The sequence below is a fragment of the Rhizobium sp. AB2/73 genome (genome assembly GCF_020871915.1).
Taxonomy (GTDB): Bacteria; Pseudomonadota; Alphaproteobacteria; order Rhizobiales; family Rhizobiaceae; genus Rhizobium; species Rhizobium dioscoreae.
The window spans coordinates 2097738-2153732 of sequence record NZ_CP067071.1 but is presented as its reverse complement, the minus strand read 5'-3'; the positions used below and the strand labels follow the sequence as shown (position 1 = coordinate 2153732).

Here is a 55995-nt window from a genome sequence, read left to right as displayed (position 1 = left end):
GTGGCCTTTATTCCGAACTCTGGGCACGTCAGTCCGGCGGTTTCATTGCGGCGGATGCCGATTGAGCCACCCTGAAACCCGCCGGATCATTTCTGCCGAGGCACGCTGAACTCCGTCATCAGGCCGAAATGGTTCGAGCCCATGGCGTCGCGGATCTGCTTCACGGATATCAGCCGCAACGGCGCGCGGGCGAAGACGTGATCGATGGTGATCCCATAGGCGCCCGCAGCAATCGGCCATGTGGCGGGCTCGGGAAAGGCATGGCGAAGGCCGGTTGCCGCCAGGAAGTCGCGCATGTCGGGCGCGATGACCGAGGCGTTGAAATCTCCTGCGAGAATCAACGGCCCTTTCACGTCATTAAGGGCCGGAGCGAGGAGACCGAGCTCGATCTGGTGGAACGCATCGAAATAAGGCTTGCTCAGATGAACGGAGGCGAAGTTCACGGGCTGGCCGTCCATGTCGATGGTGGCGAGAATGAAGCGATTGTCCCAGAGGCTGCCGAGGCTGCGCATGAGTTGGGTCTGGAATGGTCTCTTCGACAGCAGCAGGGAATCGCAATCGGTGGTCATCACGCCGCAGCCGATCCGGTTGGGATAGACTTTCAAGATGCGGTCCATCTCGGAAAAGATCGGTCCTGCCTCGAAGATTTCGACGACGTCGGCTTTCGAGGCGATGATGAGATCGGCGATGCGAGGGCCGTTTTCGAAATTGCTGTCCTCGATGTTGAAGGAGAGCAACCTGAAATGCTCGCCGCTCGCCTCAGCCGAAGCGACGAGCGAAGACGTGGTGTATTGCTGCAGCATGAGGACGGAGTGAACAAGCAGGATGATCCCTGCGGCAGTCAGGAAGAGCGCATACCAGTGACGCTTAAAGGCGAACGCGACCAAGGCGAGCAGGATCGCGAACAGGCTTATATGGGTCTGCAGACTTTCGAAAAAGGCCAACAGCCAGGAATCGGCGACGTAACGCGCGGCTAGGATGCCGACCGCCAGTGTGGCGAGAACGCATAGGACGCAATAAATCGTGTGTCTCATGAGAAGTTCTCGTGCTTCGTTTTTGCTGCTTCGTATGCGCAAGACAGCAAGTGCAATCCTCCATAAATCCCGGGGGAAATCCATTTGGATTTAAGTGGTAAAGCGCAGGTCTCACGGAGTGGCGAAAGTGGTGATACTACACCGCATTCCGCAATGCGGCATTGAAATCATTGTCTATTTTGCTTTGCAATATGAGGAGATACTACAGAAATCCCCAGATTTTTCATGGGTTTAACTTTTCGCATCGGTGCGGAAAGAGTTCAGGCTCCAGCCTTGCGACGCAACAGCGCAGTTTTGCCGCGACATTGTGCCCTGACCCCTTGCCAAGACTGGACATAATTTGCGATCAAGCTTAGAACGCAGCGGGTTACGGAGGAATCTATGGCGGAATTATGGTCGCATTGATTCGCCGTTAGTGAGAGGGGTACCGCGGTTTTGCCGTGGTTTGCGGGAAGAGGATGTGCAGCTTTGAGCGAGCATAGTACGACAGTTGAGTCCAGCGGCGAGCCGACTCGTCGCGATTTCCTTTATTTGACGACAGGTATGGCCGGTGCGGTGGGTGCAGTTGCCGTCGCATGGCCATTTATCGACCAGATGCGTCCGGACGCATCGACACTTGCTCTTGCATCCATCGAAGTCGATGTGTCGAGCCTTGAGCCCGGCATGTCGTTGACGGTGAAGTGGCGCGGTAAACCCGTCTTTATCCGTAACCGCACGCAGAAAGAAATCGACGATGCCAAGGGTACGCAGCTTTCGGACTTGAAGGATCCGATCGCTCGCAATGCCAATCTTCCGTCCGATGCACAAGCAACCGACGTTGCCCGTTCGGCCGGGGAGGGCAAGGAAAACTGGCTCGTTATGATCGGCGTCTGCACCCATCTGGGTTGCATTCCACTCGGCCAGGCAGGTGAATATGGCGGGTGGTTCTGTCCCTGCCATGGTTCGGTCTACGATACCGCCGGTCGCATCCGTCACGGGCCTGCGCCGCAGAACCTCTTCATCCCGCAATATGCGTTTACGTCGGAAAAGAAGATCAAGGTCGGTTGAGGGGGAGCTGAATCATGAGTGGTCATTCGTCTTACGAGCCATCGACAGGGCTCGAAAAATGGGTAGACGCGCGGCTTCCGCTGCCGCGTATGGTCTATGACAGTTTCATCGCCTATCCTGTTCCCCGCAACCTGAACTATGCCTATACGTTCGGCGCCATGCTGACGGTCATGCTGGTCCTGCAGATCCTGACCGGCGTCGTGCTGGCGATGCATTATGCGGCCAACACGGCGATTGCGTTCAACTCGGTCGAAAAGATCGTCCGCGACGTCAATCACGGCTGGCTGTTGCGCTACATGCACGCCAACGGCGCATCTTTCTTCTTCGTGGCCGTCTACCTGCACATTGCCCGCGGCCTTTACTACGGTTCCTATAAGGCGCCGCGCGAAATCCTTTGGATTCTCGGCGTGATCATCTACCTTCTGATGATGGCTACCGCCTTCATGGGCTATGTTCTGCCCTGGGGCCAGATGTCCTTCTGGGGTGCGACCGTCATCACCGGCTTTTTCTCGGCCTTTCCATGGGTCGGCGACTGGATCCAGACCTTCCTGCTCGGCGGCTTCGCCGTCGATGATCCGACGCTCAACCGCTTCTTCTCGCTGCACTATCTGCTGCCGTTCATGATCGCAGGTGTCGTCATCCTGCATATCTGGGCGCTGCATGTGACCGGCCAGACGAACCCGACCGGCGTCGAAGTGAAGCTGAAGACCGACACTGTCGCCTTCACGCCCTATGCGACGCTGAAGGATGCGCTTGGTGTCTCCATCTTCCTGCTGGTCTTCGCCTATTTCGTCTTCTACCTGCCGAACTTCCTCGGTCATGCCGATAACTACATCCCGGCCAACCCGCTGAAGACGCCGGCTCATATCGTTCCGGAATGGTACTTCCTGCCGTTCTACGCGATGCTGCGCTCGATCACCTTCAACATCGGCCCGATCGACTCCAAGCTCGGTGGCGTTCTGACGATGTTCGGCGCGATTATCGTGCTGTTCTTCCTGCCCTGGCTCGATACGTCGAAGATCCGCTCGGCCGTCTATCGTCCCTGGTACAAGCTGTTCTTCTGGCTGTTCATCGCCGATGCCATCCTGCTCGGCTGGCTGGGCTCGCAACCCGCGGAAGGCATCTACACCACGGCTGCGCAGTTTGCGACCCTGTTCTACTTCCTCTTCTTCCTCGTCATCATGCCTGTGCTCGGCATTGTCGAGACACCGAGGCGCATTCCAAATTCGATTACGGAAGCGGTTCTTGAGAAACAGGGCGGTAAAGTTGCCGCTTCGGTTCAAGCATAACCGGCGATAGAGGAAGAAAACGATGAAAAAACTTGTTGTCGGCCTTCTATCCCTGACGCTCATCGGCGGCCTCTCGACCGCCGCCGTGATCGCTGCGGAAACGAAGCCTGCCGCGGAAGCAGAGACGCCGCATTATCCGCTGAAGGAGCCGCGCGAGCAGCATTGGACCTTCTCCGGCCCGTTCGGCTATTATGACAAGGCGCAGCTGCAGCGTGGCCTCAAGGTCTACACGGAAGTCTGTTCCGCCTGCCATTCGATGAAGCTGGTGGCTTACCGCACGCTGGAAGACCTCGGCTATACGGAAGCACAGGTGAAGGCCTTTGCTGCCAATTACGAAGTGCAGGACGGCCCGAACCCTCAGGGTGAAATGTTCAGCCGCAAGGCGCTTCCGTCCGACCATTTCAACTCGCCGTTCCCGAATGACGAGGCTGCCGCGGCCTCCAACAACGGGGCCGTGCCGCCCGATATGTCGCTGCTTGCCAAAGCACGCGAAATCGAGCGCGGCTTCCCGCAGTTCATCTTCGACATCTTCACGCAGTATCAGGAAGGCGGGCCGGACTATATCTACTCGCTGCTGACCGGCTACGAAGAGCCGCCGGCCGGGTTCAAGGTGCCGCAGAACTCGCACTATAATCCGTATTTCGATGCGGCTGCGACCTTTGCGATGCCGAAGCCGCTTTCCGACGGCCAAGTGACCTATGACGACGGCTCGCCGCAGACTGTGGACCAGTATGCGCGCGACGTGGCTGCGTTTCTGATGTGGACCTCCGAACCGCATCTGGAAGATCGCAAGCACCTCGGCTTCATGGTCATGGTATTCCTGCTGATCTTCTCGATCTTGATCTATCTCACCAAGCGTTCCGTCTATGCAAAGGCCGGCGCTCACTGAGCATCGCGACAATGATCGAGAAAAGGCGGCCCGGCGAGGCCGCCTTTTTTGTTTGGTATAGCACCCTGGTATTGATAGGGTGCAACCGGCCCTATCACAGCCTGAGAGACTATATTTGATGAACACTATTGCTTCGGAGCTTGCCGCCAGCATCCGCTCCATTCCGGATTATCCCAAGCCCGGCATCATCTTTCGCGATATCACGACGATGCTTGGCGACGCCAGGGCATTCCGCCGTGCCGTCGATGCGCTGGTGCAGCCTTACGCCGGCACGAAGATCGACAAGGTCGCCGGAATGGAAGCGCGCGGCTTCATTCTCGGAGGGGCGGTGGCGCATCAGCTGTCGTCCGGCTTCGTGCCGATCCGCAAGAAGGGCAAGTTGCCGCACGACATCGTCCGCATCGCCTACAGCCTGGAATATGGTGTCGACGAAATGGAGATGCACCGTGATGCGGTCAATCCGGGTGAGAGGGTCATCCTCGTCGACGACCTGATCGCGACGGGCGGAACCGCCGTCGGCGCTACGAAGCTTCTGCGCCAGATCGGCGCCGAAGTGGTTGCCGCCTGCTTCGTCATCGACCTGCCTGACCTTGGTGGCCGCAAGAAGCTCGAGGAGCTTGACGTGCCGGTTCACACACTGGTGGAATTTTCCGGTCATTGACTGCGTTCGGAAGATTGGCGAGGGCCGTTATGAACGGCCCCGCAGCTCGCTATTCAGAGGCAAGCACCGTGCTTTCGAACCGTAGGGCCGGCAAGCCATCCTGGTTTATTCCGTCACAAGCGAGTGTGTAGAGCGTCCAGCCCGGGCGCGAGGCCAAAGCGCGGCTGCCAAGGATCGCAACGCCATAGCTGATGGTATCGCCCGCAAAGACCGGCCGCAGCCATTGCAGCTTCGTGAAGCCGTGCGAGGGGCCGAGAACGGGCGGCGTCTTGCCCTCGGCGGTCAGTCTTGCCGTTTCGGATTTCCAGTAATCGACGAAGCTGCGCATCCACATGGAGCAGCTATGCCATCCCGAGGCACAGAGACCGCCGAACAAGGAATGCTTGGCCGCTTCCGCATCCATATGAAAGATTTGCGGGTCGAAGCGTGAGGCAAAATGGACGATGCCCTCGGGCGTGAAGGTATGGCTGCCGATGTCGATGCGTTCGCCGACGGCGTAGAGGTCGCTCATCTTCATGCCGAAATCTCCGCCACGCTGCGCATGCGGATCATGACCGCATTCTCCCCGAGGCAGACCAGTTCGCCGCGCTGATTTTCGACCTCGTGGCGAAACTTGACGATGCCGATGCCTGGGCGAGAACGCATGGCGCGCATCTCCATGACGATGGACCGGCCAGAGAGTGTATCTCCGGCCAGAACGGGCTTCTTCCACTCCATGAAATCGATGCCGGGCGCGCCTTCGGCATCGGTGGCAAGGAGATAGGAGTCGCACATCATGCGCATGAACATGGACGATGTATGCCAGCCGGAAGCGGCAAGGCCGCCGAGAATGCTGGCACGGCCGGCTTCCTCGTCCAGATGCATCGGTTGAGGGTCGAATTCGCTTGCGAACTCGATGATCTCCGCCGCCGTTACATGTTTTGGGCCGAGCGGAAATTCTCGTCCCGGCTGGAAGTCTTCGTAGACGAATTTCGTCATATCTTCTGTCGTCCTCCACCTCTCGTTTATCGGCAATCGCATGGCCCGCGGTGCTGGCGCAAGCATTTTCACGGTCAATATAAGGAAGGGACGACGGTGACTGTCTATTGGCCGCCGACAGCCCTTGATTGTATGCCGGCGATATGTTGAGGCTTGGGTCTTGGCAGGATGGTATGAGAGCTGGAATGAGCGAACTCAAAGTGGCACTGGAAGAGGCAGCCGGCGCGGGGATCATTTCCTCCAGTCAGGCCGAGAGATTGCTGCCCTATCTGGCGGACAGGAACATCGGTGCGTTGCCGACCGGACAGGGTCTCTCGGCACCGCGTTTTCCGGATGATCCCAATCCTCTGGAAGATACGGAAGCGCCGCGTTTCGTGCGGGGCTTTCACGATGTGCTCATCACCATCGGCCTCGTCGTTTTGCTCATCGGGCTATGGGGGCTGGCGAACCGTTATGCGCCCTTGCTGGCAATCGTCGTTCTGGCCGAGATCCTGGTGCGCCGACAGCGGCTGGCGCTTCCGGCCGTGGTCTTGACCGTCGCGCTCGTTGTCTGGATTTTTTACATGGTGGTCAGCTATGTGAGTTCCACACCGACGCTGAGCGATAATTTTACGATCGGCGCAATCGTGCTGGTGGCGCCATTTCCGCTGTCGCTGGCCTTGTTTTACTGGCGCTACCGCGTCCCGCTGTCGCTGGCCTTATTCCTGTTTTCGCTGTTCGGCCTGTTTCTCGCCGCGGTCTTCTATGTCGCCGGCACGGTAACTGGCTCTTCGAATGTGCCAGCGGATTACCCCATCCAGACGATGATGATCTTGCTGGTGACCGCGCTTGGCAGCTTTGTATTGGCGATGCGCTATGATCTCAGCGATCCGCAGAGAGTTACGCGCCGGTCCGACGTGGCCTTCTGGCTGCACCTCGCAACGGCGCCGGCTCTGCTTTATTCGACGATCCTCTTGGCCTTGCGCCTCGAGCTCGCCAGCAGCGGCATGGTCTTCACCAATCTCACCGATGCCCTCTTCGGGGGCTATCTGCAGGCGGTAACCGTCCTTGTGGCCGTGCTGGTGATGATGCTGATCGGACTTGTCATCGACCGCCGCGTTTTCGTGACCGCAGGGCTCGTATCGCTCGGCCTTGCGACCGCTGCCATTCTTCGGCACAACAATGCCGGCCTCGACAAGGTCGGCTTCCTGGTGCTGATGATCGTCGGTCTGGTCGTGCTTGTCATCGGCATCGGCTGGGCCGATCTGCGCCGCCTCATCGTGCGACGTCTGCCTGCCGGCATGCAAGCGAGATTGCCGGCGCTGCGATAGAGCTTTTCCGCTTTTCTTCGAATCGCGAAAACGCTCTATCCTCCTGCTTTAACGCAATTCCGGACGGAAAACCGCTTCGCACTTTTCCTGGAATTGCTTAGGCGCCGGCAAGAAAAAAGGCTATCAGGTGTTGAAGCGGAAGTGGATGACGTCGCCGTCCTGGACGACGTATTCTTTGCCTTCGTCCCGCGCCTTGCCGGCTTCCTTGGCACCTGTTTCGCCGTTGTAGGCGATGTAATCGTCATAGGCGATCGTGTTGGCGCGAATGAAGCCGCGCTCGAAATCCGAGTGAATAACGCCGGCGGCCTGCGGAGCCTTCGTGCCCTGTTCGATGGTCCAGGCGCGCGTTTCCTTCGGGCCTACCGTGAAATAGGTGATGAGGTGCAGGAGCTTATAGCCGGCGCGGATCAGGCGATCGAGGCCAGCTTCGTCGAGGCCGAGCGCGGAAAGGAATTCCTTTGCCTCTTCGTCTGGTAACTGCGCCACTTCCGCCTCGATGGCTGCGGAGATGATGACGACCTCCGAATTCTGCTCCTTGGCCATGGCAGCCACAGCCGCCGTATGCTCGTTTCCGGTCGCGGCATCGCCTTCGGCGACGTTGCAGACGTAGAGCACCGGATGCGAGGTCAGCAGGTTCAGGCTCTTGAGGATGCGGATCTCTTCGGCATCGAGCTTCGAGAGCAGGGTGCGCACCGGCTTGCCTTCCTGCAGCAGTTTCAGCGAGGCTTCCATGATCGGCAGCATCGCCATGGATTCCTTGTCCTTGCCGGTGGCGCGCTTGCGCGTCTGCTCGGTGCGGCGTTCGAGGCTCTCGAGATCGGCGAGCATCAGCTCGGTCTCGATCGTCTCGGCATCGGCGACCGGATTGATACGGCCTTCGACATGGGTGATGTCGCTGTCTTCGAAGCAACGCAGCACATGAACGATGGCATCGACTTCGCGGATGTTGGCGAGGAACTGGTTGCCGAGTCCTTCACCCTTCGACGCGCCGCGCACGAGGCCGGCAATATCGACGAAGGAGATGCGCGTCGGGATCAGTTCCTTCGACTTGGCGATGTCGGCAAGCTTGCGCATGCGCGGATCGGGAACCGCGACTTCGCCCGTGTTCGGCTCGATCGTGCAGAACGGATAGTTGGCCGCCTGTGCCGCCGCCGTCTTGGTCAGCGCGTTGAACAGAGTGGACTTGCCGACATTCGGCAGCCCGACGATACCGCATTTGAAACCCATGGCACCTTGTCCATATCTTGAAAATCTTTGCTGTGCCTATGGGGGAAGGGCCGTTGCGGGTCAAGTCTTGTGCGGGCAGGGAGGCTTTTTTCTGCCGAAAGAGAGGCAGAAGTCGCTCGAATACTCCTTTGTATTACCTGAGAGGCGCTGTCGTCCTTGAAGCGTGTAGTGCGCTGCACTATAATTTTCCTATTAGCCCAAAGCCTCTTTCCCTGTCGTCAACGGTGATGCCGATGAGTGACAATGATGTTGTCCTGAAACCGAAGACTAAAACGAAGCCGAAGGTCGAACGGCCGAAGCTCTACAAGATCATTCTCGTGAATGACGATTATACGCCGCGGGAGTTCGTCATCATGGTGCTGAAGGCCGTCTTCCGCATGAGCGAGGAGACCGGCTATCGCGTCATGATGACCGCGCACAAGCTCGGCACTTGCGTCGTCATGGTCTGTGCGCGCGATATTGCCGAGACGAAGGCGCAGGAGGCGGTCGATCTTGCCAAGAGCGCCGGTTTCCCGCTGATGTTTACGACCGAGCCGGAAGAATAGGAACGCCCGCTCTCACTGCGCGGGCCGGCGGATATGGAAGCCGGTCTTGTCCTGCTTGAAGCCGCAATTGGCGTAGAAACGCAGCGTAGCCGGATTTTTCGAGCCGGTCAGCAGCATGACCTTGTAGCAGTTCCTCTCCCAGGCGCTTGCGAACGCCTTATGGATGAGCGTGCCGGCAAGACCGCGCCGACGATAGTCGGCATGGGTTACCACATTCTCGATCAGGGCATAGGGCGCGCCGCCCCGCGTGAGATTCGGGATGACGGTCAGCGTCACCGAGGAGACGGCATTGTCGCCGTCAAAGGCGGCCAAGATCGTCATACCGGAATGCGCGAGGATTTCCGCAAAGCGGCTCTCCGCGAGGCTTAGGTCCAGTATCGGTTCTTCCGTGTGCAGGTGCCGGTAAAGTGCAAGCAGCGTCGGGAGGTCCGCCATCGCGACCGACCGGATGACGATATCCGCCACACTTTCTACCGCTATTTCCGACATCTCAATTGTCCTTCTTGCCGAACATCCGCTTCAGCATTTCCGCCATGGGACCGGTTTCGGGAATGTTCGGTTTGATATGATTGCGTGCCTGATGAATGTGGGACTTGGCAGGCGCCTTCTTTTCCGGCTTGGGCGCGTCGTCTTCCGCCTTGCCGCCGAGGGCAAGCGCAATCTTGTTCATTAGCTGCGAATCCTCGCCGCGCACCAGCATGTCGGCATTGTCGGCGAGCGCGTCGAACAACGGCTCCAGCCAGCTTCGATCCGTTTTGGCGAAATCGCCGAGAACGTGATTGTGCACCAGTTCCTTGGCGCCGGGATGACCGATGCCGAGCCGGAGGCGACGATAGTCCTTGCCGCAATGGGCGTCGATGGATTTGATACCGTTATGGCCGCCATGGCCGCCGCCGGTCTTCAGCCGCGCCTTGCCGGCCGGCAGATCGAGCTCGTCATAGATGACGACGAGATCGGATGGCTGGAGTTTGTAGAAGCGCATGGCTTCGCCGACGGCTTCGCCCGAGAGGTTCATGAAGGTTTGCGGCTTGATGAGCAGCACCTTCTGGCCGCCGAGTTCGCCTTCGGCAATCTCCGCCTTGAATTTCTTCGACCAGGGCGAAAAGCTATGGCGGCGGTGGATCGCATCCACGGCCATGAAGCCGATATTGTGGCGGTTGCCCTGATATTTGGCGCCCGGATTGCCGAGGCCCGCGATGAGAAGCATGCGCTTCACCCCTTCAAAAATGCCGATGTCCTTCACCACAGCGATTTGACGGCAAAGTCAAGGCGGGATGCCGTCAGTCGCCGAGGTGCAGGCCGTACTTCAGGAAAATCCGCCTTTGCGTTCCGTCGGCAATCAGCGCATTCAGAGCTACCTGCATCCTGTTCAGGAGACCGGTCGGGAAATCCTTGTGGCAGGCGATCCCCATGGGCTGTTGTGAGAGAAGGGTCACCTTCTCCACGGCGTTGCCCTCTTTCTGCAACTTGTCGAAATAGAATTCCGAGATCGGCATCAGGTCGATACGGTCGCTCATCAGCTTCTTGAGCGCGGCCTTGAAGTCGCTGCCGACGTCGATGCGCGGGAAGTCGTTCCGGCGCAGGAGTGCTTCCGTATAATCTTCTCGCCAGGTGCCGACGAGATATTTCCTGGCTTCGGCGATGTTGCCGGCGGTAACGCTGGAGCCGCCGTGCTTGATTAAAATGTTGCGGTCGATCAGCAGCGGCTGCACCCATTTGAAGAGCTTGTCGCGTTCTTCGTTGTGAGCTGCGACGAATACGCAGGTCATGGGTTCCATCAGCGCCTGATTGTAGGCTCGCGCCCAAGGCATGATGTCGATCGTATAGTCGACGCCGACATCGGTCATCACCTTCCGCACCTGGTCGGTGGTCGCTCCGACAACGGTCTTACCCTCGCGATAGTTGAAGGGCGGATATTCCTCGGTGGTGAAATGGATCGTCTCGGCGTGGACGGAGGAGAAGAGCGTGAGCGAAAACAGACTGGCAGCAATCATAAGCAGCGGTTTTCGCATGCGGTTCCTCATCGCTATGACGCTTGTGCTACGGGGGAAGGGTGATGTTGATGCGAGCCGACCAGCGTCCTTACCAGATTGTCCGGATGCAGCGGCCGGTAGAACAGATAGCCCTGGCCATAGTCGATACCCATGGCGCGCAGAGTCGCGCATTCCTCCTCGGTCTCCACGCCCTCGGCAATAACCGTGCAGTTCATCTTGTGCGACAGCGTGGTGATGCTTTCGACCAGCATGCGGCTCTTGGCGCTGACGTCGGAGGCGGTATCGTTGATCGCGCGGATAAAGGACTGGTCGATCTTGATGATATCGACCGGGAAGCGGTTGATATAGCTAAGCGAGGAATAGCCCGTGCCGAAGTCGTCGAGCGCTATGCGGCAGCCGTAGCGGCAGATTTCGTTGATGACCATGCGCGTCTCCGGATTGTCATCCATGAGCACGGCCTCGGTGATTTCCACGACGATGCGCTGGGGTGCGATTTCGTAACGCGCCAGCAGAGCCGCAATGCGCAGAGGCAATTCCTGCTCGAACTGCAGCGGCGAGAAGTTGATGGCGAGATAGGTGTCCTGCATGCCCTCGATCCGAGAGAGGCGAGCAAAATCGGCGATAGCCTTCTCCATGATGCGGTTGCCGATGCGAATGATGGAACCCGTCTCCTCCGCGACCTCGATGATGCGGCCAGGTGGCAGGATGCCTTTCTGCGGGTGATGCAGACGCATCAGCGCCTCGAAACCGGCGATCGAGCGGTCGTCTATATTCACGACGGGCTGCAGATAAGCTTCGAACCAGCCTTCGCTGAGGCCGGTTTCGATATGGTTCTCCAGTTCGGCCCGGCGGCGGGAATCGTCCAGCATGCCGTTGTCGAAAATTTGTGCGCCGTTCTTGCCATCGCGTTTCTTGGCATACATGGCGATATCGGATTTCAGCAGCAGTTCGGCCGCGTTGGCGGCCTGACGCGGGTAGATCGCAATGCCGATGCTGGCGCTGAGGCGCGCATCGCCGATGAACGGTGCCTCGAACGCCTCGGCGATAAGGGCCGCCATGTCGATCGCTCTTGCTTCCGCATTCTCGGCCAGCAGCAGCATGGCAAATTCGTCGCCGCCGAGGCGCGCGGCGATATCGCCCGGCGCCAGGCATTTCTGCAGGCGCGATACCAGTTCGCGTAGTGCCGCATCACCGGCGGCATGGCCCATATTGTCGTTGATCCACTTGAAGCGATCGAGATCGATGAAGAGGCAGGCGAGCTCACGCCTGCGCAGATCGGCTTCATTGATCTTTGCGTCCAGCGCGCTCTCGAAGCCCTGGCGGTTGAGAAGGCCGGTCAGATGATCGGTAATAGCCTGCCGCAGATTACGGTCTTCCGACTGCTTGAGTTCGGTGACGTCGGTCATGACGGAGAGCGACAGACCGTCCTGGATCGCAGTTGTTTCGAGGATCAGGACATCCATGATCCGTCCATCCTGGCAAAGGAATTTCACCGTCACGGTGAGACGGGCGGCACTGTCGGGATTGCCGCGTTTGCGCTCGATATATTGCATGCGCGAATCCGGCAGGATCAGGCTTGCAAACTCGCGGCCGATCACCTCGGCGCGATCGTAGCCTGTGGCCGCGAGCCAGTAGTCGCTGACGGCAGCGATGCAATCATTCTTGTCGAGCGAGAAAAGCATGGCGGGCGTCAGATTATAGGTGTCCGTCGCCCGGCGATGGGCCAGCTTCAGTTCGTTTTCCTCGCGCTGGAGTTTGCTCTGCATATCGTTGAAGCTGCTGGCAAGCCGGCCCATTTCGTCGTTCGACTGCCAGTCGACATGATGACGCGAGCCGAGCCGCCGTGTGGCCTCGATGGCATGCGTCAGCCGCATTAACGGCTGGATGACGAAGATGCGGTTGCCGATCAGCGCCGCGCCGAAGACCGTCAACACGGCGAAGATGAAGATGGAGATGAAGACGATCTCTTCGCTCTTGAGACCGTCGAACAGGCCGAGCTGAGGATAATAGACCGTGATGGTGCCAAGCCGCTTCGCACCGTCGACGCCGTTGTAGATGATTGGCCGGTCAACGGACTCCAGATTGCCGTTGTAAGATTTCGGGATGGTCGATTGCGTGACGTCGAGCTGGCCGGAAAGATCGCGGACGTTGACACGGACGATCGCGCCTTCGGCAACGGTGGTCGCGCTGATCTGGGTGACGCTGTCTTCGTCAAGGTCCCATAGCGGCTTTGCGAGGGCCTGGGCATTGGCGACGAGGAGAACGGTTATGTGATCCTTGATTTCCTTTTCGGCGCGTTCGGACGAGAGAAAAAGGAAAAGGACGAAGAGCGGCGCCACGAAAACCAGCAGCGCACCGCAAACGATCGCGAAAAACCTGTTTTCGACCGAATGGCTCATAGTTCCGTTAGCTCCCCGGTCATAGACCAGCGGATTTTAAGCGTGCCGCTTTCTACAACTCTTTCGCGCAGATTTTCATGAATCCGTTAAATGTTGCTGAAACTGTGGGGTTAATGGAAATCAACGATAGTATAGATCCAAGACGTTCTTATTTTTACTTTCTCTAATATTATTTCCCGGACATGAAAAAACCCGCCGTCCCAAAAGGGAGGCGGGTCTCAAATGCTTCAGGTAGAAGATGCCAATCAGGCGCTGGCTTCTTCGCCGCCTTCTGCTTCGTCTTCAGCAAGGCCGGCCGCCGGAGCAACGATCGTTGCGATCGTGAAGTCGCGGTCGGCGATGACCGGGGTCACGTTCTTCGGCAGCTTGACAGCCGAGATGTGGATGCTGTCGCCGCTCTTCAGGCCGGAGAGGTCAACGGTGAAGAATTCCGGGATCGCATCGGCCGGGCAATGAACTTCGACTTCGTGGCGAACGATGTTCAGCACGCCGCCAGCCTTGAGGCCCGGGGACTTCTCGTGGTTTTCGAAATGAACCGGGATTTCGACGGTGACCGCCGTGTTGCCGGAAACGCGCAGGAAGTCGACGTGGAGCGTGAAGTCACGGACCGGATCGAGCTGGTAGTCCTTCGGCAGAACCTTGATCTTCTTGCCGTCAACATCGATCGTGGCGATCGTCGTGAGGAAGCCGCCGGCGTGGATGCGCTTCGTCACCTCATTGGTGTTGAGAGCGATAGAAATGGGGGCCTGCTTGTCACCATAGATGACAGCGGGAATGAGACCATTGCGGCGAAGTTCACGGGCGGACCCCTTACCAACCCGTTCGCGCGCCTCGGCCTTGAGCTCGTAGCTTTCGTGGCTCATAGCTATTCCTTTCGAGGTTATTTGGAGAGTTCATTCGCTCGGTCATGCGCCGTATCGATTGAACTGGAGGAGGGCGTACCCTGCCTCATCCGCGTTGCCTCCAAGGGTGTCTACGCGGACGCGTGGCGTATAATACAAAGCGGCCAAAGGTGCAAGCACCCCCGGAATGCGAAGCCTTGTGGTGACATTGCAACTGCCGCGAACAAGCCTGAGGTGGCATGTGTATCAACGCCTTGACATATACCCTCGGCCCCATCAACAGTCGAATCCAATCGATTGGCGTCAGAAGGAGAGGTCGGGCATGCGTTCCAGAGCAATCGCCGCCGCGGTTTTTTCCATGGGTCTTGCTGGCGCATCCCAGGCTGCCGACGTCAATGAGCAAGGCGCCAAGGAACTCCGCAACATCCTGACCCATTCGCTTTCGCAGGACCTTGCACGCAGCGATTTCGTGACCGTCAAGCCGGCCGGCGATCAATATGAGATTACCTACGATCTCGCGAAATTCTTCGACAAAATCAACTCGAATGCATTTTCAGTCACGGGTTTCAAGCCGCTGTCGCTTTTTGCGCAGCCGGTCGAACAGGGACGGTGGCATCTGACGGGCGACAACAGCCTCGATGTCGCCCTGCATTCGCCGACTTCGGACATTGCCTATTCGATCGTTTCCAGCTCTTTCGACGGCATTTTTGACCCTGCCATCGAAGTGATGCGGTCAATGGGCATCAAGAGCAGTGGCATGAAATTTTCGAGCGCCGGCAGCGGCCCGAAAAGCGGGCGCAAGATCGATGCGACAATCGACAGCGCCTCCTTTGCCCATACGGTCACCGACAGTAGCGAAGCCGGCAAGGTCGACCTGCAATTGCAAGGAACGCTGCAGCGCTTGCGTGAGCAGTTCACTGTGCGTCCGGACGCTTCGCCCATCATTTTTAGCGCCGATAGCGTCGATACCAATGTCACGGCGACAAGCCTGCCGGTGAAGGATCTGCGCGCGCTCATCCGTTTCTTCGTTCAACACGTAAAGGCTAAGCAGCTGTCGCAAAGCGGCAGCGAGAAGTTCGAGCAGCTGGTCCATCAGGCCCTGCCGGTTTTCGGTTCGCTCGGCAAGACCGTGACCGTTAACAACGCGCTGGTTGCAACGGAGAGGGGCAAGGTCGGCGTCAAGCGCATCGACTATAGTTTCAAGATGGACGGACTGACCAAGGCTTCGAACGTCAATCTCGAGGTTAGGGCCGAGCAGTTCACCCCCGATGCCGATCTCGTGCCGGCTGCCTTTACGCCCTTCCTGCCCGCGGCGCTGGACGTTCAGCTCGGCGTGCCCAATATCAACTTTGCCGGTCTCATCGATGCCGGGCTCGATGCGATTGCAACACGGGCGACGCCGGTTTCCGGCGAGGCTCTGAAACGCACGATGTTTCCGAGTGGCTACGGAACGCTGGAGTTCCCGAAGATCAGCGCAAAGTCTGACGTCTATGACGTCGAGGTTTCCGGCGCGCTGAAGGGCTCCACCAAGCCGCATTCCGGCATTTCGCTGCAGGCGACGATCCTGGCGCGCGACTTCGACAAGACGGTTGCAGCACTTCAGGAGGCCGCCAAAGCTCAGCCTCGTTTGAATAGCGTTTCTTTCAGCCTGCTCGCCGCCAAGGGTTTTGCCAAGACTGACCCGGACGGCCGTCTCCGCTGGGACATCACCATGGATGAAGACCGGACGGTGACGGTCAACGGACAGGTGATGAAGAAGCCTTGAGGTTTGAGGGCAAGCCCATGTATCAGGGCGATGACAAAGTTCCATGCGAAAGGCCGCTCGGGTCTTTCCAGATTTCCACGTTTCTTTTCCATCATATTTGGGGGTGAATTATGCGTTTCAAAGCGGTTGCCACGGCGGCTGTTCTCGCCGCCGGCGTGGCCGGCCTTGTGCAGGCGGCTGACGTCAGCGAGCAAGGTGCCAAGGCTCTCTACGGCAATCTGACCTATTTCCTGCCTGATGATATCGCCAAGAGCGGTGCGATTTCGGTCAAGCCGGTCAGCACGCACTATGAAGTCACCTATGATGTGCAGAAGCTGCTCGACAAGTTGAACGTGAGCGATTTCACCATCAGCGGCCTTAAGCCCTTGATGATGCTGGCGACGCCGCTCGATAGCGGCCCCTGGAACATCGAAGGCAACAATGCCTTCGATATCACTGCGAAGTCCAAGCCCGGCAGCGGTCCCGACACCGAATTTCGCTATGCCCTGGCGTCATCGACCTTCCAGGGCGTGTTCGACCCTGCGCTTCACTATCTGCGTTCCATGGATATGAAGGGCAACGGCATCACCATCGCGACAAAGACCACCGACGCAGATAAGAGCGTCCAGAAGAATGACGCGACGGCCGACAGTATCGTCTATACCCTGTCATCGGCAGACAGCGGTGAGCCGGGCAGGCTCGATCTCAAGATGAACGGCAGCCTGCAATCGCTCTACGACAAGATTTCGGCCGACGATGCGACGCTCGGAGAAATCAAGATCGCGGCGATCGACTTCAAGGCTGGCGCGACCAGGCTGCCGCTGAAGGCGGTGAATTCGCTGTTGCAATTCGTCTCCGAACACAAGGATGAGAAGACGCTTTCCGATGCCGACAGCAAGGCGGTCAAGGCCCTGCTGATGGATGCGATGCCGATTGTCGGCTCCTTCGAGGAGTCCGTCGCGATCAAGGACATTGCAGTCACGACGCCATTCGGCAACGGCGGCCTGCAGAAGATGGGCTATTTCTTCAAGGTAGCAGGGCCAGCCAATGCCATGAACGCCGATTTCGGCCTGAATGCCGAGAAGCTTGCCCTGGAGACGGGCCTGATCCCTGAAGACTATGCCGCCTTCATTCCCGATACGGCCGATATACAGGTACAGGTGCCGAATCTGAATTTCTCAGCTCTGGCGGATGTGTTCCAGCAAGCCGATTTGAAGAACCCGGAGAGCGATAAAGCCCTGGACGAGAAGCTGCAGAAGGCCATGTTCCCCGACGGGACGATGACCATCAACTTCCCGAAGATCAGCGCTGTCTCGGGTCTTTATGATGTCGAGGCGTCGGGCAGTATGCGCGGCTGGCTGACCGAAAAGGACCGCGTCGCCATGAAGATGACGGTTCTTGCCCGAGATCTCGACAAGACGATCGCCGCCATCCAGGAGGCCGCAAAGACCAAGGAGGATCTGTCTCAGCTCTCCTTCGGCCTGATGATGGCCAAGGGCTTTGCCAAGACGGATGCCGATGGACGCTCGCGCTGGGATATCGATCTTTCCGACGACGGTCACGTGACGGTCAACGGGCAGGTCATGAAGTAAGCCACTCCGAAGTCAGAATGCGATCATGTTTGTCCTGAAGCCGCTGAGCCAGCGCTCGATCTCTCTCCTATGGGCCGGCCAGGTGCTGGCGGCTACAGGCTCCGAATTCTACATGGTTGCAGTCGTCTGGATTGCGGCCGACTTCATCGGCCGCGATGCGGGATATGTCTCCGCATTGCAGTCCGGCGCGCTGCTGTTCGGCAGCCTGTTCGGCGGCATCGTCACGGATCGCTGGCGGCACAGCACGACGATGATTACGGCCGATCTGATGCGTGCGGCTCTATTGCTGATGCTGTCCCTGGCAGGTCTTCTGCATCTGATGAGCCTGCCGCTGTTGATCGTGCTTGCCGGAAGCATCGCGTTGTTGACGTCGACGTTCGATCCGTCGCTGCAGGCGACTCTGCCGGTGATTGCCGTCGATGCCGAAGTCCGGCATGCGACCAACGGCTTGTTCGATGCCACCCGCCGCATGGCGCGTATTCTCGGTCCGAGCCTGATCGCGCTTGTAAATGGGCTCCTGCCGAAATCTCAGTTCTTCACGGTCACGGCTGCTACCTTCATATTGTCAGCGCTTGCCGTGTGGCTGGCGGTGGCGAAACTTCCAACGGCGCCGCGGCGCCGGGATTTCTCCGGAATGGCGGCCGTGGTGGACGGCGTTCTTGGTGGGTGGCGCGCAGCGCGGGGCCATGCGGCAATCCTCTATGGCCTCTTCACCAACCTGATGGGAAACGTTGCCTGGGCGATGGGCATTCTGCTCGGCATGATCCTGCACTTGCGCGAAACCAGCGCCAACCCGTTGACCGACTACAGCCTGATGATGACGGCTTACGGCGTCGGCAACCTGACCACCAATCTGATCCTCGGCAGCGTCAAGCCGCGCCGGCCGGTGGTCTGGATCATCGTGGCGAAGCTCATTTTCGGATCTGGCGTTTTCCTGCTGCCGCTGATGCATGATCGGATCGGGTTGATGATCGTTGCCTGCTTTGCGGCGATCAATGGTCCCTTCGAGAACCTTGCCACGCTGCACCTGATGCAGACGCGCTGCGAGCCGCATCGTTTGGCGCAGATCTATCGTCTATTGATGTGCGCGATATTCACCGGCCTGCTTCTGGCCTACCTGATGTCGCCAACCCTGTTTGCGTGGTTCGGCATCGGGCCTTCGATCATGGGATCGGGCGCGGCCGTCTTCATCTCGGGGCTGTTGGGCATTGGCCTGCTCGCATGGAAACAGTCGCATCCTGCCGGAGCAAAGGTCATCTAAGGCAGGCCCAAGGCTCAGTCGAACAGGCTTGAAACCGATTCTTCCTGGCTGGTGCGGTTGATGGCTTCGCCGATGAGGGTCGCCGTCGTGATGACGCGGATATTCGGCGCCGAAAGTACGGCGGTCGTTGGCTGGATGGAATCGGTAATTACCAGTTCCTTCAGTTTCGAATTTGCCACGCGGGTCACCGCGCCGCCGGAGAGAACGCCATGAGTGATATAGGCGGTAACGCTTGCCGCACCTTGTGCGAGCAATGCTTCGGCAGCATTGCAAAGCGTGCCGCCGGAATCGACGATATCGTCGATCAGGATGCAATCCTTCCCGGCCACTTCGCCGATGATGTTCATCACTTCGGACTCACCCGGGCGGTCGCGGCGCTTGTCCACGATCGCCAACAGACAGTCGAGACGTTTTGCCAGGGCGCGGGCGCGCACGACACCGCCGACATCGGGCGAGACAACCATCACGTTGCCGATATCGTAATTCGCCTTGATATCGCGCGTCAGGATCGGAACCGCATAGAGATTGTCCGTGGGGATATCGAAGAAACCCTGGATCTGGCCGGCGTGCAGATCGAGGGTCAGCACGCGGTCCGCGCCGGCCTCGGTGATCAGATTGGCCACCAGCTTGGCCGAGATCGGCGTGCGCCCCGAGGCGCGACGATCCTGACGGGCATAGCCGAAATAGGGGATGACCGCGGTTATGCGCCGTGCCGACGAGCGGCGCATCGCATCGATCATGATCAGCAGTTCCATAAGATGATCGTTGGTCGGAAAGGACGTCGGCTGCACGAGGAACACATCCTCGCCGCGTACATTTTCCTGGATCTCTACGAAAATCTCTTGGTCGGCGAACCGACGGACGCTAGCTCTTCCCAAGGGAACGTTGAGATAATTGCAGATCGCTTCGGCAAGATGCCGGTTCGAATTGCCTGCGAAAACCTTCATTGTGGCCCGCCTATTACCAACCTGATAGCCGCGCTTTTAACCGCCTTGCTCTCGAATGCAAGAGGGAGAGACACGTTAGCTTCATATTTCTGAAAAGCTTTTAGCTATCCACCGTTGGATTCGCGCCAGGAATTGAATTCCGACATGGTTTTGGTGGCAATTTTCTGCATGACCGTTGGAGGAACGGCCGACCAAGGGTCGCCACGCTTCAGAGGCGCGCTTTCTGAACCCTGGATGCGGTGGACGCGGTTGCCATTGCTATCAAGTACATCCCAAACGTAGGTCACGGAAATCTGCGGGCCGTCTTCAAAGGCGGAAAGATAGCCCTTGAGAATATAGGCGGCACTGGAATCGCTTGAGCTCTTGATCGTCAGGCCAAGCGAACGGGCGTCGGCACCAAGCTGGCGCGACAGCGGAGTGACGGCCTCCACGGGAGCGCCGATGATCGGCAGGAAGCGGACGCTGTTACCGCCGGCCGCGGCCGGCAGCGACGCCTGTTGATCCGGCTGCTGCTGTTCCGGTTGCGGATCGTCTGCACTCTGCTGCTGCTGCTGTGGCGGTGGGTCGTCCGACAGGCGCCGGTCGGCCTCGCGCTGTTCGTCGGCCTCCGAAAACTGATTGTTAGACGGAGCGATGGACGCGGTCTGGGAGCCGTCGAGCGGGCGGGAGGCGTAAGGGTTGGTGCCGTTCGATTTCAGTGCGGATGCCTGCTCATCGAGCGTGCCGCCTCCGCCGTAGCTTTGTGGCCGATAAGCTTGCTGGGAGGTCTGCTGCTGGTAGCCGTAGCTTTCCTGTGAGCCTTGATAAAGCTGGCGGCGCTGGGGTGCCGACGCCATGCGCTCGACGTCGCGCTGTGTGACCGGGCTGGAGCTGACATCACCGATGGCTTCGGGCGGCGTCAGGGCGTCCGTGGTATTGCAGGCGGAGAGCGCGAGGCAAAAGCCGGCGACAGTCAACGTTATCCTGACCAGTCCCATAGACGCGATCCTTTCTCCCGACGGTCTTACCGTCCAGGATCGCTATCTTACGCCCCTAACGGTTAAGAAATTCGAGAGGGTGGCGAGAAAGGGCTTTTGGCGCCTGTGAGGTCGTCAAATAGGTTTGTCCGAGGGTCATGGCGGTGCCGCTGTCGGAATCCATGATGATCATATGGACGAAGAGCGACATGTTCTCCTGGATCTCCAGGGGATTGCCCATATGGAACATTTCGTGCTCCATCCATGACGGCGAGAAGCGGGCGCCGAGAGAGTAGCCGCAGGCGTTCAGCCGGTGGCGGGCAAGGCCACGCTCGTCCATGATCTTGGCGTGCATGTCGAAGATGTCGCCGAAAGTATGCCCCGGCATCAGGATCGTTTCGATCGCCTGCAGGGTTTCCAGGCAGGCGCTGTAGAGCTCGCGGTGGCGATGGCTGGGAGTGCCGATGACGACCGTGCGCATCATGGCAGCGTGATAATGGGCATCGACACCGGCCCATTCGAGCGTCAACTGGTCATTGGCGTCGAGCTTGCGGCGACCGGACTTGTAGCGGCAAAGCAGGGCTTCCGTGCCCGAGCCGATGATGAATGCGTTGGCGGGATAATCGCCTCCACCCGAAAAGACGGCGCTCTGCATGGCCGCTAGAATATCCGACTCGTCCGCGCCGGCCTTGACCACAGACAGGGCTGCGTCGAGGGCATCGTCGGCCAGTGCGGCAGCGCGTTCGACATGGGCGATTTCCGCCGGGCTCTTCGTCAGACGCAGACGACTTATAAGATAAGAGGCATCGATGATCTGTCCGAAACTTGCAAGCTGATGATCGAGCAGGCGAGCGATGCGGCCCGTCATGCCGTGAGTGTCGTATTCGACACCGATACGGGCACCGAGCAGATCGAGATCGGACAAGAGCTCCTTGAGATCGAGCGTCGGATCGGCGTTGACGCGGTCGACCCATATGCGGATGTCGCTGACGACGGAGGTCAGCTGCGCCTGGCGCAGATCAGCCGAGCGCGTCAGGAGCGTCAGAGATCCATCCGCCTTGACGATCAGCGTCTGGAAAAAGCAAAAGCCGAACGTATCGTAGCCGGTGAGCCAATACATGCTCTCCTGTGCGAAGAGCAGCATGGCATCGAGTTTTTCTTCCTGCATTCTCGCCAGCAGCCGCGCCAGACGAGCATCGAATTCGCTGCGTTCGAAATGCAGGGCCATATTAGCTTGCCTCCTCGATAGCGATGGCGGAAATCTGCCGTCCGTAATCCGGCTCCTTCGCATGCGTCGTGCGCCGATAGGAGAAGAAGCGCTCAGGATCCGGATAGGTGCACAGGTTCAGGCTTTCGGCGGTGACGCCCGCCTTGTGCAGCCGATCGACCGTGAGGGACGGCAGATCGAACATGGCATGACCGTTGCGTGCCGAAGGGGCGAAATATTTGGCATAATCGGGATCATGAGTGATGAAGCGCTCGACGAATTCGGGACCTACCTCATAGCTCGCCTGGCTGATCGACGGGCCGAGGCAGGCAAGGATCGCTTCACGTCGCGCGCCAAGCGCTTCCATCGCATCGATGGTATTTTCCAGCACGCCGGTCAGCGCGCCCTTCCACCCCGCATGAGCGGCGCCAATGACCCGATTTTCCGGATCGGCAAAAAGGATGGGGCCACAATCGGCGGCGAGCACGCCGATTGCGATACCCGGTGTCGCCGTGACCATCGCATCGGCCTGCGGCCGGCTGCCATCGTAAGATGTGCCGATTGTCACGACATCGGGCGAATGGATCTGATGCACGGTAGCAAGCCGTTCGACGGGCAGACCGAACCAGCCGGCCACGCGGCGGCGGTTTTCCTGCACATGCTCGCGATCGTCATGTGAACCCAAGCCCACGTTCAGCCCGCGATAAAGGCCTTCGGAAACGCCGCCGGCGCGGGTGAAATAGCCATGGCGAATGCCGGCAGCCTCGGCGGCGCTCAGCAGCGTGCTTGCAAGTGGTGTCGGCAACTGCAGTGTCCCTTGATGTCTTGCTTCAGCCTGTCGTGCGATGAATAACGCAGCCGCGGCGAAGCAGTTCGATTTGATTGGGATGTTGGCCCAGTCCGGCGCGCACTGTCAATGCGTAGGGATCGATGGTCACGTTTCAGCCGACGGGACGAAAGGGCAGGAGATCGATCGCCGGGCTGGAGACCGCCAGCACCTTGAAGAGCTCTCCCATCTTGCCTTCGCCGGCGCCGGCCAGCCTTTCCACGGCGACACGGATGTTCTCCTGGGTTGCCGCATCCTGGTCTCTGCCAAGGGCTGCCGCCCGCTCCAGCAGGCCGAGACCGACGAGGAAATCGCCCTGATGACAGCAGCCGTTAATGTGCATGCCGGAGGCGAGGGCGGTTTGCGCCAGATGCTGGAAATCGACATGGCTGGTGAGATCCGCTTCGCCCGGATGTTCCAGCGGCGGATCGTATTCATGCATGCGCACGGCCTGCAGCGTATCGCCGAAGCCTGTCGCCATGTGGCCGTAGTCGATGGCAAGCGCCGTGCCGCCATGAGCGGCAAGTCTGTCGCAGATCGTCGTCATAACGGCCTGACGGGCGGGCGCGATTTCGAAAATCGTACCGATCGGCGGCAGTCCGCCTTCTGGAAGAAGTGCAGGATCGAGCGTCGCGACGCCCGCCGTGAAGCTCAGCTCGTCGTTGGCGTCGAGGCCGACCGTGCGCTCGCGGAAGCCGTTGGCGGTGCGAACAAACTGGCGGATGGGAATGGCGTCGAAGAGTTCGTTGGCGGCGAGCAGGGTGAAACCTTCAGGCACCTCGCCGAAATCCGCATGCCAGGAGATTTTTGCGCCGTAGGCATCAAGGGTCTGGCGCTGGAAGCCCTGCAGGCGCTCGCTGGTTTCGACAAGATGGACCGTCATGGCATCATAGAGTGGCGGGGCCAGCTTGCCGATGACGCGCAGCATGTCGGACATCATCGTGCCACGGCCCGGACCGATTTCGACAAGACGCACCTCGGCAGGAGTTCCATGCCGCTGCCAGGCATGCACCATGAAGACGCCGATCATCTCACCGAATAGCTGACTGACTTCGGGCGCGGTGACAAAGTCGCCGGATTGGCCGAAAGGTTCGCGCGTCTTGTAGTAACCATGCACCGGATCGGCGAGACACAGCGAAAAATAATCGGTGATGCTCAATGGCCCGTTGGTGCGGATGATGGTTTTGATTTTTTCCCCGAGCGCCGTCGTCATTCTATGCTTTCGCTAATGCGTGGCCCAGACAGACTGGGAGCGTCTTTCAAGAAGACCACGCGATATTGAACCCCACCTCAAGCCATCTGCCTTGCCGCTGCCTGACGGGCGCGGATAACGGCCCAAAGGCCTATCGCCACCATCGGAAGCGAAAGCACCATCCCCATCGTCAGCCAGTTCGTGCCGAGCAGATAACCGAGCTGCTCGTCAGGCTGACGGAAGAATTCGACAAAAATACGCGAGAAAGCGTAGCCGATGACAAAAATGCCGCTGACCGTGCCCGGTTTCTTCAGCGTCAGCGCCCAGCGCGTAAGCACAAAGAGAATAAGGAAGAGGATGATGCCTTCGATGCCGGCTTCATAAAGCTGACTCGGGTGCCGCGGGTCTGGGCCTGCGGGGCACACGCCGTTATGGGCGGCGATCACATGTGGGCTGCAGAAGACCATCGCCCAGGGAACATCCGTGACGCGACCCCAGAGCTCGCCATTGATGAAATTGGCGATACGGCCGAAGAAAAGCCCGATCGGGGCGACGGCGGCGACGATATCGAACAGGCTCCAGACGGGAATCTTGTTTCGCCTTGCGAACAAAATCATAGCGATGGTGGTGCCTATTAATCCGCCGTGGAAAGACATGCCGCCGTTCCAGACTTCGATGGCACGGATCGGATTGGCCAGTACCGGGTCGAGATCATAGAAAAGGATATAGCCGATACGGCCGCCGAGAACGATGCCGAAGGCGACCCAGAGAATGAAGTCATCCAGATGCTGGCGCGTCATCGGTGCTGTATCGTTCAGCCAGAGCTTGCCATTGTCGACCAGCCGCCTGGCATAGAACCAGCCGAGCAGAATGCCGGCGACATAGGCAAGCCCGTACCAATGGACTGAAACCGGGCCGAGAGAAACGGCGACGGGATCGATATCCGGAAAAGGCAGGATGGCGGCGAGATTGGCGGATGTCAGCAAGATCGTCAGGCCCGTTGCAGCATGTTCCCGAAAGCACCGTACCATTTCGGGGCAGGATCATGCTAAATATCCAAAATGTGCGCGGAACATGGCGTTCGCTGTCGAAACGGTCAAGTCGATTATTGATCTCGCCGAGATGGCAGGTCCGGTTGTCCAGTCCTATCTCAATTTGCTTGCATCAGCCCCTTGGAAATCCTACCTCAGCACTATCTGGCCCATATCGATGCCTGACCGTTGAGGGCCGACGGCTGCAAGGAGATTGCCATGAGCACTGGACCGAACCGAATCTTGGATGAATTCGCCAAGCTGATGACCGATGCCGCCGGTGCTGCCCAGGGCGTGCGCCGCGAAATCGAGACCGCCTTCAATGCCCATGCCGAGCGCTGGCTGAACAGCATGGATATCGTCAAGCGCGAGGAATTCGAGGCCGTTCGCGAAATGGCGATCAAGGCGCGCGACGAAAACGAGGCACTGCTGGCAAGAATCGAAGCGCTCGAAGCCAAGCTCGCTTCAAAGGGCAAATAAGCCTGGACTTCTGTTTGCTGATCGGCGCGGCACCCGTTTGCCGTGCCTTTTTCCTCTGAAAATTTCCGTCCGTTTTTCCACCTGTGGACATAGGCAAAAAAGCCAATCGCCAGAGTCGGTTATGACTCCCTTCTGAATAGACGTCGGAAGAGCTTTCCACAGTGCCGTTTCCAAAAATAACCGTTCGGGGGCTGGCATGCCGGGCATGCCGCTATACACTGATTTTAAATGATGATTCGAAACGGACTTGGTAAGCCCCGGGCATGGTGGAAGCGTTAGTCTGGCAGCCGTTCAGCATCATCCCGAGGATGTTTCCGGAGTAAAATTGTTTGCGTTCTTTCAGTGTCGAGCCACGGGAAAACTGCAACCGATCCGGTCAAGAAGGTGCTGCATGAGCCTTATGGAAATGGAAGCCGAACGACAATCGAATCCGGTCGACATGATCGAATTCGTTGCTGCCAACAACGACTGGTCGTTTGAACGGTCGGGCGAAGACGAAATCGCCATGACCGTCGAAGGGCGATGGACCGACTATCACGTTTCGTTCTCCTGGATGGAGGAATTCGAGGCGCTGCACATAGCCTGCGCGTTCGATGTCAAGGTTCCGGACCCGCGCGTCAACGAGGTGATCAAGCTCTTGTCCTGCATCAACGGGCAGGTGCTGATGGGCCATTTCGATCTGTGGCGTCAGGAAGACATCGTCATCTTCCGTCAATCGCTGCTCTTGTCGGGCGGGGCGGAACCCACGAACAGGCAGGTGGAAGTGCTGCTTTCCAACTCGCTTGACACATGCGAGGCTTACTATCAGGCTTTCCAATTTGTCGTATGGTCCGGGCTCGATGCAAACCGCGCCATGGAAGCCGTACTCTTTGAAACGGTAGGCGAAGCGTGACATGACAGGTGAACAATCCGCCAATGCATTTGCATCCTCCGGGCCAATCGTTCTGATCGGCGCGGGCAATATGGGTGGCGCATTGCTGACGGGATGGCTGAAAAACGGCGTGCCGGGCTCTTCGGTCGTTGTCGTCGATCCCAATCCGGCCGAAGCGATGCGGAAAATGATTGCGGATGCGGGCGCAAGCCATGTCACCGAAGTTCCGAAAGGCTTGACGGCGGGCGTTCTCTTCATCGCCGTCAAGCCGCAACTCATGGACGCGGTTCTGCCGCCGTTCAAACCGCTCGTCGAAGAGACGACCGTCGTCGTCTCCATCGCGGCCGGCAAGACGCTCTCTGCGCTTGAGACGCATCTGGGAGACGCGGCCATGGTGCGCGCCATGCCGAATACGCCCGCCATGGTCGGGCGCGGCGTGACGGGCGCTTTTGCCAATGCGCGTGTAAGCGACCGCCAGCGGCAGCTGGTCCAGAACCTGTTGAAGGTATCCGGTCCGGTCGAATGGGTACCCGCCGAAGCCGATATCGATTCGGTGACTGCGGTTTCGGGCAGCGGGCCTGCCTATGTTTTCTATCTCGTGGAATGCATGGCGGAGGCGGGCCGAAAGCTTGGCCTGCAGGCGGACCTCGCCATGCGGCTCGCACGGGAAACCGTCGCGGGGGCTGGTGAATTGTTGCACCAGTCTCCCGACGACGCTTCGCGTCTGCGTCAGAATGTGACCTCTCCCGGCGGAACGACTGCGGCGGCGCTCGGCGTGCTGATGGCGGAAGACGGCATGCAGCCATTGTTCGATGCGGCTCTGGAAGCAGCGCGCAAGCGGGCGCAGGAACTGGCAGGGTAGCAATTTCAGAAAAAGTGCATAGCGGTTTTCCGTCTGGAATTGCGTAAAAGCAAGAGATGGAACGGTTGAGCAGTTCCGCGAAGCGCTGAAGCGTTCCAGGTTTTCGATAAGGGACAGGGCATGACGGAAGAGATCACCTATGGCGATTTCGAGCGGGTGGATATCCGCGTCGGAACGATCATCGAAGCGGAGACTTTTCCGGAAGCACGCAAGCCCGCATACAAGCTCAGGATCGATTTCGGGCCGGAGATAGGCATCAAGCGCTCCTCCGCACAGATCACCGTACACTATACGCCGGAAACTCTCATTGGCCGGCAGGTGCTGGCCGTGGTCAATTTCCCGCCACGCCAGATCGGACCGGTGCGTTCCGAAGTGCTGACGCTCGGTTTCGAGGATGAGTCCGGCGCGATCGTTCTTGCTGCGGTGACCCAGCCGGTGCCGAACGGTAAGAAGATGATGTGAGCGGTACCCCTTTCGCAATCGAAGGGAAGTGCCCTCAGTGGATGTCCCTCGATACCAAGTCGGTCAGGCTGAAATCGAGGAATTCCGCCTCGAAACCTTCGCGTTGCGGCGAGCAGAAAGCGGGACCGACCGACACTTCCTCCAGCATCGGATCGAACCAGGCGAGCCTCGCCATGCGCCATTCGCTCATTCTGTCGGTGCGATACTGGATGAAGAGGGCATCGCCGTTGCGCGTGACCCGCGCGGACATGGCGTCGAATTCATGATCGAGCCGGAAGGCCGACCAGTCAGAATTACCATTGGTGACGACGACGCTGAAATGCCTGGCGCCGTCGGTATATTCGATCCCGCATTTCATCCAGCGCCTGGCATCGTGGCGGATCATCAGGCCGGCCTGATCGTAAAGCTCGCGATAGTGGCCGACAAAGGTAACTGCTGCGGTGAAATCGCCACGGCGCGGCGTGCCGAGAAAATGACCGTTGTCGCGATGGAAGCCGTAATAGGTCTCCTGCCAGAAATCGGTCTTGTCGCCGGAACGGACAAACAATCGTCCTTGGTTCACCTCCCACATCGGCGGCGCATTCAGCCAGTGCATGCCATCGATATCGATCGCCATGTAACGCCTCCTCAGGCGGGAATGCGGATAGTGGCGCGCAGACCGCCGAGCGGGCTGTCCCCAAGCGTGACGTTGCCGCCATGGCTGCGGGCGATGTCGCGCGCGATGGCAAGGCCGAGGCCTGTGCCCGACTTGTCGAGATTGCGGGCCGAATCCAGCCGGAAGAACGGTTTGAAGACATCATCGCGTGCCGCGGCCGGAATGCCGGGGCCATCATCATCGAAAATGATCGTCAGCCATTTGGCGCTGTGCCTGGCTTCGATGCGTAGGCTGTTGGCATAGCGCCGGGCGTTGGTGGCGAGGTTCGTCACCAGGCGGGTAAAGGCATTCGGCCGGACGGAGATTTGATCGTCACCGTCGATGGAGAAGCTCATGGATTTACCGTGCAGCGTGAAGTCCTGCTGGATCTTCTCGAAGATATCGCTGAGCTTGAACTGACCGACATCTTCTTCGGCCTCGCCGCGTGCGAAGGCCATATAGCCCTCTAGCATGCTTTGCATGTCCTCCACATCTTCGCTAAGGCCGGCAAGATCCGGATTTTCCCCGACAAGGGCAAGTTGCAGCTTGAAGCGGGTCAGAACGGTTCGCAGGTCATGGCTGACGCCGGAGAGCATCGCCGTGCGCTGCTCGATCTGCCGTTCGATGCGCTCGCGCATCAGGATGAAGGCGAGACCGGCGCGGCGTATTTCGTCGGCGCCCCGAGGGGAATAGTTTTCCAGTCGCTGTCCTTTGCCGAAGCTTTCCGCCGCCTGGGCGAGAGCCAGGATCGGACGGATCTGGCCGCGCAGGAACAGGACGGCGATACCGATCAGGACCAGAGACGTGCCGACCATCCACAGAATGAAGATATGGGTATTGGACGCATAAGTCTGGCTGCGCTTGGCGAAGACGCGCAGCACCTTGTCGGGCAGTTTGATGCGGATTTCGACCAGGCTGGAGTTGCCGACCGTATCGATCCAGAAGGGCAGGTTGATCTGGTCGCGGATCTCGTCGCTCAGAATGCCGTCGAGGATCGAAAAGAACGGTTTTTCGGCGGGCGGCGGCAGCTCGCCACCCGGTTCGATCGAAATGGCGAGATCGAGCTTCTGGCGCGCCATCTGGGTGATGGCGGAATAGTCGGCATCCTGCGGATAGGTCTGGATGATGGTGATGATGGCGGCGATGTCGCGCGTTGTCGCCATCGACAGGCGCTGAGTCACCATCTGCCAGTGGCGCTCCATGAAGACGACGGTAACCACCGCCTGCAGGATGATCATCGGCAGAATGAAGATCAGCAATGAGCGGGCATACAGGCCGGTCGGCAGGATATAGCGACGCATCCAGCGCGAAAGCCACCGCAATCCGTTGGACGGCGTGTGATCCTGGTCGCGTCTGATTGAATCGAATGTCACCATCACCTGGTCCCGCGGAGCCGATCTCAGTCTATGCTAAGGCGGTAGCCAATGCCACGCACCGTCTGCAGCCAGATAGGGTTGGCCGGGTCGTCTTCAATCTTTCGGCGCAGCCGGTTGATCTGTACATCGATCGTTCGTTCGCCTACCTCCGCGTCATTGCCGATGAGTTCGTGACGCGGGATAGTCTCTCCGGCACGCTTGGCAAACAACAGCATGATTTCCTGCTCGCGGTCGGTAAGCCGGATGAGTTCCGCCGCCTTCTTCAGCTCCTTGCGGGTGAGCGAAAACGTGTAAGGTCCGAACATCACGAGCTCGATCTTCGGGGAATCGGCGGGCGCGTTGCGGCGAAGGATATTGTTGACGCGCAATACCAGTTCGCGCGGGTCGAAGGGCTTTGGCAGATAGTCGTCCGCGCCGGCCTCAAGGCCTGCTATACGGGAATCGGCTTCAGCCAGCGCCGTCAACATGATGATCGGAATGTTTTTGATCGCCCGCAGACTCGACGTCAGCGCGATGCCGGATTCGCCGGGCATCATCACATCCATGATGATGAGGTCGAAGTCGAGCCCTTCCAGCTTGCGGCGGGCTTCAGCGCCATCGGCGGCAGAGGTGACGCGAAAACCTTTCTCCATGAGGTAACGATTGAGGAGGGCACGGATACGTGTGTCGTCGTCCACCACCAAAAGATGTGCTGCGTCATCCGAGATTGCTGCTTTTGTCGTCATTCGGTTTGTCTCGATCCTGTCCTACCCATCGATTGCATTGAGGCACTCCGCACCGGCACCGCGGGCTGAACCGCCGTCATTTCCCCGTCTGCATTCCTCTCAGGAAACGCTTCACGCTTTCGCGTGTCGCTTCCGACGCGCCTTCGAATGCCCTTTCAATGCGGCGCGATTGCGGCTCGGCCAGCGCCAGCGCCAGATCGCGGCCGGCTTGCGTCGGATAAAGCTTGCGCTGCCGCCGGTCCTCCGGACCTGCGACCTGGCGAATATAACCCGAATCGATCAATTGTTTGAGAACCCGCGCCAAACTCTGTTTGGTGATCTGTAATGTTTCCAGAAGATCCGCAACCGTCATGCCGGGTTCGCGGTTAACGAAATGGACGACACGATGATGGGCCCGGCCGAAACCGCTCTTGACGAGGATCTGGTCCGGATCGGAGACAAAATCACGGTAGGCGAAGAAAAGCAGCTCGATAATCTCGAAATCAATGCTTCCCGCATTCTGCATCGGTGTGCCCAGCAGCTCCGTTTTTGTCGCATTCTGGCTCATCTGTCGTGGCACCGTGACATTTCCTTTCCTATTATGGAGCATTCGGGAAACTTCCGCGAAAATATGTCAGCTCTGTTGACGCATTTTTACGTCGTTGCCCGCTTTTGCACAATGCCGTGCGGCCCGAACGGGCTGCCCTGTCGGGAAATTAAGTGCGGTCCCCAAAACTCCAACATATCCTGTATATCAATCCGTTGCCACAGGGGCAGAATATGGCCGATAGCAATCATGCCTTGAGGTGGCGAGATTGTTCGAGAACAATGGAGCGAGAGGCAGGCGCCCTTGCTGAAGGTCGCGCATGTCCGGCCGTCGAGCGACAACCATCGTGAAAGCGGGTATCTTTTCCGCGCCATCCGCTTCAAGGTAGGGGCGAGATGCGCCTGTTGCCAAACGGAATTGATCTTGATCCGCACAAGCCGGTGTTTGTCGGCCCGGCTTGTGCGATCCGATCTAGTTACGACTTACGGCCGAGAACGGCACCGACGATCGCGGAGAGGACGCCGCCGGCGACCAACGAGGATATGGCTTGCGCGATGAGGCCGGTGAGAGCTTCGCTGCCGATCAGGTTCAGGATCAGGCCGCCGCCAAGGCCGCCCACGGCACCGGCGATCGTTCTCGCAATGAGATTAATCCCATCCTGCTTCAAAACGGCGCTCGCGGCGTTGCCACCGATCGCACCGGCAATCAATTGCGTAATGATAGGCCCTAGACTTTCCATGACTGCCCTTCTCCCATAATTCCGGAGACGCTTCCGGATGCCCTCTCGCGGCGTCCCGGATCGATGCCAGGGAGCGGCGATAATCCTTCATGGATATTAGGATTACATCATGCACGGATCGCTGGAAATAGAAGGGCAACTCAAACGGGAGAATTCCCTAATAATTTCAGGGGAAATCCTCGGTCTAGACATGCGGCTGACCCGCCGCATGTCAATTTCGCCATCTTATGCGGTCCTGCGAGGCGAATCAGCGGTAGACGTAGACGATGCGGCGTGTACCGGGATCGACCAATACGGGTTGGTGGTTTACCTCGACGTAGCTGTATTGGTAGTCTGGAATACGGTGTACTTCCACGCTTTGCGGAACGGTGGCGCCGACCGCCAGATCTCCGCGCAACTGCACCGTATCGACCGGATTGTCGTCGATATAGGTCCGGACCTCCTCAGGCGGCGTGATTGCGACTACATCGCCACCGCTCTGATCGACGGGACCCAGCAATTCGTCGCTCGGATCGGGCTGAACGCGCTGGACGCTGCCGGTCTGGACCGGGTCGGTCTGTTCATAGGTGATGGTGGGGATGCCCAGATCATCCCGGTGGTCCTGAACGACGACCGAGGTGCCATTCTGTTCGACGCTCAGATATTGCGCATAGACCCAGCCGCGCATGCCGTTGACGTCGACCCGGCACCAGCGGCTACCTTCGACGCAGCCGTCGAGTGTTGCTTCGGACCCGCGGGTGGCGACACCAACGGTCGGGAATTCCGCACCCGGCCCGGAACGAACTTCTATATCCGTGGCGGTGGTTGCGGCCATCTCGGCCTGGGCGAGACCCGCACTGCCGAGAAGGACAAAGCCCGTCAGCAACAGATTTCTCTTCAAGGACATTGGTTTTCTCCTTCTGTCTTGAAAGACTTATCTTCAACGTTTCGAGTGGCTGAGTGTTCCGGTTTGCCGGAGGCCAATAGGTCATCGTTCGACGGGATGATCAAATAATCATTTGAAATAAATGGATATTATCGAATCTTGAGTTTCGGTTGCCGCGTTCCCACCACTTTGAAGCTTCGGGGGCTGCTTTGTCTGATGTTTGCCGTTATACCGGCAGTACGACGATCAAACAGACGAGGCGCTCCATGGGCATGCTCCAGGCCGGCATCATTCCGGTGACCCCCTTCGAACAGAACTGCACCATCCTGTTCGATCCGGAGACCAAGGAGGGCGTGGTGGTCGACCCGGGCGGCGATGTCGATATCATCCTGCAGACGGTGCGCGAGAACGGCATTACCCTCAAGGCCATCTGGCTGACACACGGCCATATCGATCATGCCGGCGGTGCCGACGAGGTGCGTGAGGCACTCGGCATCGAGGTGATCGGCCCGCACGAGGACGATCGCTTCCTGCTCGAGGATATCGAAGCCAAAGGCAAGATGTTCAACATCAGCGGCGTGCGCAACGTTACGCCGGACCGCTTCCTGAAGGAGGGTGACAAGGTTTCCTTCGGCGAGCATGAATTCGAGGTTTTCCATTGCCCCGGCCATGCGCCCGGCCATGTCATCTATGTCAATCGGAAGCAGGGCTTTGCCCATCTCGGCGACGTGTTGTTCAACGGCTCGATCGGCAGAACGGATCTGCCTGGCGGCAATCACCAGCAGCTTTTGGAATCGATCCGCGACAAGGTTTTCCCGCTTGGCGATGAAGTCGGCTTCATCTGCGGCCATGGGCCAGGCAGCCGGATCGGAGACGAGCGTCGCACCAATCCCTTCCTGCGTGGGCTGTAGGCAAAGCGTTACCAGCGGGCCTTTTGCCCTGCATTCTCGTGGCATCTGGAAAGAATATCGTCGACAACGCTGGCAAGCGGCGCTGTCGCGTCGATGCCTATCGCGTTCTCCGGAATGTCCTCCTGCATCGCGTGCAATCGCACGATGATGTCCCGCTCGGCGGGCTTGCCGCCAAACTCATCTTCCGGTCTGGCGGCAAGCCGGCGGTTTAGTGTGTCCAGATCGACGTTGAGCACGAAGACCTCATCGAACAGATCGATAAAGCGATGAAAATTCCTTGAGCCGCCGCAGAAGAAGGTGGTCGGATGGCTTCGATCGGCGACGAGGGATTTGACCTTGCCGACATCCCAAAGATGATGTCTGTGCCTGAAGGCCACATCCCCAATGTGCTCCTGAAGGGCAGAGGCATCCAGCGGTTCGCCCGTTTCTGGATCGCCCTTATAGGCCAACTCACGATCGCCATGGATGACATGGTAGCCGCGCCGCTGCAGCTCTATGGCGACTGCGGTCTTGCCGGCTCCAGAAACGCCGTCGATCAAATAGTTCCTGACGCCCATTCTCCAACCTCTGAAAAGCTTCCTCGCGCGGCCAGAAATGATAGCAACACGCATGAAATGCCAGTGCGACCATGACAGGACATTATCACAGAGTGTCTGGATGAGAGTTTTGGGCGCAATGGCACCGGCGTTCTTGTCAGAGACGTTGTTTCAGAAGAGGCGTGGAGCGTTTAGTGAGCGAGAGACGGCAATGCGGGGACGCTGTCGCAAATCCAGGCGGAAAGACAAACGCTTCGCGATAGGGAGCTATTCCGCATCAATCAGGCGCCGCTCGAAAGCGGCGCCTTGGTTCCCCGCATTGTCATTCGGGGCACGTCTGAAATCAATCGGCCGTGCAGAAATGGCGCATGCCGTCAAAGCCGACATAGGTGCCGGTGCGGCCATCGAAGCTTCTGTAGCGGTCGTAGCAATAGCGCATCCATGCGGACGACCAAGGACGCAGACCGTATGCCGGCGCTGGCGCATAATAGCTGACGTCGCGTTCGACATAGACGCGGCGCGGTGCTGGGCGATAGTAGTAGCCAGGGGGAGGAGCGTCGTAGCCTGGGCCGACATAGGCTGGGGCCGGTTCGACGTAGCGCGGCTGGCTGGCAATGGCGGAGCCGACGATCAGGCCGGTTGCGAGCCCGGCGGCGCCGAATGCCCAGCCGTCTCGGTTATGATGGCGCCAGTATTCGTCGGCGGAAGCGGCACTTACGGAAGTGATCGTCAATGCCGCCGCGACGGCGGACATGACAAGCGTTTTGCCGAGTATGGTCATTGGCCTATCCTCTAACGGAAGCGAGACAAAAGTCATTCCCGCCCTTTCATGGGAGGCAAATTATACGTGGCAAACTGAATGCAGACTGAATGACAAAACCCGGCATTGCTGCCGGGCCTCAACTCGAATTTGAAAGCCGTAAGGTGTCTTAGCCAGCAATCTGCAGATTGACGGCCTTCGGCCCCTTGCCGCGGCGATCCGGTTCCGTGTCGAAGCTTACCTTCTGGTTTTCCGACAATCCTGCCAGACCAGAAGCCTGAACTGCAGAAATGTGTACAAAGATGTCCGCGCCACCCTTGTCCGGTTTGATGAAACCGAAGCCCTTATCGGTATTGAAAAACTTTACAGTGCCAGTCTCGGCCATGCCTCAGGTCCTTTTCTCTCTGCCCACCATCCACACGGGCAGCATTACTTGTGTTGCCCTTGCGGGCGCTTGCAGGCAGTTCTCGAAATTTGAAGGAAAAGGTCCCCGTAACTCGGCATGATCTCGATGCGATGTTTGCCACCCCGCTTCTCGACCAAGCTGACCGGAATATTAGCGTTTCCGGCTCGCAATTCTATTAGGACTTCCCATGCTCTAAAAATGCCCGAACACCGTTGAGAGTGCTGTGTTTATGGGAAATTGGCAAGCAAAAGTTTTTTAACGTGGCACAACAGGCACAATACCGTAACGCGAATATGTTAAGGCGATTCGCAAATTTTCCCACTTTGAAACAAGTTTCTAAGGGTTTTGCATCGCTCGCGATATAGTTTTGGCGAAATTTCCCCAAATCCGCTGGTGTGAACAGCCGTTTTCGATTGTTCGAAAAATTTTGGCATGCCATGCTGTCAAGCGCCTAAAAGCGCGCATTTCCGGCGTTTTTTATGCTGTGGCGTCGCGCCGCCGAGTCAATTCCGGCACCAATTCCACGGCCAGCATCGCCGTAAACATCAAGGCGCAGCCGGCATAGCCGAGAGGGCCGATGGTTTCGCCGAGCAGCAAGGCTCCCAGCGAAGCCCCGAACAGTGCCTCCGAAGACAGGAAGATCGCGGCTTGGGGAGCAGTCGTATAACGCTGCCCGATGATCTGCAGCGCGAAAGCCAGGCCCGAGGAAAAGATGCCGACATAGAGGATCTCGCCGAGTGCGGCGCTAATATCGGCGATGCTGATTGGTTCGATGGCGGCGGCAACCGCGAGGGCGAGAAAGGCGGTGACGGCAAACTGGGTGGCGGAAATACCGAGCGGCCGGCCAGTCTCGTTGACGGCGGAGCCGGCGAGCGTGATTTGCGCTGCCCAGAAGAGCGCGCAGATCACGGTCAGGAAATCGCCGACGGTAAGGCGCGAGAAGGAGCCACCCGACAGCAGGTAGATGCCGCAAAGCGCCATCAATGCCGCGGGCCAGATGACCCAATGCGGCGAGCGGCGCAGAAAGATAACGGCGATCAGCGGCACGAAGACCACGTAAAGACCGGTGATGAAGCTAGAATTCGTGACCGTCGTTGTCAGCAGGCCGAGCTGCTGCGTTGCCGCTCCGCCGAAGAGAGCGAGGCCAATCAGCAGAAAGGAGAGCCAGTTGCGAGGCGTCAGCGGCTTGGCGGCCTTCCTGTTTTCCATCCACACGAAAGGCAGGACGACCATGGTGGCCACGGCAAATCTGAGGCCGATGAACCAGAAGGGCCCGATCGCCTTCATCGCTGTCGATTGCGCAACGAAACCGCCGCCCCAGATCGCGGCGGCAAGCAACAACAACAAATTCGCCTGTATGCGAGACATCTGCATCCTGCGGGAAGGGGAGGAAAGAATGAGGCCGACCGTTAGCAGCTGCTTTTGTTTGCGGCAAGGCCGAAAGATGCCCCAAGCGGCGCGTTGAGCCTAGCTTGCTGCTCTCGAAATCCTCAGAAGCGCACCGTCGCTTTCATCCGTCGTGATCAGCAGCGCACCGTCGGGCGCGACCGTTATGTCGCGCAAGCGGCCGAATTTTCCCTCGAACATGCGTTCCCGCTCGGTGATTTTGCCTTTGCCGTCCTGGTTTAGCCGTGAGAGCAGCTCGAATTTCAGCGCCGTGACCAGGAAATCGCCGTTCCATTCGGGAAACATCTTGCCGCGATAGACTGCAATGGCGCCGGGGGCGATCGAAGGGTCCCAATAGAAGCGCGGCTGCTCCATACCTGCCTTTGCGGTGCCGATGCCGATTTTCGTGCCGTTATAATTGACGCCATAGGAGATGACCGGCCAGCCGTAGTTCTTGCCGGCTTCGGGCGTGTTGATCTCATCGCCGCCCCGGGCGCCATGCTCGGCTGTATAGAGCCTGTTCGTCTCGCTATCGAAGGTGATGCCCTGCGGGTTGCGGTGGCCCTTCGACCAGATTTCGGGCAAAGCGCGCTTGCCGTCCTTGAACGGATTGCCGGCGGGTATGCTTCCATCGGCGCCGATGTGGATGATGGAGCCGGCGTCGTCCTGAAAGTCCTGGGCGCGGTCCTGTTGGCCACGGTCGCCGAGGCTGACGAAGAGGCTGCCGTCGCGGGCAATTGCGATGCGCGAGCCGTACTGGATATTGCCGCGCGAGAGCTTGTTCATCAGGAAGATGCGCTTCACATCCGTCAGCCGAGTTTCGTCCGGCAATAGTCTGGCACGAAAGACAGCCGTGCCACTTCCGCCATCGCCTGCCACGGAGGCCGTGAAATACAGGATGCGGTTGCTGGCGAATTTCGGATCAAGGGCTATATCGAGGAGGCCGCCCTGGCCATGCGCGTAAACTTCAGGCACGCCTGATATCGGGGCCGAGACCTTGCCGTCGCGGATGAGGCGCAAGCGGCCGGGCCGCTCGGTCACGATGTAGGCGCCATCCGGTAGCGCTTCGACCGCCCAAGGGTGATCAAGCCCTGTCGCGACCGTCTCGACTTTGACATCAACCTTTTGCGTCTTGAAAGTCTGCATCGGTTCGGCAAGTGCCGATGTTGTCACAAGCAGGGCGTATGCCGCCACGGCGATCGCAAATCCGCTTCTACCTATTCCTCTTTTGGCTCCGCGCATCCGTCCGACCTCCCAGTAGGCTCGCTTTTGCAAGGTGGGGCCGTTCAGTTGCCATTCAAGGCGGGTTGCGGAGCCGATAACGTCTTTGTGTTCTCGCTTCCCTCTGAAGGAAGCTTTCGGATCTTCCGAACCCATCTGCGGCGGTAGTGCTTCCTGCCCAAAAGGAGTGTTCAGCTTGCGTTATGAGAATCGGATACTCATGAAGTATCTGATCTGCAAAAGAAATCTCCCCTGTCTTCAGAATATGATTCAGGCGCTTCGCGTGATGATTCAAGTTGAGAGGGCGCTACGGGTGCGGGTTGTGGTCGATCCGATCTTAGCGAGGCGGCGCGTGGTTTGTTGGCCAGGCTTCTAGCCGGATAAGGAAAGCTTATGCGCACGGGCCGGAAAGCCATGAAATAAAGCCACTGTGACGCCTTTGTGCTTGAAACGTCGGCCCATATTCGACATAGAGCTTAGCGCAGAAATCTGGTCCACAGGCTTTCTGCCATTTTCAACCGAATAGGACCGATCACCATGGCCTTTCTTGCCGACGCTCTTTCCCGTGTAAAGCCTTCTGCCACCATCGCCGTTTCTCAGAAAGCGCGCGAGCTGAAAGCAAAAGGACGCGACGTGATCGGCCTCGGCGCCGGTGAGCCGGATTTCGATACACCCGATAATATCAAGGCAGCCGCCATCGATGCGATCAACCGCGGCGAGACGAAGTACACGCCGGTTTCCGGCATCCCGGAACTGCGCAAGGCGATCGCCGCCAAGTTCAAGCGCGAGAACAATCTGGAATACGCTCCCGAGCAGACCATCGTCGGTACCGGTGGCAAGCAGATCCTGTTCAACGCCTTTATGGCGACGCTGAACCCGGGCGATGAAGTCATCATCCCGACGCCTTACTGGGTTTCCTACCCGGAAATGGTGTCGCTGTGCGGTGGCACGCCGGTTTTCGTTGCCACGACACAGGCGAACAACTTCAAACTTCAGCCGGCCGATCTTGAGAAGGCGATCACGCCGAAAACCAAGTGGTTCATGTTCAACTCGCCGTCCAACCCGTCGGGCGCGGCCTATTCGCATGCCGAGCTGAAGGCGCTGACGGACGTACTGGTCAAGCATCCGCATGTCTGGATCCTGACCGACGACATGTATGAGCACCTGACCTATGGCGAGTTCAAGTTCGCCACTCCGGTCGAGGTCGAGCCGAGCCTCTACGACCGCACGCTGACGATGAACGGCGTGTCGAAGGCCTATGCGATGACCGGCTGGCGTATCGGCTATGCTGCCGGCCCGCTGCAGCTCATCAAGGCGATGGACATGATCCAGGGTCAGCAGACCTCCGGTGCGACCTCGATCGCCCAGTGGGCGGCCGTCGAAGCGCTGAACGGTCCGCAGGACTTCATTCCGCGCAACAAGAAGATCTTCGAAGGTCGCCGCGATCTCGTGGTGTCGATGCTGAACCAGGCGAAGGGCATTTCCTGCCCGGTTCCGGAAGGCGCCTTCTACGTCTATCCGTCCTGCGCCGGCCTCATCGGCAAGACGGCTCCGACGGGCAAGGTCATCGAGACGGACGAAGATTTCGTCTCCGAGCTCCTGGAGTCGGAAGGCGTCGCCGTCGTTCACGGTTCGGCTTTCGGTCTGGGCCCGAACTTCCGCATCTCCTACGCAACCTCGGAAGAGTTGCTCGAGGAAGCCTGCCGCCGCATCCAGCGCTTCTGCGCAGCCTGCAAGTAAGCGGTCGAAGACAAATCAAACGAAAGCTCGCCAGAGATGGCGGGCTTTTTGCGTTCAGGCCGTTGGTTCTGCCCTCATCAACTGAATCAAGCGCTTCGCAATTTGAATCCGGATATGGGAGCAAGTGCTTGAAATCGGAATCAAAGACCGAGCGCGGTCAGCATGATGAAGGTGGCGAAGAGGATGAAGTGCGTCATGCCTTCGATGGCGTTGGTCTCGCCGTCGTTGAGATTGATGGCGGCGGCGATCAGCGTGATCATCACCATGACCGTCTGCACTGGCGACATGGCCATCATGAAGGGCTGGCCGGTATAGAGCGCAATCGCCTCCATGACGGGCACCGTCAGAATAACCGTCGATAGCGAGGCGCCCATCGCGATATTGACCGTCGCCTGCATGCGGTTGCGCAGGGCTGCCCGCAATGCCGTCAGGATTTCCGGAGCAGCCGAAATTGCCGCGACGACGATGGCCGCGATGGCGGGCGGCGCTCCCGTGCCCTTTAGGCCGGTATCCATGAAAGCCGACATGAATTCCGCCAGCAAGCCGATGAGCACGACGCCGATCAGGATCGTGATGATCGACGTGGCTGTGGATTCCTCGTCGTGATCTTCTTCCGTTGCCGCGTGCTTCTTCTCCGTGCGTGGATAGCTGTAGCTGAAGAAATAGCTGTGCTTGCCCACCTGCATGCGCAGGAACAGCGCATAGAGGGCGATCATCGCGACGATGGTGAAAGCAGAATAATAGTGCCATTTCATATCGGGAATGAATTCCGGCACGATCATCGAGATGCCCATGGCCGTCAGGATCATGACGCCATAGGTCTTGCTGGAATCGTCATTGTAGGGCTGCTCGCCATGTTTCAGTCCGCCCAGAAGAGCAGCAAGGCCGAGGATGCCGTTGATATCGAGCATGACGGCGGCATAGATCGTGTCGCGCACCAGCGTCGGCGAACTCTCGCCGCTCATCATGATGGCGAGGATGATGACTTCGACCGCAACGGCAGAAAGAGTGAGGATCATCGTGCCGTAGGGATCGCCGACCTTGACGGCGAGCGTCTCGGCATGATGGGCAACGCGCATGGAGGCCAGTACGATCGTCGCGATCAATGCCGCGGCTCCGATCATCGATGCGCCTTGGCCCATTTCCAGAATGGAATGCTCGCCGAAATAGGCGCCAACGGCAACTATCAATGCCACCAGCAGGTTTCCTTCCTGCTTAAACCACTTCGCTACGATCACTTTCCCACCTTTGCGCCGATTCACGGTTGCACTCTAAAGCAAGGAGTTCGCACATCAAGCTTGCGAGAGAGAGGGCGAAATTTGCAGTTAACGCGGTTTAATGGAATACTGCACGGATAGGTCTGCCCAACCACAATACCGCGGCATCCTCGAATCCGTCTCAGATGCACGCGATCCCGCCGGCAACGTCCGGTTCCAAGGTCTTGGCAGATGAGAAGGAGGATCTGAATGGTCAAGGTCGTTTATGAAATCGTGCCGCATGACGGTGGTTGGGCTTATCGCTTCCGTGATGTTTATTCGGAAGCATTTCCAACACATTCCGAGGCAGTGGAGGCCGCGAGGATCGTGGCGGCGGAACAGCAGATCGGGGGAGATTCAGCCGAAATCAGCTGGCAGGACGAGAGCGGCAAATGGCATGAGGAATATGCCGACGGCGGTGACCGACCTGAAACGGAAGTTATCGACGGCCAGGTGCATTTCCCGCCGGTCGATACCGCTCCAGGCGCCTAGATCTGCCGCTGGCCTACTGCCTTTTCGATAACCGTGTCGACGAAATGACGTTTCTCGGCAGTGTAGCGATCGCCATCATGTCGATGCATTCCGGCGAGCTCCAATTTCAGCGCGGCGTAGGCTGCCGCTTCTGCAGGATGCGCTCGAATATAATCGCGAAAGATCACCCGGCGCTCGTGGGTCCGGTTGTTCGGCGGGCAGAGATAAATTCGTTCCGGTGGTCTGCCGTCGCGTCGCATGAAGGCCCAGACATCATCATCATAACGATTGCCGCGCGGTTCGTAATTCTGCTCCAGAAGAATCCGGGTCGCCGCAGGCACATCGGCTGAGCTGCGCAAGATGATATCGATGTCGATAAGCGGTTTCGCGACGATCCCGGGAATGGATGTGCTGCCGATATGTTCGATCGTCACGACATAGGGCGCCAGCAATCGTTCGAGCTTTTCGCGGATGCGTTCGAAATCTCCTGGCCAGCATGGGTCGTACGGCACCAGTTCCACAGCTGTTCCCATGGTCAAAATCCATTCTCCACGTTATTTTCCTTGATGTAGTCAAGCAAACCCGTCACCAGGGCATCGAATGTCACGCGGCAGCGTGGCGATGTCTTCAGATTTTCATGCATGACGATCCAGGTGTCGATCTCCACCTTTATCTCTGGCAACATCTGCACGAGGTTTGGATCGCGGCTTGCCAAGGGGATCTGATAGAAACCGATGCCGATGCCGGCGCGCAGCGCATTGTGGAGCGCGATGCTGTGATCGGAACGAAAGCTGAAGGAAGCGCCGTCGAGCATTGGATAACGCTTCAGCATCATGCGTATATAGGCAGTCTGTCGATCGAAGCCGATGAGCTTGTGCCGACGCAGTTCCTCGAGGGTTTCAGGCTTGCCGTACCGCTCGATATAGCTGCGGTGGGCGAAGAGGCCGAGAGAGATGATGCCGATATGCCGGGCGAGCAGTGCTTCTTGCGCCGGCGCGACCATGCGCACGGCGATATCGGCCTCACGTTGCAGCAGATCTTCCACCGTATCGGAGGCTGAAAGCTCCACGATCAGATCGGGATAGATTGCCTGCAACTTGGCAAGGATCGGCGGCAGCACTTCCGTGCCGATGACTTCGCTCGCGCTGACGCGCACTGTTCCGCTGACCTTGTTCTTCGAGCCGGAGGCCGCGCGCAACAGTGCGGCGGTCGTGTTCGCCAAAGTCTCGGCATAAGGTTTCAGAACGAGGGCGGTGTCGGTCGGCAACAGCCCCTGTTGCGAACGCGTGAACAGCTCCGCACCAACCGATTGTTCCAAGGCGTCGATATGACGGCCGACCGTCGGCTGTGTCAGGCCGAGTTCGCGCGCTGCAGCCGACAGTGAGCCGTGCTCCAGCACGGCAAGAAAGGTGCGATAGAAATCCCAGCTTGGTTCGGATAGTGACGTCATGCATTTATGTATATCATCTGCAGATTTTTCAGCAATTTCGTTTATCGCCGATACCAAGCATAGTCAGCCCATCGAAACCGATGGAGACGGCGATGAGCAACAATGAGGAAAGCACGAAGACGGCCCTGATACTCGGCGCGACCGGCGGCATTGGCGGTGCTGCCGCGCAAGGGCTTGCCCTTCGCGGCTGGCGCATTCGGGCGCTGAACCGCAATGCGGCCGAGGCGGCCCGCCGCCAGCCGGAGTTCGACTGGTTCCAGGGCGATGCCATGCAGGCGGATGATGTTCTGAAGGCGGCGCAGGGCGCTGATGTCATCGTGCATGCCGTCAACCCGCCCGGCTATCGCAATTGGGGTAAAGTCGTCCTGCCGATGCTCGATAATACCATTGCCGCCGCGAAGGCGGTCGGTGCGCGGATCGTGCTGCCCGGTACGGTTTACAATTTCGGTCCCGATGTTTTCCCGAATGTCACGGAAGACAGCGCGCAACGTCCGAAGACTCGCAAAGGCGCTATCCGCGTGCAGATGGAGCGGCGTCTGAGAATGGCGGCGGAGCAGGGCGATAGCCCGGTTATCGTCGTTCGCGCTGGCGATTTCTTCGGTGGATCTCGCGCCAATAGCTGGTTCTCTCAGGCCATGGTGACGCCGGGCAAGCCGGTCAGCTCCATCACCTACCCGGGCAGGGCCGGTCTCGGACATCAATGGGCCTATCTGCCTGATGTCGCCGAGACCATGATCCGGCTGATCGAGAAGGGCGACGAGCTGCCGGCTTTCGCGGTTTATCACATGCGGGGCCTTTGGGATGGAGACGGTAGACAGATGATCGAAGCCGTGCAGCGCGTCCTTGGACACAAGGTGAAGGTGAAGCCGTTTCCCTGGTGGATGGTGCCGCTAGCCTCTCCCTTCGTTACATTCATGCGGGAACTGCGCGAAATGAGCTATCTCTGGGATGTGCCGCTGGAAATGCGAAACGACAGGCTGGTGGCTGTTCTTGGCGAAGAACCACATACGCCGATCGACGAGGCAATTCGCAGCAGCCTAGCGTCGATCGGCTGCCTGCGGGCCGCATAAGCGATACCCCGATCACCCTATTAATCAAGCTATGTCCGTTGAAGCTCAGGTAATGAAAAACCCTCGCAACATGCGTTGCGAGGGCACTCCGTTGATAAGATGACTCTTCTGAGCTTCGTTCAAGCAACCTCGTCCAGGGTCGGATAGTCGTCGTAGCCCTTGGCGCCGCCGCCGTAGAGCGTTGCCTGGTCCCATTGGGCGAGCGGTGCGTTTTCCTTCAGGCGCCGAACGAGATCCGGATTGGAGATGAACGGCTTGCCGAAGGCAACGACATCGGCCTTGCCGCTGTCCACGGCTTCGATCGCCATCTCGCGGGTATAGGCATTGTTGACCATCCAGCCGGCCTTGCCGCCTGCGGCCTTGTAGGCTGCGTGCAGGGCATCGTAGTCGAAGGGCAGGAAGTCACGCTTACCGCCGGTCTGCCCTTCGATGACGTGGATATAGGCGAGGTCATATTTCGCCAGACCTTTAACGACGTAGGTGAAGAGCTGTTGCGGCGCCGGATCGCTGGCATCGCCGGATGGCGTGACAGGCGAGATGCGGATCGCCGTGCGGCCGGCACCGACTTCCTTGGTGACGGCATCGACCACTTCGAACAGGAAACGCGCGCGGTTCTCGATTGCGCCGCCATACTGGTCGGTGCGGTCGTTGACATTGCCGCGCAGGAACTGGTCGATCAGGTAGCCGTTGGCGCCATGGATCTCGACGCCGTCAAAGCCGGCATCGATCGCGGCGCGGGCCGCCTTGCGGTAATCCTCGACGATGCCCGGAATTTCCGAGGTTTCTAGCGCGCGCGGTTCGGAAACATCGGCAAAGCCGCCGGTGCCGTCGCTGTTGACCAGATAGGTCTTCGAATTCTCAGCGCGCTTGGAGGTCGACGAGACCGGCTTGCCACCATTCGGCTGCAGGGTCGTGTGGGAGATGCGGCCGACATGCCACATCTGCACGATGATCTTGCCGCCATTGGCATGCACGGCATCAGTCACCTTCTTCCAACCATCGAGCGCTTCCTTGCTGTAGAGGCCGGGAACGTTGGCGTAGCCCTGACCCTGATGGGTAATCGCCGTTGCTTCGGTGATGATCAGCCCGGCAGTGGCGCGCTGGGCGTAGTATTTGACGTTCAGTTCATTCGGCACTGCATTCGGCGAGCGATTGCGCGTCAGAGGTGCCATGACGATGCGATTGGCGATGGAAATATCACCCAGCTTCGTCGGTTCGAATAATTTGGTCATGGATCGTCCTTTCTATTGGGGGCGGGGAAATCAGGACGAGGCGATCGCCAGGTCCGAAGAACTATGGTGGTTAAGGCAGCAGCTTCTTGGGGAAGATTGCGTCGGTGACGGGGGATATGGGCGCAAATACAGGGAGCGCAGCAGACATTTTCAGAGTTCCTTCTGCATGGCCGCGAGGAATTCGGCGATCGTTTCCTCGTTCCGCTTGTAGAAAATCCACTGGCCAAGGCGCCGCGTCGTCACCAGGCCGGCGCGATGCAGCGTGCCGAGATGCGCCGAGACGGTCGATTGCGACAGGCCGCAGCGCTCGAACTGGCTAGCGCAGACGCCGAGCTCCAACGGGTGTTCCTGGGTCGGGAAATGGGTGTGCGGATCTTTGAGGTGGTTGAGGATTTCGAGGCGGGCCGGATGGGCCAGAGCCTTCAATATCTCATTCTTGTCCATGGCGTTCACCATATGAATATCGAATAATTACGATTTATGTATCGACGATTTTCGATATATCAAGGGCGACGCTGAAGATTATTTCAAAGCATGTCGCGCAAAAATGTGTCGCGGTTTGCGCGGCCGACATGCGCAAAATCAAGGACCTAAAGCACAGGAAGCGAATCTGAAAGATCGCGACGTGCTTTAGGCAAGGCCATCGACGTACGTGCTTAGAAATTAGGCAAAAAAAGAGGGCCACCGGAATGAACCAGGGCCCTTATAGGTGTGAAGGTCAAAACCTCCAGAGGGGAACAGCCAATGCGGTGGAACTGGGAGGAAAAGCCACCGTGTGCATCAGCTGAGTGCGTTATGATGCTAATTTGTGCAGTGCGCAATGCTTTTTTGTGCATGGCAGTTATGCGTTTGCCACGTCGGCGGCACAAGGGCAAAAAAAAGGGCCTCCGGAGTGAACCAGGGCCCTATAGGTATGAAGGTCAAAAACCTCCAGAGGGGAACAGCCAATGCGGTGGAACTGGGAGGAAAAGCCACCGTGTGCATCAGCTATGTGCGATATGGTAGTTAAATGGGCAGGCTTCAACTCTCATTTGTGCATATCAGCTATGCGTCATATGCGTGGCTGATATACTAGCCGTAAAAACAGTTCGTTATCAGTGGCTTACCTTCGTCAGAAGTTCCAGTTACGAGCCTTCGTGACAATAAAATCACGAAAAACCTTGAGCTTGGCCGCGTTCTTCATCTCGTCGGGATAGCAGAAATAGGTGTCGAAGGACGGCACGTCGGCATTGATGGCAAGCTGAATGAGGCCGGGGTCGCGGCCGACGATATAGTCAGGCAATACCGCAATGCCGATACCAAGCAGGCAGGCGCGCTTGATCGACGTCTGGCTGTTGATCTGCAGGTGCGGCACGCGCTTGTTGTCCGAAGACCGGCCGGCGATCTCCAGCCAGTTGACGTCGAGCAGATAGTTCGGCGCAGGCTCGCCGAAGCTGATGATGCGATGTTCGTCCAGATCCTCCACCGACTGCGGCTCGCCGTAGCGGTTGATGTAGGAGGGGGCGGCATAGACGTGCATGTGCACGGTGAAGAGCTTGCGCTGGATCAGATCCGATTGTTGCGGCTGGCGCAGACGGATGGCGCAGTCCGCGTGGCGCATGTTCACATCCAGCTCCTCGTTGTCGAGGATCAGCTGGATCTGCATGTCCGGATAGAGCTGCAGGAATTCCTGGATCTTGTCGGTGAGCCAGCCCTGGCCGAGACCGACTGTGGTCGTCACGCGCAGTTTGCCGCTTGGCTTGTCAGTCGTCTCGGTCAACTGCATTTTGACCGTTTCGAGCTTCAGCAGAACGTCATGGGCGGTACGATAGAGCAGCTCACCCTGTTCAGTCAGAATGAGGCCGCGCGCATGGCGGTGGAAAAGCTTGATGCCAACGTCTTGCTCGAGAGCGCTGACCTGCCGGCTAATGGCGGATTGAGACAAGTGCAACTTGTCGGCCGCATGCGTGAACGAACCCGCTTCGGCAGCCGCGTGAAAGATACGCAGCTTATCCCAATCCAATGGCATGCCGTTTCCCCTCATCGGCTGCATCACTCCGCAGCCACGGCGACGGGCATGTGCCCGGTCAAATAGCGTTCCGCCTCAAGCGCGGCCATGCAGCCCATTCCGGCTGCCGTGATCGCCTGGCGGAATGTATCGTCGGTCACGTCGCCCGCGGCATAGATGCCTTCGACGCTGGTCGCGGTCGAATCGGGAGCGGTCCAGAGATAGCCATTGTCCTTGAGTTTCAATTTGCCCTTGAAGAGCTCGGTCGCCGGCGCATGGCCGATGGCAACGAAGACACCGTCGATCGGCATTTCCGTGATGGCGCCGGTACGCGCATCGCGCAGGCGTGCGCCCGTGACCGATGGCGGCATCGGCGGCTTGGCGGGCGTGCCGGTGATTTCGGCGATCTCTGTATTCCAGAGGATCTTGACGTTTGCCTTGGCGAACAGGCGCTCCTGCAGGATCTTTTCCGAGCGGAAAGTATCGCGGCGATGCACCACGGTCACCGATTTGGCGATGTTGGAGAGATAGAGCGCCTCTTCAACGGCGCTGTTGCCGCCGCCGACCACGATCACGTCCTTGTTGCGGTAGAAGAAGCCATCGCAGGTGGCGCAGGCGGAGACGCCGAAGCCCTGGAAATGCTGTTCGCTCTCGATACCCAGCCATTTCGCCTTGGCGCCGGTGGCAATGATGAGCGTGTCGGCGGTCCAGACTTGGCCGCTATCTGTATGGGCAACGAAAGGACGCTTGCTGGTATCGACTTCGGTCACGAGGTCGTTGACGATTTCGGCGCCGACATGCTGTGCCTGCTGAAGCATCTGCTCCATCAGCCATGGTCCCTGGATAGGATCGGCAAAGCCCGGATAGTTCTCGACATCGGTCGTGATCATCAGCTGGCCGCCCTGTTCGAGACCAGCGATCAGAACCGGCTGCAGCATCGCGCGCGCGGCATAAACCGCGGCGGTGTAGCCGGCTGGGCCGGAACCGATGATGAGCACCTTTGTGTGGCGGGCAGGCATAGTCAGTCCTTTCAATTTCGGCGATTGGGAAACCGCGGCTTCAAGCGCGCAAAGCAGGCGATTTCGCGATCCGCGGCTTCATTTATGATTGCCTTATGCATTTATTCAAGGGCAGCCTTGCATTACACACAGAGCAAATCTGCTTTGTGTAAGAATCAACTACGCGAGAGAAACTTTCTTGCGTATTTTCCTGCCTTATATAGAAGCTGGCGAGGGGGAATTAAAGAAAGGCAAGAAAGTGCTTCGCGCTGAGCTCGATGCCATCGATATCAAGATTCTGCGGGAACTCCAGCGGGACGGACGCATGACCAACGTCGAGCTCGCAGACAGGGTCGGCATTTCGGCGCCGCCATGCCTGCGCCGCGTGCGCAAGCTGGAAGAGGCCGGTGTTATCGAAGGTTATCACGCCATGCTGAACAGCCCGAAACTGGGCTTCGATCTCGTGGCTTTCTGCATGGTCGGCCTGAAGCATCAGTCGGAGGCAAACCTCAAGGCTTTTGCCAGCGCAACCTCGGCGTGGCCGCTCGTTCGGCAGGCATGGATGGTGTCAGGCGACAGCGATTTCCTGCTGCACTGCGTTGCGGAAAATCTCACTCGTTTCCAGGATTTCGTCATCGAAGTTCTGACGGCGAATGAACATGTCGACACCGTGCGCACCATGCTGACCATCCGGCAAGTCAAGAAACTCGGCCTGGTGGAGCTCTAGGCGAATGGCGGATCGCCCCTGGCATCGGTCGCTGATCAAATCCGGTGTGCGCCTTTTCCTGGGCGGCTCGCGGGCTCATGTGCAGGACTGGTTTCCGGGACTGAGCATCATCCGCAGCCAGAATGTCAGCGAGGTGCTTTACCGCGGCGCCAAGGTTGCAAGCCTTGCCGGCATGGATCGTCTGCGCGAACGTTGCGGCGGTGCGGTCTACATCGTCGGCTCAGGTCCATCAATTCGCGATTGCGATCTGAGGGGCCTGGAATTCCGCAGCGCCATTCTTCTGAACGGTGCCATCGGCCTGTCAGGCGACAGGATCGCCGAGCCTTTAGCAATTGCTGTCGAGGATGAGCGTTTCGTCTGGCGGCATCTCGACGTGCTGCGCGAGAAGGTGGCTCCCGGTTCGCTTTGCCTGTTTTCCGTGGCGGTGCTGCGTGCGCTGTGCGAAATCGACAAATGCTGGCTGGCGGACAAGACCATCATCTTGATCGACGATATCCGCAAGCCCTATGGTGCGCGTCGCCGTTCGGTCGATGACCTCAAGAAACTGCAATATGTGCGATTGAATACCGAGGGGTCCGCAGGGTTTTCGCTCTCACCGGACCGCGGGGTGTTTCTGGGTGGGTCCGTCGCGGTATCGGCCCTGCAATTTGCCCTTTACTGCGCAAAGCAGCAGGTCGGCTTCCTGGGGATCGATATATCCAATGCCGGCGAGCCGCGCTTTTATGAGACTCCCAGCGATATGGCATTCTCCGGCATTGCGCGCGCTGAAGCCCGCATCATCGAGCATCTGGTGCTTGCTCGGCAGATCGCTGCCGAACGTGGCGTCTCTTTCGTCAACTACTCCCGCATTTCGGCGTTGCTCAAATATGATTTTGGTTACGACGACAGGTTTGCATTGAAGCCGCGGGCGTGATGTGCGCCGGAGTTGGCGAGGCTGCTGTGAAATTAGGGTCGATGGAATGAAGCTTATGCGCTGGCTGAAACCCAAGGCGTCCGACGCCAAGAAGCTGTCCATCGATCCGCCGGAGCCAAGGGCAGGGCGCCATGGCATCGCCATTGCTGCCTGCGTGAAGAACGAAGCCCGTTATATCGAGGAATGGGTGCGCTTCCACCAAGCGGTTGGCATTCGCCACTTCTATATTTATGACAATGGCTCGACTGACGAGACCTGCTCGTTTCTTCGAAACCTGCTCTCTAAAGATGCGTTGACGATTATTCCCTGGGCTGGGCGCATGCGCGATGCGGCCACATCGGCAGTACTGAATGGCCAAGTCATCACCTTCGCGCATGCCATTTTGAATTTCGGTGGCGATTACCGCTGGATGGCGTTCATCGATGTCGACGAATTCCTGCTGCCGAAGGAGGCCGCGACGGTCGAGCAGGCGCTGGAGGCCGTCGGCGATTTTCCGAATGTCTCGCTGCCCTGGCATATGTTTGCGACCAGCGGCCATGAGATACCGCCGGACGGACCTTTGACGTTGAATTATACGATGCGCGGCGCCGATCCGATGACATTGAAGGAAAACGTCAGCAACTTCAAATGCATCGTTGATCCATGCGAAGTCACCGAGGTCAGTGTGCACCAGTTCCAGACGCGTGCCCATGGCGATCTGACGGCCAATGACGCCGGCAAGCGGTTTACTCGGCGCGCACGCAAGTCCCCTGAGTTCTATTCAAATCGTTTTCTACAGTTGAATCACTATTATACGAAATCCCGGCAGGAGTTGATGGAGAAGCTGGCGCGGGGATGGACTTATGACAGCAATGCGACGAAATATCGGGACAAGGTCCTGTCCATCGTCAAAAGCATCGAGGAAGACATAGTGGAAGATCGCTCGATGATCAATTTCATCGAGCGCAACCATATTGATCTTGGCCGCTGATCGGTCCGTTCACTTGTTGGCGCCAAGCAGCCGCTTGTAGACCTCGCCGATGGCGGTCGCTTCCTTTTCCAAAGCGAATTCGCTGCGCACATGGCGCACGGCATTTTCGCCCTGGCGAAGGGTTTCCTCTGGATTGGCAAGATAGAAGGCGATCGCTCTAGTCAGGGCCTCGCCATCGCCTGCCGGCACCACGGCGCCGGTTTCGCCCGGCACGATCATTTCGGCATAGGCGCCGGCATCCGAGGCGACGACAGCAGTGCGGGAGGCCATGGCTTCCAGCGGCGTCAGACCGAAACCTTCGTTGCGGGAAGGGGCGACATAGAGGGTGGCGCGGCGATACCAGGGCTTGATATCGTCGACTTCGCCCATGAAGCGGATACGATCGGTGAGACCTGCATCCGCCACCATCTTTTCCAGCTGCTCGCCAAAACTGCGATGCTCAACTGTCACACGGCCGCAGACGATGGCCGTCCAGTCCGGATGGCGCGGCAACAGCTCGATCATCGCCTTGACGAAGAGATCCGTACCCTTCTGATGGCGGACGCGGCCGAAGCAGCCGATCAGATAGGTACCGGGCAGGCCTGTTGCGGCCATGCGGTCGTCAGGCTTTTCCGGCGGATGGAAGCTGTTGAGGTCGACGCCGTGCTGGATGACGGTGTGCGGTACTTCGAGAAAGCTGCCCGAGCGGGTGCTCGTGGCGATCACGGCATCCATGCGGCGGATCAGCCAGCGCGTGTAGCCGGTGTGGCGGCGCTGGGCTGCGGAGGTGAAGACAAGCTTCAGGCGCATGCGCAGAACGGAGCGCAGCAGCAAACCCACAAGCATTTCGTTGTTGCGGCGGGCATGCCAAACGCGGACGCGATAGCGGCGCGGCTTCATCCAGAGACCGGGCAGGCGGAGCCAACCGAGCCTTGGCAGGTTTTCCGGCAGGCCGGGGCCGAGTGTGGCGATATGATAGCCGAGCTCGACCTGCTTGGGGATGAGCTGCACGATCGTAGACGTAACGCCGGAAAGCCGGCGTTTGAAATTCGTTGCTATGATTTCGATCTCGCGGAGATCGCTCGCATGCGCTGTCTCGCGATCGCGCACGGGCGATCAGCCCCAGGAGACGGAGAGGATTTCGTAAGCCTTGGCGCCACCGGGTGCATTGACCTCGATGGAATCGCCGACTTCCTTGCCGATCAGGGCGCGGGCGATCGGGGAGGAGATGGAGATGCGGCCTGCCTTCACATCGGCCTCCTGATCGCCGACGATCTGGTAGATCTTTTCTTCCTCGGTGTCTTCGTCGACGAGCTTGACCTTGGCGCCGAATTTGATCTTCGAGCCGGACATCTTGGTGAGATCGATGACTTCGGCGCGCGCCGTCAGGTCTTCAAGCTCGGTGATGCGGCCTTCGTTATGGCTTTGAGCTTCCTTGGCTGCATGATACTCGGCATTTTCGGAAAGGTCGCCGTGGGCGCGCGCTTCTGCAATTGCCTCGATGATTCGCGGGCGCTCTTCCTGCTGACGCCAGCGCAGCTCTTCCTGCAGCTTGACGAACCCGTTCTGTGTCATCGGTACCTTTTCAACCATTTTTCTTGTCCTTCACTCCCTGTGTTGCTCTGCTGCAGACACAAAAGAAAACAGGTCCCGAAGGGGTACTTCGGAACCATCCAGAGCCGTTATTCTGTCACCTATAGCAGATTGCGACAGATGAATGCCAGAAAATTCGAAGGTTTAAGGAGAAGCCCCTGCTGAAGCTCCCTCGCCATTCGATCGGCTGTCGGGGCCGCAACGAACGTGAGCCGGCTATCTTGCTCACGCTCCCCGCGGTCGAATTAGCTGCGTCAGAAATAGCTCTGCAGCGGCTGTACCTCGAGGTTTCCGGCCTTCAGCGCCTTGATCGCCATGGCGGCTGCTTCGGCGCCAGCCATGGTGGTGTAGTAGGGCACCTTCTGCATCAGCGTCGCGCGGCGCAGCGACTTCGAATCCGAGATCGCCTTGTTGCTGTCGGTCGTATTGATGACGAGCTGGACCTGGCGGTTGCGGATCGCGTCCTCGATATGCGGGCGTCCCTCAAGCACCTTGTTGATCTTCGTCGCTTCGATGCCGTTTTCAGCAAGGAAACGCTGTGTTCCGCCAGTCGCGAGCACCTTGAAACCCTGTTCCGCCAGCATGCGGATGGCGGGCAGCACGCGCGGCTTGTCATCGTCGCGGACCGAGACGAACACCGTTCCGTCACGCGGCAATTCCACTCCGGCGCCGAGCTGGGACTTGGCGAAAGCGAGCGCGAAATCCGTGTCGAGGCCGATGACTTCGCCGGTCGAGCGCATTTCCGGCCCGAGCAGGGTGTCGACGCCGGGGAAACGCGCGAAGGGGAAGACCGCTTCCTTAACGGCGATATGCTTCAGCTTGCGCGGATCGGGCTTTTCGCCATAGGCGGCAAAGGTCGCATCCAGCTTCTCGCCGGCCATGACGCGCGCGGCGATCTTGGCGATCGGCGCACCGATGGTTTTGGCGACGAAAGGCACCGTACGCGAGGCGCGCGGGTTGACTTCGAGCACGTAGACCGTGTCGTCCTTGATGGCGAACTGCACGTTCATCAGGCCGCCGACATTCAGAGCCTTGGCCATGGCTTTCGCCTGGCGCTCGAGTTCGTCGATCATCGCTGGAGAAAGCGTGCGAGGGGGCAGCGAGCAGGCGGAGTCGCCCGAATGGATGCCGGCCTCTTCGATGTGTTCCATGATGCCGGCGACATAGACGTCGGTGCCGTCGGACAGGCAATCGACGTCGACTTCGATGGCGTTGGTCAGATAGCTGTCGAAGAGCAGCGGGTTCTTGCCGAGCAGCGTGTTGATCTGGCCCGTCTTGTCATTGGGATAGCGCTGCTTGATGTCTTCCGGCACCAGTTCCGGAACAGTATCGAGCAGGTAGCCCTGCAGCTGACCTTCCGAATGGATGATCTGCATGGCGCGGCCGCCGAGAACATAGGACGGACGCACCACCAGCGGGAAGCCGATTTCGGAGGCAATGAGGCGTGCCTGCTCGACGGAGTAGGCAATGCCGTTGTTCGGCTGATTGAGATCGAGCTTCATCAGGAGCTTCTGGAAGCGGTCGCGATCTTCGGCAAGGTCGATCGCGTCAGGAGCGGTGCCGAGGATCGGGATGCCGTTCTTTTCCAGCGCTTCGGCGAGCTTGAGCGGGGTCTGGCCGCCGAACTGGACGATGACGCCGACGACTTCGCCCTTTTCCTGCTCCGCACGCAGGATTTCGATAACATCTTCCGCGGTCAGCGGCTCGAAATAGAGACGATCCGACGTGTCGTAGTCGGTCGAAACCGTTTCCGGGTTGCAGTTGATCATGATCGCTTCATAGCCGGCATCCTTCAGCGCGAAGGCGGCATGGCAGCAGCAATAATCGAACTCGATGCCCTGTCCGATACGGTTCGGGCCGCCGCCGAGGATAACGACCTTCTTGCGGTCGGAAACCTGGGCTTCGGAACGAGCCGCGCCGACAAAGGGCGTCTCATAGGTCGAGTACATATAGGCCGTCGGCGAGGCGAATTCGGCGGCGCAGGTATCGATGCGCTTGAAGACCGGGCGGACGTTCAGCGAATTGCGCAGTTCGGCTACTTCCTTCGGTCGCTTGCCGGTCAGCGTCGCCAGACGTGCGTCGGAGAAGCCCATGGCCTTCAGCATGCGCAGATTGGCGGCATCCTGCGGCAGGCCGTGCTCGCGGATGCGCTCTTCGATATCGACGATATTCTTCAGCTGCTCGAGGAACCATGGGTCGATCTTGCAGCCTTCATGCACCTCTTCGATGCTCATGCCCTGGCGTAGCGCCTGGGCGACCATACGCAGGCGGTCCGGCGTCGGCGTGCCGATGGCGGCGCGAATGGCGTTCTGGCTGCCTTCGCCTTCCTCGATGCCGGGGATCTCGATCTCGTCCAGGCCCGTCAGGCCGGTTTCGAGGCCGCGTAGCGCCTTCTGCAGCGATTCCGCGAAGGTACGGCCGATTGCCATGACTTCGCCGACCGACTTCATCGCCGTGGTCAGAACCGGGGAGGCGCCGGGGAATTTTTCAAAGGCGAAGCGCGGGATCTTGGTGACAACGTAGTCGATCGATGGCTCGAAGGATGCCGGGGTTGCACCGCCAGTGATATCGTTTTCGAGTTCGTCCAGCGTGTAGCCGACAGCGAGCTTGGCGGCGACCTTGGCGATCGGGAAGCCGGTTGCCTTCGAGGCAAGCGCAGAGGAGCGCGACACGCGTGGATTCATTTCAATGACGACGAGGCGACCATCCTTCGGATTGACCGCGAACTGTACATTGGAGCCGCCGGTTTCGACGCCGATCTCGCGCAGTACCGCGATCGAGGCGTTGCGCATGATCTGGTATTCTTTGTCCGTCAGCGTCAGCGCGGGAGCGACGGTGATCGAGTCGCCGGTGTGAACGCCCATCGGGTCGATGTTTTCGATCGAGCAGATGATGATGCAGTTGTCCGCCTTGTCGCGGACGACTTCCATCTCATACTCCTTCCAGCCGAGCACCGATTCTTCGATCAGCACTTCCGTAGTCGGCGAGGCATCGAGGCCGCCGCCGACGATCTCGAAGAATTCCGAGCGGTTATAGGCGATGCCGCCACCGGTGCCGCCGAGCGTGAAGGACGGACGGATGATGGCGGGCAGGCCAACATGATCGAGCGCCTGCGCGGCAATTGCCATTGCGTGGCTCATATAGCGCTGCTTGCGATCGCTTTCGCCGAGGTTCCACTGGTTTTCCAGTTCGTCGAGCGCCTTATCGAGCGCAGGGCCGGAGAGCGATGCCTTCAGCTTGCTCCGCTCGGCCTCATGCGTCTTGCGGTCGGCGTCCTTGATGTCGGTGGCGTTTGCCAGCATGGAGCGTGGCGTTTCGAGGCCGATGCGGGCCATGGCTTCGCGGAAGAGAGCGCGGTCTTCGGCCATGTCGATGGCGGCTGGCTTGGCGCCGATCATCTCGACATTGTAGCGGTCGAGCACGCCCATGCGCTTCAGCGACAGCGCGGTATTGAGTGCAGTCTGGCCGCCCATGGTCGGCAGCAGCGCGTCCGGGCGCTCCTTTGCGATGATTTTGGCGACGACCTCGGGCGTGATGGGTTCGACATAGGTCGCATCCGCCAGACCCGGATCGGTCATGATCGTTGCCGGGTTGGAGTTGACGAGGATGACGCGATAGCCTTCCTCTCGCAGCGCTTTGCAGGCCTGCGTGCCCGAATAGTCGAATTCACAAGCCTGTCCGATAACAATCGGTCCTGCACCGATAATGAGGATCGATTTGATATCTTGGCGCTTCGGCATGGGCTCACATCCGTTTTTTCGTTGCGCCAAAAACCGGCCAGGGTGGGAGGTCACCGGCCGGGGGCGCTATGGGCAATATTTTCAGGCTAGAAGCGGCTTATAGGCAAATGTATTTGCAAACGGAACCCCATAAATGGC

General features: G+C 58.9%; 57 protein-coding genes (1 of these 57 cut by a window edge). 21 read left to right on the top strand and 36 right to left on the bottom strand.

Translation table 11 applies throughout. From position 1 onward, the window contains the following. Positions 1-65, top strand: partial view of an ABC transporter ATP-binding protein gene (locus I8E17_RS10700; protein WP_112720927.1) — the 3' portion only. It extends 1798 nt beyond the left edge of the window; 65 of the gene's 1863 nt are visible here — the last part of the coding sequence; its start codon lies off the left edge, out of view; its stop codon occupies positions 63-65. Between the two features lie 21 nt (positions 66-86). On the opposite strand, the gene I8E17_RS10695 is transcribed toward I8E17_RS10700, so the two are convergent. Then, positions 87-1034, bottom strand: coding sequence for an endonuclease/exonuclease/phosphatase family protein (locus I8E17_RS10695; RefSeq protein ID WP_069612672.1), 948 nt, complete (start codon positions 1032-1034; stop codon positions 87-89). A 468-nt stretch (positions 1035-1502) separates the two neighbouring features. Here I8E17_RS10695 and petA point away from each other — a divergent pair, with 468 nt between their 5' ends. The 4 genes from petA to I8E17_RS10675 all read left to right on the top strand — a co-directional run bounded on the left by petA (position 1503) and on the right by I8E17_RS10675 (position 4920). Continuing rightward, positions 1503-2081: a ubiquinol-cytochrome c reductase iron-sulfur subunit gene (gene petA / locus I8E17_RS10690; protein ID WP_069612671.1), complete on the top strand. Its 579-nt coding sequence runs from the start codon at positions 1503-1505 to the stop codon at positions 2079-2081. Positions 2082-2095: 14 nt separating this feature from the next. Further along, positions 2096-3370 (top strand): cytochrome b N-terminal domain-containing protein, encoded by a 1275-nt coding sequence (locus tag I8E17_RS10685; RefSeq protein WP_069612670.1) that lies wholly within the window; start codon positions 2096-2098, stop codon positions 3368-3370. A gap of 22 nt (positions 3371-3392) precedes the next feature. Next, positions 3393-4259 (top strand): cytochrome c1, encoded by an 867-nt coding sequence (locus I8E17_RS10680; RefSeq protein ID WP_069612669.1) that lies wholly within the window; start codon positions 3393-3395, stop codon positions 4257-4259. Positions 4260-4377: 118 nt separating this feature from the next. Further along, positions 4378-4920 carry an adenine phosphoribosyltransferase gene (locus I8E17_RS10675; protein ID WP_004116512.1) on the top strand — a complete coding sequence of 181 codons (543 nt, stop codon included), beginning with the start codon at positions 4378-4380 and terminating at the stop codon, positions 4918-4920. Between the two features lie 49 nt (positions 4921-4969). Here the strand turns inward: I8E17_RS10675 and I8E17_RS10670 are convergent, their stop codons facing one another. Next, entirely contained in the window at positions 4970-5437 is a 468-nt protein-coding gene (locus tag I8E17_RS10670) for a MaoC family dehydratase (RefSeq protein WP_069612668.1), read from the bottom strand. Next, a complete protein-coding gene (locus tag I8E17_RS10665; protein WP_069612667.1) occupies positions 5434-5898 on the bottom strand; it encodes a MaoC family dehydratase in 465 nt (154 codons plus the stop codon). Before I8E17_RS10665 ends, I8E17_RS10670 begins: the two co-directional genes overlap by 4 nt. A 185-nt stretch (positions 5899-6083) precedes the next feature. Between I8E17_RS10665 and I8E17_RS10660 the strand changes: the two genes are divergently transcribed. Beyond that, the gene (locus I8E17_RS10660) at positions 6084-7208 is read left to right on the top strand and encodes a hypothetical protein (protein WP_069612666.1); all 1125 of its coding nucleotides are present in this window, start codon (positions 6084-6086) and stop codon (positions 7206-7208) included. 123 nt (positions 7209-7331) lie between these two features. On the opposite strand, the gene ychF is transcribed toward I8E17_RS10660, so the two are convergent. Further along, positions 7332-8435 (bottom strand): redox-regulated ATPase YchF, encoded by a 1104-nt coding sequence (gene ychF / locus I8E17_RS10655; protein ID WP_069612665.1) that lies wholly within the window; start codon positions 8433-8435, stop codon positions 7332-7334. Positions 8436-8668: 233 nt separating this feature from the next. On the opposite strand from ychF, the gene clpS reads away from it, so the two are divergent. Further along, positions 8669-8980: an ATP-dependent Clp protease adapter ClpS gene (clpS, locus tag I8E17_RS10650; RefSeq protein ID WP_069612856.1), complete on the top strand. Its 312-nt coding sequence runs from the start codon at positions 8669-8671 to the stop codon at positions 8978-8980. A 12-nt stretch (positions 8981-8992) separates the two neighbouring features. Here the strand turns inward: clpS and I8E17_RS10645 are convergent, their stop codons facing one another. From I8E17_RS10645 to I8E17_RS10625, 5 genes are all read right to left on the bottom strand, one after another. Then, complete coding sequence (locus tag I8E17_RS10645) at positions 8993-9469, bottom strand: GNAT family N-acetyltransferase (RefSeq protein WP_069612664.1); 477 nt, start codon at positions 9467-9469, stop codon at positions 8993-8995. A gap of 1 nt (position 9470) precedes the next feature. Next, on the bottom strand, positions 9471-10187 hold the full coding sequence (pth, locus tag I8E17_RS10640) for an aminoacyl-tRNA hydrolase (RefSeq protein ID WP_069612855.1): 717 nt from the start codon (positions 10185-10187) through the stop codon (positions 9471-9473). A gap of 73 nt (positions 10188-10260) precedes the next feature. Then, positions 10261-10992, bottom strand: coding sequence for a transporter substrate-binding domain-containing protein (locus I8E17_RS10635; RefSeq protein WP_069612663.1), 732 nt, complete (start codon positions 10990-10992; stop codon positions 10261-10263). Between the two features lie 14 nt (positions 10993-11006). Next, a complete protein-coding gene (locus tag I8E17_RS10630; RefSeq protein WP_069612662.1) occupies positions 11007-13373 on the bottom strand; it encodes an EAL domain-containing protein in 2367 nt (788 codons plus the stop codon). 245 nt (positions 13374-13618) lie between these two features. Then, positions 13619-14236 (bottom strand): 50S ribosomal protein L25/general stress protein Ctc, encoded by a 618-nt coding sequence (locus I8E17_RS10625; protein WP_069612661.1) that lies wholly within the window; start codon positions 14234-14236, stop codon positions 13619-13621. A 301-nt stretch (positions 14237-14537) separates the two neighbouring features. On the opposite strand from I8E17_RS10625, the gene I8E17_RS10620 reads away from it, so the two are divergent. The 3 genes from I8E17_RS10620 (at position 14538) to I8E17_RS10610 (ending at position 18812) form a co-directional block, all read left to right on the top strand. Next, the gene (locus I8E17_RS10620) at positions 14538-15980 is read left to right on the top strand and encodes a hypothetical protein (RefSeq protein WP_069612660.1); all 1443 of its coding nucleotides are present in this window, start codon (positions 14538-14540) and stop codon (positions 15978-15980) included. 110 nt (positions 15981-16090) lie between these two features. Continuing rightward, positions 16091-17551: a hypothetical protein gene (locus I8E17_RS10615; protein ID WP_069612659.1), complete on the top strand. Its 1461-nt coding sequence runs from the start codon at positions 16091-16093 to the stop codon at positions 17549-17551. Positions 17552-17576: 25 nt separating this feature from the next. Continuing rightward, positions 17577-18812, top strand: a complete 1236-nt coding sequence (locus I8E17_RS10610) for an MFS transporter (protein WP_069612658.1) — start codon at positions 17577-17579, stop codon at positions 18810-18812. Between the two features lie 14 nt (positions 18813-18826). On the opposite strand, the gene I8E17_RS10605 is transcribed toward I8E17_RS10610, so the two are convergent. The 6 genes from I8E17_RS10605 to lgt all read right to left on the bottom strand — a co-directional run bounded on the left by I8E17_RS10605 (position 18827) and on the right by lgt (position 24926). Continuing rightward, entirely contained in the window at positions 18827-19759 is a 933-nt protein-coding gene (locus I8E17_RS10605) for a ribose-phosphate pyrophosphokinase (protein ID WP_069612657.1), read from the bottom strand. 104 nt (positions 19760-19863) lie between these two features. Next, positions 19864-20736 carry a hypothetical protein gene (locus I8E17_RS10600; protein ID WP_069612656.1) on the bottom strand — a complete coding sequence of 291 codons (873 nt, stop codon included), beginning with the start codon at positions 20734-20736 and terminating at the stop codon, positions 19864-19866. A gap of 55 nt (positions 20737-20791) precedes the next feature. After that, a complete protein-coding gene (locus I8E17_RS10595; RefSeq protein WP_069612655.1) occupies positions 20792-21943 on the bottom strand; it encodes a Xaa-Pro peptidase family protein in 1152 nt (383 codons plus the stop codon). A gap of 1 nt (position 21944) precedes the next feature. After that, the gene (gene pgeF, locus I8E17_RS10590) at positions 21945-22727 is read right to left on the bottom strand and encodes a peptidoglycan editing factor PgeF (RefSeq protein ID WP_113366422.1); all 783 of its coding nucleotides are present in this window, start codon (positions 22725-22727) and stop codon (positions 21945-21947) included. 136 nt (positions 22728-22863) lie between these two features. Further along, the gene (locus I8E17_RS10585) at positions 22864-23961 is read right to left on the bottom strand and encodes a class I SAM-dependent methyltransferase (RefSeq protein ID WP_069612653.1); all 1098 of its coding nucleotides are present in this window, start codon (positions 23959-23961) and stop codon (positions 22864-22866) included. Between the two features lie 77 nt (positions 23962-24038). Then, the gene (lgt, locus tag I8E17_RS10580) at positions 24039-24926 is read right to left on the bottom strand and encodes a prolipoprotein diacylglyceryl transferase (RefSeq protein ID WP_069612854.1); all 888 of its coding nucleotides are present in this window, start codon (positions 24924-24926) and stop codon (positions 24039-24041) included. Between the two features lie 264 nt (positions 24927-25190). Here lgt and I8E17_RS10575 point away from each other — a divergent pair, with 264 nt between their 5' ends. The 4 genes from I8E17_RS10575 (at position 25191) to I8E17_RS10560 (ending at position 27646) form a co-directional block, all read left to right on the top strand. Further along, entirely contained in the window at positions 25191-25451 is a 261-nt protein-coding gene (locus I8E17_RS10575; RefSeq protein ID WP_069612652.1) for an accessory factor UbiK family protein, read from the top strand. A 391-nt stretch (positions 25452-25842) separates the two neighbouring features. Then, positions 25843-26343: a YbjN domain-containing protein gene (locus tag I8E17_RS10570; RefSeq protein WP_219510689.1), complete on the top strand. Its 501-nt coding sequence runs from the start codon at positions 25843-25845 to the stop codon at positions 26341-26343. Between the two features lies 1 nt (position 26344). Continuing rightward, on the top strand, positions 26345-27184 hold the full coding sequence (gene proC, locus I8E17_RS10565; RefSeq protein WP_069612650.1) for a pyrroline-5-carboxylate reductase: 840 nt from the start codon (positions 26345-26347) through the stop codon (positions 27182-27184). Between the two features lie 120 nt (positions 27185-27304). Continuing rightward, positions 27305-27646, top strand: coding sequence for a tRNA-binding protein (locus I8E17_RS10560; RefSeq protein ID WP_069612649.1), 342 nt, complete (start codon positions 27305-27307; stop codon positions 27644-27646). 34 nt (positions 27647-27680) lie between these two features. On the opposite strand, the gene I8E17_RS10555 is transcribed toward I8E17_RS10560, so the two are convergent. From I8E17_RS10555 to I8E17_RS10530, 6 genes are all read right to left on the bottom strand, one after another. Beyond that, on the bottom strand, positions 27681-28262 hold the full coding sequence (locus I8E17_RS10555; protein ID WP_069612648.1) for a DUF1349 domain-containing protein: 582 nt from the start codon (positions 28260-28262) through the stop codon (positions 27681-27683). 11 nt (positions 28263-28273) lie between these two features. Then, positions 28274-29656 (bottom strand): ATP-binding protein, encoded by a 1383-nt coding sequence (locus I8E17_RS10550; protein WP_069612647.1) that lies wholly within the window; start codon positions 29654-29656, stop codon positions 28274-28276. Between the two features lie 23 nt (positions 29657-29679). Then, complete coding sequence (locus I8E17_RS10545; RefSeq protein ID WP_069612646.1) at positions 29680-30381, bottom strand: response regulator; 702 nt, start codon at positions 30379-30381, stop codon at positions 29680-29682. Between the two features lie 76 nt (positions 30382-30457). Further along, positions 30458-30928: a MarR family transcriptional regulator gene (locus tag I8E17_RS10540; protein WP_176728011.1), complete on the bottom strand. Its 471-nt coding sequence runs from the start codon at positions 30926-30928 to the stop codon at positions 30458-30460. Between the two features lie 454 nt (positions 30929-31382). Beyond that, positions 31383-31646 carry a hypothetical protein gene (locus I8E17_RS10535; protein ID WP_069612645.1) on the bottom strand — a complete coding sequence of 88 codons (264 nt, stop codon included), beginning with the start codon at positions 31644-31646 and terminating at the stop codon, positions 31383-31385. 247 nt (positions 31647-31893) lie between these two features. Beyond that, complete coding sequence (locus tag I8E17_RS10530; protein ID WP_069612644.1) at positions 31894-32532, bottom strand: DUF1236 domain-containing protein; 639 nt, start codon at positions 32530-32532, stop codon at positions 31894-31896. 245 nt (positions 32533-32777) lie between these two features. Between I8E17_RS10530 and I8E17_RS10525 the strand changes: the two genes are divergently transcribed. Then, a complete protein-coding gene (locus I8E17_RS10525) occupies positions 32778-33422 on the top strand; it encodes an MBL fold metallo-hydrolase (RefSeq protein ID WP_015340593.1) in 645 nt (214 codons plus the stop codon). 8 nt (positions 33423-33430) lie between these two features. Here I8E17_RS10525 and I8E17_RS10520 read toward each other — a convergent pair whose 3' ends face one another. The 5 genes from I8E17_RS10520 to I8E17_RS10500 form a co-directional block, all read right to left on the bottom strand. After that, positions 33431-33979, bottom strand: coding sequence for a nucleoside kinase (locus tag I8E17_RS10520; protein ID WP_069612643.1), 549 nt, complete (start codon positions 33977-33979; stop codon positions 33431-33433). A gap of 322 nt (positions 33980-34301) precedes the next feature. Beyond that, a complete protein-coding gene (locus I8E17_RS10515) occupies positions 34302-34739 on the bottom strand; it encodes a BA14K family protein (protein ID WP_069612642.1) in 438 nt (145 codons plus the stop codon). A gap of 148 nt (positions 34740-34887) precedes the next feature. After that, positions 34888-35103, bottom strand: coding sequence for a cold-shock protein (locus tag I8E17_RS10510; RefSeq protein ID WP_004116423.1), 216 nt, complete (start codon positions 35101-35103; stop codon positions 34888-34890). 498 nt (positions 35104-35601) lie between these two features. Then, entirely contained in the window at positions 35602-36492 is an 891-nt protein-coding gene (locus I8E17_RS10505) for a DMT family transporter (RefSeq protein WP_069612641.1), read from the bottom strand. Between the two features lie 99 nt (positions 36493-36591). Continuing rightward, positions 36592-37752, bottom strand: coding sequence for a PQQ-dependent sugar dehydrogenase (locus I8E17_RS10500; RefSeq protein ID WP_069612852.1), 1161 nt, complete (start codon positions 37750-37752; stop codon positions 36592-36594). Positions 37753-38268: 516 nt separating this feature from the next. Between I8E17_RS10500 and I8E17_RS10495 the strand changes: the two genes are divergently transcribed. Continuing rightward, positions 38269-39471: a pyridoxal phosphate-dependent aminotransferase gene (locus I8E17_RS10495; RefSeq protein WP_069612640.1), complete on the top strand. Its 1203-nt coding sequence runs from the start codon at positions 38269-38271 to the stop codon at positions 39469-39471. Between the two features lie 140 nt (positions 39472-39611). Here the strand turns inward: I8E17_RS10495 and I8E17_RS10490 are convergent, their stop codons facing one another. Next, complete coding sequence (locus tag I8E17_RS10490; RefSeq protein ID WP_112720949.1) at positions 39612-40667, bottom strand: calcium:proton antiporter; 1056 nt, start codon at positions 40665-40667, stop codon at positions 39612-39614. Positions 40668-40937: 270 nt separating this feature from the next. On the opposite strand from I8E17_RS10490, the gene I8E17_RS10485 reads away from it, so the two are divergent. Continuing rightward, complete coding sequence (locus I8E17_RS10485; protein ID WP_069612638.1) at positions 40938-41219, top strand: DUF2188 domain-containing protein; 282 nt, start codon at positions 40938-40940, stop codon at positions 41217-41219. Here the strand turns inward: I8E17_RS10485 and I8E17_RS10480 are convergent. Both I8E17_RS10480 and I8E17_RS10475 read right to left on the bottom strand, forming a co-directional pair. Then, on the bottom strand, positions 41216-41731 hold the full coding sequence (locus I8E17_RS10480) for a GrpB family protein (RefSeq protein ID WP_113366421.1): 516 nt from the start codon (positions 41729-41731) through the stop codon (positions 41216-41218). The two genes, I8E17_RS10485 and I8E17_RS10480, sit on opposite strands and share 4 nt — an antisense overlap. Positions 41732-41733: 2 nt before the next feature. Then, entirely contained in the window at positions 41734-42648 is a 915-nt protein-coding gene (locus I8E17_RS10475; RefSeq protein ID WP_069612636.1) for a LysR family transcriptional regulator, read from the bottom strand. 92 nt (positions 42649-42740) lie between these two features. Here I8E17_RS10475 and I8E17_RS10470 point away from each other — a divergent pair, with 92 nt between their 5' ends. Further along, positions 42741-43718 (top strand): NAD-dependent epimerase/dehydratase family protein, encoded by a 978-nt coding sequence (locus I8E17_RS10470; protein ID WP_176728009.1) that lies wholly within the window; start codon positions 42741-42743, stop codon positions 43716-43718. 119 nt (positions 43719-43837) lie between these two features. On the opposite strand, the gene I8E17_RS10465 is transcribed toward I8E17_RS10470, so the two are convergent. From I8E17_RS10465 to trxB, 4 genes are all read right to left on the bottom strand, one after another. Then, on the bottom strand, positions 43838-44950 hold the full coding sequence (locus I8E17_RS10465; RefSeq protein WP_069612634.1) for an alkene reductase: 1113 nt from the start codon (positions 44948-44950) through the stop codon (positions 43838-43840). Positions 44951-45100: 150 nt separating this feature from the next. Further along, on the bottom strand, positions 45101-45394 hold the full coding sequence (locus I8E17_RS10460) for a metalloregulator ArsR/SmtB family transcription factor (RefSeq protein WP_069612851.1): 294 nt from the start codon (positions 45392-45394) through the stop codon (positions 45101-45103). Between the two features lie 667 nt (positions 45395-46061). Next, the gene (locus I8E17_RS10455) at positions 46062-46958 is read right to left on the bottom strand and encodes a LysR family transcriptional regulator VtlR (RefSeq protein ID WP_069612633.1); all 897 of its coding nucleotides are present in this window, start codon (positions 46956-46958) and stop codon (positions 46062-46064) included. 23 nt (positions 46959-46981) lie between these two features. Then, positions 46982-47956, bottom strand: coding sequence for a thioredoxin-disulfide reductase (gene trxB / locus I8E17_RS10450; protein WP_069612632.1), 975 nt, complete (start codon positions 47954-47956; stop codon positions 46982-46984). A gap of 238 nt (positions 47957-48194) precedes the next feature. On the opposite strand from trxB, the gene I8E17_RS10445 reads away from it, so the two are divergent. The 3 genes from I8E17_RS10445 to I8E17_RS10435 are packed head-to-tail and all read left to right on the top strand — an operon-like array spanning position 48195 to position 50545. Next, positions 48195-48662, top strand: a complete 468-nt coding sequence (locus I8E17_RS10445; protein ID WP_015340578.1) for an Lrp/AsnC family transcriptional regulator — start codon at positions 48195-48197, stop codon at positions 48660-48662. Positions 48663-48666: 4 nt separating this feature from the next. After that, entirely contained in the window at positions 48667-49575 is a 909-nt protein-coding gene (locus I8E17_RS10440) for a glycosyl transferase (RefSeq protein ID WP_069612631.1), read from the top strand. A gap of 55 nt (positions 49576-49630) precedes the next feature. Then, positions 49631-50545 (top strand): glycosyltransferase family 92 protein, encoded by a 915-nt coding sequence (locus tag I8E17_RS10435; RefSeq protein WP_069612850.1) that lies wholly within the window; start codon positions 49631-49633, stop codon positions 50543-50545. A gap of 9 nt (positions 50546-50554) precedes the next feature. Here I8E17_RS10435 and I8E17_RS10430 read toward each other — a convergent pair whose 3' ends face one another. The 3 genes from I8E17_RS10430 to carB form a co-directional block, all read right to left on the bottom strand. Next, positions 50555-51634, bottom strand: coding sequence for a glycosyltransferase family 4 protein (locus tag I8E17_RS10430; RefSeq protein WP_069612630.1), 1080 nt, complete (start codon positions 51632-51634; stop codon positions 50555-50557). Positions 51635-51640: 6 nt separating this feature from the next. Beyond that, positions 51641-52117: a transcription elongation factor GreA gene (gene greA, locus I8E17_RS10425; protein WP_069612629.1), complete on the bottom strand. Its 477-nt coding sequence runs from the start codon at positions 52115-52117 to the stop codon at positions 51641-51643. A gap of 254 nt (positions 52118-52371) precedes the next feature. Next, positions 52372-55857, bottom strand: a complete 3486-nt coding sequence (carB, locus tag I8E17_RS10420) for a carbamoyl-phosphate synthase large subunit (RefSeq protein ID WP_069612628.1) — start codon at positions 55855-55857, stop codon at positions 52372-52374. Between the last annotated feature and the right edge of the window lie 138 nt (positions 55858-55995).

Excerpts from the sequence above, each read along its gene's own strand:
- I8E17_RS10545 (WP_069612646.1), bottom strand. The coding sequence starts at position 30,381 with ATGACGACAAAAGCAGCAATCTCGGATGACGCAGCACATCTTTTGGTG.
- I8E17_RS10510 (WP_004116423.1), bottom strand. The coding sequence starts at position 35,103 with ATGGCCGAGACTGGCACTGTAAAGTTTTTCAATACCGATAAGGGCTTC.
- I8E17_RS10675 (WP_004116512.1), top strand. The coding sequence starts at position 4,378 with ATGAACACTATTGCTTCGGAGCTTGCCGCCAGCATCCGCTCCATTCCG.
- clpS (WP_069612856.1), top strand. The coding sequence starts at position 8,669 with ATGAGTGACAATGATGTTGTCCTGAAACCGAAGACTAAAACGAAGCCG.
- trxB (WP_069612632.1), bottom strand. The coding sequence starts at position 47,956 with ATGCCTGCCCGCCACACAAAGGTGCTCATCATCGGTTCCGGCCCAGCC.
- I8E17_RS10685 (WP_069612670.1), top strand. The coding sequence starts at position 2,096 with ATGAGTGGTCATTCGTCTTACGAGCCATCGACAGGGCTCGAAAAATGG.
- I8E17_RS10605 (WP_069612657.1), bottom strand. The coding sequence starts at position 19,759 with ATGAAGGTTTTCGCAGGCAATTCGAACCGGCATCTTGCCGAAGCGATC.
- I8E17_RS10485 (WP_069612638.1), top strand. The coding sequence starts at position 40,938 with ATGGTCAAGGTCGTTTATGAAATCGTGCCGCATGACGGTGGTTGGGCT.
- I8E17_RS10555 (WP_069612648.1), bottom strand. The coding sequence starts at position 28,262 with ATGGCGATCGATATCGATGGCATGCACTGGCTGAATGCGCCGCCGATG.
- I8E17_RS10610 (WP_069612658.1), top strand. The coding sequence starts at position 17,577 with ATGTTTGTCCTGAAGCCGCTGAGCCAGCGCTCGATCTCTCTCCTATGG.
- I8E17_RS10680 (WP_069612669.1), top strand. The coding sequence starts at position 3,393 with ATGAAAAAACTTGTTGTCGGCCTTCTATCCCTGACGCTCATCGGCGGC.
- I8E17_RS10625 (WP_069612661.1), bottom strand. The coding sequence starts at position 14,236 with ATGAGCCACGAAAGCTACGAGCTCAAGGCCGAGGCGCGCGAACGGGTT.
- I8E17_RS10665 (WP_069612667.1), bottom strand. The coding sequence starts at position 5,898 with ATGACGAAATTCGTCTACGAAGACTTCCAGCCGGGACGAGAATTTCCG.
- I8E17_RS10505 (WP_069612641.1), bottom strand. The coding sequence starts at position 36,492 with ATGTCTCGCATACAGGCGAATTTGTTGTTGTTGCTTGCCGCCGCGATC.
- I8E17_RS10435 (WP_069612850.1), top strand. The coding sequence starts at position 49,631 with ATGCGCTGGCTGAAACCCAAGGCGTCCGACGCCAAGAAGCTGTCCATC.
- I8E17_RS10480 (WP_113366421.1), bottom strand. The coding sequence starts at position 41,731 with ATGGGAACAGCTGTGGAACTGGTGCCGTACGACCCATGCTGGCCAGGA.
- I8E17_RS10530 (WP_069612644.1), bottom strand. The coding sequence starts at position 32,532 with ATGTCCTTGAAGAGAAATCTGTTGCTGACGGGCTTTGTCCTTCTCGGC.
- I8E17_RS10540 (WP_176728011.1), bottom strand. The coding sequence starts at position 30,928 with ATGAGCCAGAATGCGACAAAAACGGAGCTGCTGGGCACACCGATGCAG.
- pth (WP_069612855.1), bottom strand. The coding sequence starts at position 10,187 with ATGCTTCTCATCGCGGGCCTCGGCAATCCGGGCGCCAAATATCAGGGC.
- I8E17_RS10550 (WP_069612647.1), bottom strand. The coding sequence starts at position 29,656 with ATGGTGACATTCGATTCAATCAGACGCGACCAGGATCACACGCCGTCC.
- I8E17_RS10475 (WP_069612636.1), bottom strand. The coding sequence starts at position 42,648 with ATGACGTCACTATCCGAACCAAGCTGGGATTTCTATCGCACCTTTCTT.
- greA (WP_069612629.1), bottom strand. The coding sequence starts at position 52,117 with ATGGTTGAAAAGGTACCGATGACACAGAACGGGTTCGTCAAGCTGCAG.
- ychF (WP_069612665.1), bottom strand. The coding sequence starts at position 8,435 with ATGGGTTTCAAATGCGGTATCGTCGGGCTGCCGAATGTCGGCAAGTCC.
- I8E17_RS10500 (WP_069612852.1), bottom strand. The coding sequence starts at position 37,752 with ATGCGCGGAGCCAAAAGAGGAATAGGTAGAAGCGGATTTGCGATCGCC.
- I8E17_RS10595 (WP_069612655.1), bottom strand. The coding sequence starts at position 21,943 with ATGGCCCTGCATTTCGAACGCAGCGAATTCGATGCTCGTCTGGCGCGG.
- I8E17_RS10645 (WP_069612664.1), bottom strand. The coding sequence starts at position 9,469 with ATGTCGGAAATAGCGGTAGAAAGTGTGGCGGATATCGTCATCCGGTCG.
- I8E17_RS10460 (WP_069612851.1), bottom strand. The coding sequence starts at position 45,394 with ATGGACAAGAATGAGATATTGAAGGCTCTGGCCCATCCGGCCCGCCTC.
- I8E17_RS10525 (WP_015340593.1), top strand. The coding sequence starts at position 32,778 with ATGGGCATGCTCCAGGCCGGCATCATTCCGGTGACCCCCTTCGAACAG.
- I8E17_RS10695 (WP_069612672.1), bottom strand. The coding sequence starts at position 1,034 with ATGAGACACACGATTTATTGCGTCCTATGCGTTCTCGCCACACTGGCG.
- I8E17_RS10520 (WP_069612643.1), bottom strand. The coding sequence starts at position 33,979 with ATGGGCGTCAGGAACTATTTGATCGACGGCGTTTCTGGAGCCGGCAAG.
- proC (WP_069612650.1), top strand. The coding sequence starts at position 26,345 with ATGACAGGTGAACAATCCGCCAATGCATTTGCATCCTCCGGGCCAATC.
- I8E17_RS10470 (WP_176728009.1), top strand. The coding sequence starts at position 42,741 with ATGAGCAACAATGAGGAAAGCACGAAGACGGCCCTGATACTCGGCGCG.
- I8E17_RS10515 (WP_069612642.1), bottom strand. The coding sequence starts at position 34,739 with ATGACCATACTCGGCAAAACGCTTGTCATGTCCGCCGTCGCGGCGGCA.
- I8E17_RS10670 (WP_069612668.1), bottom strand. The coding sequence starts at position 5,437 with ATGAAGATGAGCGACCTCTACGCCGTCGGCGAACGCATCGACATCGGC.
- I8E17_RS10600 (WP_069612656.1), bottom strand. The coding sequence starts at position 20,736 with ATGGGACTGGTCAGGATAACGTTGACTGTCGCCGGCTTTTGCCTCGCG.
- I8E17_RS10635 (WP_069612663.1), bottom strand. The coding sequence starts at position 10,992 with ATGCGAAAACCGCTGCTTATGATTGCTGCCAGTCTGTTTTCGCTCACG.
- I8E17_RS10615 (WP_069612659.1), top strand. The coding sequence starts at position 16,091 with ATGCGTTTCAAAGCGGTTGCCACGGCGGCTGTTCTCGCCGCCGGCGTG.
- I8E17_RS10575 (WP_069612652.1), top strand. The coding sequence starts at position 25,191 with ATGAGCACTGGACCGAACCGAATCTTGGATGAATTCGCCAAGCTGATG.
- I8E17_RS10455 (WP_069612633.1), bottom strand. The coding sequence starts at position 46,958 with ATGCCATTGGATTGGGATAAGCTGCGTATCTTTCACGCGGCTGCCGAA.
- I8E17_RS10560 (WP_069612649.1), top strand. The coding sequence starts at position 27,305 with ATGACGGAAGAGATCACCTATGGCGATTTCGAGCGGGTGGATATCCGC.
- I8E17_RS10660 (WP_069612666.1), top strand. The coding sequence starts at position 6,084 with ATGAGCGAACTCAAAGTGGCACTGGAAGAGGCAGCCGGCGCGGGGATC.
- I8E17_RS10620 (WP_069612660.1), top strand. The coding sequence starts at position 14,538 with ATGCGTTCCAGAGCAATCGCCGCCGCGGTTTTTTCCATGGGTCTTGCT.
- I8E17_RS10465 (WP_069612634.1), bottom strand. The coding sequence starts at position 44,950 with ATGACCAAATTATTCGAACCGACGAAGCTGGGTGATATTTCCATCGCC.
- I8E17_RS10570 (WP_219510689.1), top strand. The coding sequence starts at position 25,843 with ATGAGCCTTATGGAAATGGAAGCCGAACGACAATCGAATCCGGTCGAC.
- carB (WP_069612628.1), bottom strand. The coding sequence starts at position 55,857 with ATGCCGAAGCGCCAAGATATCAAATCGATCCTCATTATCGGTGCAGGA.
- I8E17_RS10630 (WP_069612662.1), bottom strand. The coding sequence starts at position 13,373 with ATGAGCCATTCGGTCGAAAACAGGTTTTTCGCGATCGTTTGCGGTGCG.
- I8E17_RS10585 (WP_069612653.1), bottom strand. The coding sequence starts at position 23,961 with ATGACGACGGCGCTCGGGGAAAAAATCAAAACCATCATCCGCACCAAC.
- I8E17_RS10535 (WP_069612645.1), bottom strand. The coding sequence starts at position 31,646 with ATGGAAAGTCTAGGGCCTATCATTACGCAATTGATTGCCGGTGCGATC.
- I8E17_RS10495 (WP_069612640.1), top strand. The coding sequence starts at position 38,269 with ATGGCCTTTCTTGCCGACGCTCTTTCCCGTGTAAAGCCTTCTGCCACC.
- I8E17_RS10440 (WP_069612631.1), top strand. The coding sequence starts at position 48,667 with ATGGCGGATCGCCCCTGGCATCGGTCGCTGATCAAATCCGGTGTGCGC.